This is a genomic window from Chryseobacterium ginsenosidimutans, from assembly GCF_039536845.1.
Taxonomy (GTDB): Bacteria; Bacteroidota; Bacteroidia; order Flavobacteriales; family Weeksellaceae; genus Chryseobacterium; species Chryseobacterium ginsenosidimutans_B.
Genome location: NZ_BAAAZJ010000003.1, coordinates 225,241 through 282,911, shown reverse-complemented (window position 1 = coordinate 282,911; position 57,671 = coordinate 225,241). Strand labels below are relative to the sequence as shown.

General features: G+C 33.7%; 55 protein-coding genes and 1 riboswitch (1 of these 56 running past the window's edge). Of the genes, 36 read left to right on the top strand and 19 right to left on the bottom strand.

Features of this window, described 5'->3' with window-relative positions:
- The 4 genes from ABD745_RS01375 to ABD745_RS01360 all read right to left on the bottom strand — a co-directional run.
- On the bottom strand, positions 1-1,471 hold the 5' portion of the coding sequence (locus ABD745_RS01375; protein WP_344824055.1) for a SusD/RagB family nutrient-binding outer membrane lipoprotein. 41 nt of this gene lie to the left of the window's left edge; 1,471 of the gene's 1,512 nt are visible here — the first part of the coding sequence; its start codon is at positions 1,469-1,471; its stop codon lies off the left edge, out of view.
- A gap of 3 nt (positions 1,472-1,474) precedes the next feature.
- Positions 1,475-4,462 (bottom strand): SusC/RagA family TonB-linked outer membrane protein, encoded by a 2,988-nt coding sequence (locus ABD745_RS01370; RefSeq protein WP_344824052.1) that lies wholly within the window; start codon positions 4,460-4,462, stop codon positions 1,475-1,477.
- A gap of 416 nt (positions 4,463-4,878) precedes the next feature.
- Complete coding sequence (locus tag ABD745_RS01365; RefSeq protein WP_344824049.1) at positions 4,879-6,477, bottom strand: SusD/RagB family nutrient-binding outer membrane lipoprotein; 1,599 nt, start codon at positions 6,475-6,477, stop codon at positions 4,879-4,881.
- Positions 6,478-6,487: 10 nt separating this feature from the next.
- Positions 6,488-9,463, bottom strand: coding sequence for a SusC/RagA family TonB-linked outer membrane protein (locus ABD745_RS01360; RefSeq protein ID WP_344824046.1), 2,976 nt, complete (start codon positions 9,461-9,463; stop codon positions 6,488-6,490).
- A 118-nt stretch (positions 9,464-9,581) separates the two neighbouring features.
- Here ABD745_RS01360 and ABD745_RS01355 point away from each other — a divergent pair, with 118 nt between their 5' ends.
- Positions 9,582-10,166 carry a ribonuclease HII gene (locus tag ABD745_RS01355; RefSeq protein WP_344824043.1) on the top strand — a complete coding sequence of 195 codons (585 nt, stop codon included), beginning with the start codon at positions 9,582-9,584 and terminating at the stop codon, positions 10,164-10,166.
- A 94-nt stretch (positions 10,167-10,260) separates the two neighbouring features.
- On the opposite strand, the gene yidC is transcribed toward ABD745_RS01355, so the two are convergent.
- The 3 genes from yidC to ABD745_RS01340 all read right to left on the bottom strand — a co-directional run bounded on the left by yidC (position 10,261) and on the right by ABD745_RS01340 (position 14,763).
- Positions 10,261-12,060 (bottom strand): membrane protein insertase YidC, encoded by a 1,800-nt coding sequence (gene yidC, locus ABD745_RS01350; RefSeq protein WP_344824040.1) that lies wholly within the window; start codon positions 12,058-12,060, stop codon positions 10,261-10,263.
- Positions 12,061-12,243: 183 nt separating this feature from the next.
- A complete protein-coding gene (pyrG, locus tag ABD745_RS01345) occupies positions 12,244-13,851 on the bottom strand; it encodes a CTP synthase (protein WP_344824037.1) in 1,608 nt (535 codons plus the stop codon).
- A 342-nt stretch (positions 13,852-14,193) separates the two neighbouring features.
- Positions 14,194-14,763, bottom strand: a complete 570-nt coding sequence (locus tag ABD745_RS01340; protein WP_344824034.1) for a YceI family protein — start codon at positions 14,761-14,763, stop codon at positions 14,194-14,196.
- Between the two features lie 128 nt (positions 14,764-14,891).
- Between ABD745_RS01340 and radA the strand changes: the two genes are divergently transcribed.
- Genes radA through ABD745_RS01320 form a run of 4 tightly spaced genes read left to right on the top strand, consistent with a single transcriptional unit; the run spans position 14,892 to position 18,254 of the window.
- Positions 14,892-16,244, top strand: coding sequence for a DNA repair protein RadA (gene radA, locus ABD745_RS01335; RefSeq protein WP_047399424.1), 1,353 nt, complete (start codon positions 14,892-14,894; stop codon positions 16,242-16,244).
- 47 nt (positions 16,245-16,291) lie between these two features.
- On the top strand, positions 16,292-16,960 hold the full coding sequence (locus ABD745_RS01330) for a class I SAM-dependent methyltransferase (protein ID WP_344824027.1): 669 nt from the start codon (positions 16,292-16,294) through the stop codon (positions 16,958-16,960).
- Complete coding sequence (locus tag ABD745_RS01325; protein WP_344824024.1) at positions 16,957-17,664, top strand: VanW family protein; 708 nt, start codon at positions 16,957-16,959, stop codon at positions 17,662-17,664. The genes ABD745_RS01330 and ABD745_RS01325 overlap by 4 nt, the downstream gene beginning before the upstream one ends.
- Complete coding sequence (locus ABD745_RS01320) at positions 17,661-18,254, top strand: ACP phosphodiesterase (protein WP_047399420.1); 594 nt, start codon at positions 17,661-17,663, stop codon at positions 18,252-18,254. The genes ABD745_RS01325 and ABD745_RS01320 overlap by 4 nt, the downstream gene beginning before the upstream one ends.
- 1 nt (position 18,255) lies before the next feature.
- Here the strand turns inward: ABD745_RS01320 and ABD745_RS01315 are convergent, their stop codons facing one another.
- Both ABD745_RS01315 and ABD745_RS01310 read right to left on the bottom strand, forming a co-directional pair.
- Positions 18,256-18,756 (bottom strand): DUF6702 family protein, encoded by a 501-nt coding sequence (locus tag ABD745_RS01315; protein ID WP_344824020.1) that lies wholly within the window; start codon positions 18,754-18,756, stop codon positions 18,256-18,258.
- A 274-nt stretch (positions 18,757-19,030) separates the two neighbouring features.
- Complete coding sequence (locus ABD745_RS01310) at positions 19,031-19,273, bottom strand: hypothetical protein (RefSeq protein ID WP_344824017.1); 243 nt, start codon at positions 19,271-19,273, stop codon at positions 19,031-19,033.
- A 65-nt stretch (positions 19,274-19,338) separates the two neighbouring features.
- On the opposite strand from ABD745_RS01310, the gene ABD745_RS01305 reads away from it, so the two are divergent.
- From ABD745_RS01305 to groL, 5 genes are all read left to right on the top strand, one after another.
- Positions 19,339-19,917, top strand: coding sequence for a HupE/UreJ family protein (locus tag ABD745_RS01305; RefSeq protein ID WP_344824014.1), 579 nt, complete (start codon positions 19,339-19,341; stop codon positions 19,915-19,917).
- A 68-nt stretch (positions 19,918-19,985) separates the two neighbouring features.
- On the top strand, positions 19,986-22,370 hold the full coding sequence (locus ABD745_RS01300) for a M1 family metallopeptidase (RefSeq protein WP_344824011.1): 2,385 nt from the start codon (positions 19,986-19,988) through the stop codon (positions 22,368-22,370).
- Between the two features lie 54 nt (positions 22,371-22,424).
- Entirely contained in the window at positions 22,425-23,147 is a 723-nt protein-coding gene (locus ABD745_RS01295; protein WP_344824008.1) for a DUF3108 domain-containing protein, read from the top strand.
- 147 nt (positions 23,148-23,294) lie between these two features.
- On the top strand, positions 23,295-23,573 hold the full coding sequence (locus tag ABD745_RS01290) for a co-chaperone GroES (protein WP_047399416.1): 279 nt from the start codon (positions 23,295-23,297) through the stop codon (positions 23,571-23,573).
- 78 nt (positions 23,574-23,651) lie between these two features.
- Positions 23,652-25,277, top strand: coding sequence for a chaperonin GroEL (gene groL / locus ABD745_RS01285; RefSeq protein ID WP_047399415.1), 1,626 nt, complete (start codon positions 23,652-23,654; stop codon positions 25,275-25,277).
- Between the two features lie 54 nt (positions 25,278-25,331).
- Here the strand turns inward: groL and ABD745_RS01280 are convergent, their stop codons facing one another.
- The gene (locus tag ABD745_RS01280) at positions 25,332-26,168 is read right to left on the bottom strand and encodes a tyrosine-type recombinase/integrase (protein ID WP_344824003.1); all 837 of its coding nucleotides are present in this window, start codon (positions 26,166-26,168) and stop codon (positions 25,332-25,334) included.
- Positions 26,169-26,319: 151 nt separating this feature from the next.
- Here ABD745_RS01280 and ABD745_RS01275 point away from each other — a divergent pair, with 151 nt between their 5' ends.
- The 17 genes from ABD745_RS01275 to ABD745_RS01195 all read left to right on the top strand — a co-directional run bounded on the left by ABD745_RS01275 (position 26,320) and on the right by ABD745_RS01195 (position 40,806).
- Positions 26,320-27,315 carry a hypothetical protein gene (locus ABD745_RS01275; protein WP_344824000.1) on the top strand — a complete coding sequence of 332 codons (996 nt, stop codon included), beginning with the start codon at positions 26,320-26,322 and terminating at the stop codon, positions 27,313-27,315.
- Positions 27,316-27,464: 149 nt separating this feature from the next.
- Complete coding sequence (locus tag ABD745_RS01270; RefSeq protein WP_344823997.1) at positions 27,465-28,499, top strand: hypothetical protein; 1,035 nt, start codon at positions 27,465-27,467, stop codon at positions 28,497-28,499.
- 140 nt (positions 28,500-28,639) lie between these two features.
- Positions 28,640-29,287 (top strand): hypothetical protein, encoded by a 648-nt coding sequence (locus ABD745_RS01265; RefSeq protein ID WP_344823994.1) that lies wholly within the window; start codon positions 28,640-28,642, stop codon positions 29,285-29,287.
- A gap of 158 nt (positions 29,288-29,445) precedes the next feature.
- Positions 29,446-30,132 carry a hypothetical protein gene (locus ABD745_RS01260; RefSeq protein ID WP_344823991.1) on the top strand — a complete coding sequence of 229 codons (687 nt, stop codon included), beginning with the start codon at positions 29,446-29,448 and terminating at the stop codon, positions 30,130-30,132.
- 10 nt (positions 30,133-30,142) lie between these two features.
- On the top strand, positions 30,143-30,820 hold the full coding sequence (locus tag ABD745_RS01255) for a hypothetical protein (RefSeq protein WP_344823988.1): 678 nt from the start codon (positions 30,143-30,145) through the stop codon (positions 30,818-30,820).
- A gap of 12 nt (positions 30,821-30,832) precedes the next feature.
- Entirely contained in the window at positions 30,833-31,249 is a 417-nt protein-coding gene (gene arr / locus ABD745_RS01250) for an NAD(+)--rifampin ADP-ribosyltransferase (protein ID WP_344823985.1), read from the top strand.
- A gap of 111 nt (positions 31,250-31,360) precedes the next feature.
- Complete coding sequence (locus tag ABD745_RS01245; RefSeq protein ID WP_344823982.1) at positions 31,361-32,116, top strand: SDR family oxidoreductase; 756 nt, start codon at positions 31,361-31,363, stop codon at positions 32,114-32,116.
- Positions 32,117-32,353: 237 nt separating this feature from the next.
- Positions 32,354-32,704, top strand: coding sequence for a YciI family protein (locus ABD745_RS01240; protein ID WP_259134344.1), 351 nt, complete (start codon positions 32,354-32,356; stop codon positions 32,702-32,704).
- 18 nt (positions 32,705-32,722) lie between these two features.
- A complete protein-coding gene (locus ABD745_RS01235) occupies positions 32,723-33,958 on the top strand; it encodes an RNA polymerase sigma factor (protein WP_344823976.1) in 1,236 nt (411 codons plus the stop codon).
- Positions 33,959-34,054: 96 nt separating this feature from the next.
- The gene (locus ABD745_RS01230; protein ID WP_344823973.1) at positions 34,055-34,633 is read left to right on the top strand and encodes a peroxiredoxin family protein; all 579 of its coding nucleotides are present in this window, start codon (positions 34,055-34,057) and stop codon (positions 34,631-34,633) included.
- 21 nt (positions 34,634-34,654) lie between these two features.
- Positions 34,655-35,296 carry a hypothetical protein gene (locus tag ABD745_RS01225; RefSeq protein WP_344823968.1) on the top strand — a complete coding sequence of 214 codons (642 nt, stop codon included), beginning with the start codon at positions 34,655-34,657 and terminating at the stop codon, positions 35,294-35,296.
- A 14-nt stretch (positions 35,297-35,310) separates the two neighbouring features.
- Positions 35,311-35,595, top strand: coding sequence for a hypothetical protein (locus tag ABD745_RS01220; protein ID WP_344823965.1), 285 nt, complete (start codon positions 35,311-35,313; stop codon positions 35,593-35,595).
- Positions 35,596-35,747: 152 nt separating this feature from the next.
- Positions 35,748-35,873: riboswitch (FMN riboswitch) on the top strand.
- A 93-nt stretch (positions 35,874-35,966) separates the two neighbouring features.
- Positions 35,967-36,617 (top strand): 3,4-dihydroxy-2-butanone-4-phosphate synthase, encoded by a 651-nt coding sequence (gene ribB / locus ABD745_RS01215; protein WP_344823963.1) that lies wholly within the window; start codon positions 35,967-35,969, stop codon positions 36,615-36,617.
- Positions 36,618-36,752: 135 nt separating this feature from the next.
- The gene (locus ABD745_RS01210) at positions 36,753-37,757 is read left to right on the top strand and encodes a T9SS type A sorting domain-containing protein (RefSeq protein WP_344823959.1); all 1,005 of its coding nucleotides are present in this window, start codon (positions 36,753-36,755) and stop codon (positions 37,755-37,757) included.
- 206 nt (positions 37,758-37,963) lie between these two features.
- Positions 37,964-38,716 carry a DUF3575 domain-containing protein gene (locus ABD745_RS01205; RefSeq protein WP_344823956.1) on the top strand — a complete coding sequence of 251 codons (753 nt, stop codon included), beginning with the start codon at positions 37,964-37,966 and terminating at the stop codon, positions 38,714-38,716.
- 83 nt (positions 38,717-38,799) lie between these two features.
- Positions 38,800-39,462 carry a hypothetical protein gene (locus ABD745_RS01200; protein WP_344823952.1) on the top strand — a complete coding sequence of 221 codons (663 nt, stop codon included), beginning with the start codon at positions 38,800-38,802 and terminating at the stop codon, positions 39,460-39,462.
- Positions 39,463-39,513: 51 nt separating this feature from the next.
- The gene (locus ABD745_RS01195) at positions 39,514-40,806 is read left to right on the top strand and encodes an MFS transporter (protein WP_344823949.1); all 1,293 of its coding nucleotides are present in this window, start codon (positions 39,514-39,516) and stop codon (positions 40,804-40,806) included.
- Positions 40,807-40,867: 61 nt separating this feature from the next.
- Here ABD745_RS01195 and ABD745_RS01190 read toward each other — a convergent pair whose 3' ends face one another.
- Positions 40,868-41,080, bottom strand: a complete 213-nt coding sequence (locus tag ABD745_RS01190) for a hypothetical protein (protein ID WP_047399394.1) — start codon at positions 41,078-41,080, stop codon at positions 40,868-40,870.
- Between the two features lie 408 nt (positions 41,081-41,488).
- Between ABD745_RS01190 and ABD745_RS01185 the strand changes: the two genes are divergently transcribed.
- A complete protein-coding gene (locus ABD745_RS01185) occupies positions 41,489-42,094 on the top strand; it encodes a class I SAM-dependent methyltransferase (RefSeq protein ID WP_344823946.1) in 606 nt (201 codons plus the stop codon).
- A gap of 45 nt (positions 42,095-42,139) precedes the next feature.
- Here the strand turns inward: ABD745_RS01185 and ABD745_RS01180 are convergent, their stop codons facing one another.
- The 5 genes from ABD745_RS01180 to truA form a co-directional block, all read right to left on the bottom strand.
- Positions 42,140-43,903 carry an ABC transporter ATP-binding protein gene (locus tag ABD745_RS01180; RefSeq protein WP_344823944.1) on the bottom strand — a complete coding sequence of 588 codons (1,764 nt, stop codon included), beginning with the start codon at positions 43,901-43,903 and terminating at the stop codon, positions 42,140-42,142.
- Positions 43,904-44,175: 272 nt separating this feature from the next.
- Positions 44,176-44,946, bottom strand: coding sequence for an alpha/beta hydrolase (locus tag ABD745_RS01175; protein ID WP_344823941.1), 771 nt, complete (start codon positions 44,944-44,946; stop codon positions 44,176-44,178).
- A gap of 86 nt (positions 44,947-45,032) precedes the next feature.
- The gene (locus ABD745_RS01170; RefSeq protein ID WP_344823938.1) at positions 45,033-45,620 is read right to left on the bottom strand and encodes a Crp/Fnr family transcriptional regulator; all 588 of its coding nucleotides are present in this window, start codon (positions 45,618-45,620) and stop codon (positions 45,033-45,035) included.
- Positions 45,621-45,679: 59 nt separating this feature from the next.
- On the bottom strand, positions 45,680-46,021 hold the full coding sequence (locus tag ABD745_RS01165; protein WP_344823935.1) for a hypothetical protein: 342 nt from the start codon (positions 46,019-46,021) through the stop codon (positions 45,680-45,682).
- A gap of 162 nt (positions 46,022-46,183) precedes the next feature.
- Positions 46,184-46,918 (bottom strand): tRNA pseudouridine(38-40) synthase TruA, encoded by a 735-nt coding sequence (truA, locus tag ABD745_RS01160; RefSeq protein ID WP_344823932.1) that lies wholly within the window; start codon positions 46,916-46,918, stop codon positions 46,184-46,186.
- Between the two features lie 127 nt (positions 46,919-47,045).
- On the opposite strand from truA, the gene lpxK reads away from it, so the two are divergent.
- The 5 genes from lpxK (at position 47,046) to ABD745_RS01135 (ending at position 52,205) form a co-directional block, all read left to right on the top strand.
- Positions 47,046-48,071, top strand: coding sequence for a tetraacyldisaccharide 4'-kinase (gene lpxK / locus ABD745_RS01155; RefSeq protein ID WP_344823929.1), 1,026 nt, complete (start codon positions 47,046-47,048; stop codon positions 48,069-48,071).
- The gene (locus ABD745_RS01150; protein ID WP_344823925.1) at positions 48,055-48,870 is read left to right on the top strand and encodes a purine-nucleoside phosphorylase; all 816 of its coding nucleotides are present in this window, start codon (positions 48,055-48,057) and stop codon (positions 48,868-48,870) included. Before lpxK ends, ABD745_RS01150 begins: the two co-directional genes overlap by 17 nt.
- Positions 48,871-48,973: 103 nt before the next feature.
- A complete protein-coding gene (locus ABD745_RS01145; RefSeq protein WP_344823922.1) occupies positions 48,974-49,489 on the top strand; it encodes a TlpA family protein disulfide reductase in 516 nt (171 codons plus the stop codon).
- Positions 49,490-49,591: 102 nt separating this feature from the next.
- A complete protein-coding gene (gene dinB, locus ABD745_RS01140; protein ID WP_344823918.1) occupies positions 49,592-50,689 on the top strand; it encodes a DNA polymerase IV in 1,098 nt (365 codons plus the stop codon).
- Positions 50,690-50,744: 55 nt separating this feature from the next.
- Positions 50,745-52,205, top strand: a complete 1,461-nt coding sequence (locus ABD745_RS01135; protein WP_344823916.1) for an alpha-amylase — start codon at positions 50,745-50,747, stop codon at positions 52,203-52,205.
- Positions 52,206-52,376: 171 nt separating this feature from the next.
- On the opposite strand, the gene ABD745_RS01130 is transcribed toward ABD745_RS01135, so the two are convergent.
- On the bottom strand, positions 52,377-53,705 hold the full coding sequence (locus ABD745_RS01130; protein WP_344823914.1) for a carboxylesterase family protein: 1,329 nt from the start codon (positions 53,703-53,705) through the stop codon (positions 52,377-52,379).
- A gap of 110 nt (positions 53,706-53,815) precedes the next feature.
- On the bottom strand, positions 53,816-54,718 hold the full coding sequence (locus ABD745_RS01125; protein WP_344823911.1) for a helix-turn-helix domain-containing protein: 903 nt from the start codon (positions 54,716-54,718) through the stop codon (positions 53,816-53,818).
- Between the two features lie 131 nt (positions 54,719-54,849).
- On the opposite strand from ABD745_RS01125, the gene ABD745_RS01120 reads away from it, so the two are divergent.
- Positions 54,850-55,254, top strand: a complete 405-nt coding sequence (locus ABD745_RS01120; RefSeq protein ID WP_344823908.1) for a cupin domain-containing protein — start codon at positions 54,850-54,852, stop codon at positions 55,252-55,254.
- A gap of 29 nt (positions 55,255-55,283) precedes the next feature.
- Entirely contained in the window at positions 55,284-56,336 is a 1,053-nt protein-coding gene (locus tag ABD745_RS01115; RefSeq protein ID WP_344823905.1) for an NAD(P)-dependent alcohol dehydrogenase, read from the top strand.
- A gap of 49 nt (positions 56,337-56,385) precedes the next feature.
- On the opposite strand, the gene ABD745_RS01110 is transcribed toward ABD745_RS01115, so the two are convergent.
- A complete protein-coding gene (locus ABD745_RS01110) occupies positions 56,386-56,754 on the bottom strand; it encodes a winged helix-turn-helix transcriptional regulator (protein WP_344823902.1) in 369 nt (122 codons plus the stop codon).
- A gap of 80 nt (positions 56,755-56,834) precedes the next feature.
- On the opposite strand from ABD745_RS01110, the gene ABD745_RS01105 reads away from it, so the two are divergent.
- A partial coding sequence (locus tag ABD745_RS01105) for an SDR family oxidoreductase (RefSeq protein ID WP_344823899.1) occupies positions 56,835-57,671 on the top strand: 837 nt, incomplete at its 3' end.

The following is a 57,671-nucleotide window of genomic DNA, read 5'->3' as shown; positions in this document are numbered from 1 at the left end:
CTCCGATTTTCTGTGCTGCGGCAGTTACATTATTTTTATTCAATAAATACTCCTGATCTGAATATTTCATTCTTACAGGAACACCATCAACAGCAGAATCATCTGGATTTACAAATACCGGATAATCTAGCCTTCTTGCAAAGTTCCATGCCTGAAAACCTTTATTAAACATAGCTATCCATGCCTGAAATCCGATTGACTGCTTCCAGTTTGATGCATTAAAAGGATTTGCCGCGATGAAAGCTGTTGCGTTTGTACCACTGATCCCGTATTCTGTCATCGAAGCAGTAATTGCTGCAGCATATAATGTTGCAGCCGTACCACCAACACTAAAGCCACGCGCTGCCGCTTCTGCTCGCAGGAATGAAATTTCTGTATAATCTAATAAAAAGCCTTGGGCATTTTCTGTAATCAACATATATGATCCATCAGATCCTGCTTCTACATTTCCGTTAACATCTACTTTTGGTGATGTCATATGTGAATAACCTGCAAAAGAGTTATTAGCTCCATAGACTCCCCCTTTATATATTCCTCCAATTTTTGTAAACCATCTGTCTCTTCTTGGATCCGAAGTAGTATTCATATAATCAACTAAAAGATCTGAAGGAATAAAATCATTTCTTCCTGACTGAATTGCTTCCTGATATACAGGATTCGCAAATAATCCGGAAGGAAATGCAGCTAATCCAAAGTTATCTTCTTTACTATCAAACAGACCTGCATTATAAGCTGCTTCTGCATAAGTTTTTGCCAAAGTAGGTTCCACATCCGATAAAGTAACCGCTAATCTGAATTTTAAAGAATTTGCCATCTTTTTCCACTTAGACATGTTTCCTTTATAAAATATATCGTCTGCATAGCCACTTTGATTTATATTAATCATTGCATTGGCAGCATCAATTCTTTTAACCAAATCAAGATAAATTGTCTTTGCATCATCATAAGGAATTTCTGACGCATTCTGATTTCCCGCTACAGCTTTTAAAGCTCCAAAATATGGAACGTCACCATAGGTATCTACCAGATTAGCCCATGCATAAACATTTATTAATTCAATAATTGCTTCATTATTTCCTTTTTTTACCGCGTCTAATCCTTCATTTTGAAGAAATTGCTTTGCATCTCTCAACGCAGATAACACTCCCGGAGAATGAACAGTGGCAGAACTTGAAGCCATCATTCTGTTATAATGATTTCTTGGAATTGGTCTTGTTACCATATCATAATTCGACTCATCAATATAGGTAGTCTGTGCCCATTGTTGTGTGAAAAATCTTGATATGTTGTTATTTACATTCGGAGTAAGTAACTGAGAAATCAACTCCTGTTCTGCACTTGCCACCAATAGTCCGGAAGGAACTACTGTCGGGTGTTTCGGATCTTCATTTAATGAAGTAATGTCGCTTTCACAAGAATTTGTAACGACTGTTAAAGAAAGTATGCTAAGTATTAAAAATATTTTTTTCATTTTTTAGAATTTTAAAGTTACGTTGATACCTAAATCACGTGTTGTAGGCAATACCCCAATTGAATTCCCTTTTGACGCAAGACCATTTCCTGTTCCTGTTTCCGGATCTGCATAAGGCAAATTCTTATGAATAATCCAAAGGTTTCTTCCTACCAAAGAAATTTTAACTTCCTGAAAAGATGTATTTGCCAGTAAAGATTTAGGAAGGCTATATCCAATACTTGCTTCTCTTAATTTCACATACGATGCATCATAAACGAATCTTGAATTTGGCATTCTTCTGTAGCCATCAACATTTCCAAAAGTATCAGGAGCTGAAGTTGGCGTGGTATTTACCTGTCCGTTCGGATTTACACCAGGATGTACTACTCCAGCCGTTCTGTAATCTCCAACAGCAGTTTCCTCATAAAGACCTGTTGCAAGTCCATAATACATATCTGTTGAAAATACATCTCCTCCATGTTTCACATCAATAAGAAAACTTAATGATAAACCTTTATAATTGAAACTGTTTCTTACACCTCCAATCCAATCTGGTGTAATATTACCAATTACTTGGTTAGGATTTGTTAAGTATCTACCATTAGCAGGATTAATAACCTTTTCGCCATTCAAATAAACATAATCAGAACCTACAAGAGCTCCGAAAGCCTCTCCCACTCTTGCATTTAGAGAAACTCCTCCCTGATAAGATGCTAATAAATAATTCTGAGAATCCCCATAAAGTGATACAACTTCATTCTGATTTTTAGACCAGTTTACATCAATATCCCACTTGAAATTATCATTTTTAAAAGGCGTTCCATTCAACTGAACTTCAATACCCTTATTGTTGATTTGTCCTGCATTTACGAGAAATGTTCTGTAACCAGTTGCTGAAGTAACAGGTAGATTAATAATCTGATCATATGTCCTTGTTTTATAAATCGCAACATCAAAACCCAGTCTGTTTTTAAAGAATTGGGCTTCCATACCAAATTCTACCTCTTTAGATCTTTGAGGTTTTAAGTCAGGATTAGCTAAAAAGTATGATTGGTCTACAAGTCCTGTATTTCCAAAACCACCTCTTACTCTATATGTATTTTGTAATCTATAATTTTCCGTTGAAGAGCCAACCTCTGCATAATTACCGCGTATTTTCCAGAAACTCAACCAACTCGGCTTCCATAATTCCGAAAGAATAACAGATCCTGTAACAGATGGATATACGTATGAATTATTGCTTTTTGGAAGATTTGAACTTTTATCTGCTCTAATAGTTCCGTCAACATATAATAAATTTTTGTATCCAAACGAAGCAGTAGCATACACTCCTGATGTTAGCCATTTTGAATAATTTTCATCCGGTGGTATAATTGGGCTTGCAGAATTTGAAATTGCAAATAAACCCGGAGTTGCCAAACCACCTTCTGTACTTGCGTATACATTATCAATTAGATTTCTTCTAACATTTCCACCAACAATACCACTAACATTTAAGTCACTTGTGATATCAAATTTATAATTTAAAAATAAATCAAAGTTTGTTTCAGTTGTACGAATATCCTGACGAGAATATCCTGAAGTTACATTATTTCCTGAAGCTCCAAATGCCTGTGGCAATGAGCCATTCATTAATCTTTCTTCAATCAGCATCTGCATTTGATCATAAGATAACTTCCCTGTAATACCAAAATTTTTGGTGATATCATATTTTAATTGGGCGTAGCTAAAACTTCTTGTTCTTGTATCCGACTGATAGTTTTGATATCTTTGGAAGTAGGGATTATTCCAGTAAGCCGGCGTCCCGTCAGATCCTGAAGTTCTGTTCCAGGTAAGATTTGAATTACTTCTTTCATATGCATTTCTTAAATCATAAACATCTACATTGGTTTGCCACCATTGTCTGAAACCAGTAACAATATTATCTGAATATCCCGTTTCATTTCTGCCTTTTGTATCCTGAATGGTTAAAGTAGAGAAAACACTTGCATGTAATTTATCTGTAAAATCATAATTGAATTTAGCTGATAAACTGTTTTTTCTTAAATCTGAATTAGGTAATAATCCATTAGAAAGCATATTGGTATATGAAAGGGAAATATTAGATGATTTACTCCCTTTTTCTAATGAAATTGTGTTAACATATGTGACTGGTGTTTCAAAAAATTTAATAGGACCATTCTTTGCAGCTTGCCAAGGTGTAGCCTGTCCATAAGTTGGTGAGTCCGGATTATAAGAATCCCATTGTCTTACCATCAAATTTGGGTTAAATTCGGCTCCGTAAGAGGCATCTTCTGTAAAAGGAGTCTGAAGTTCTCCAGTATCTGGATCATGATTAAAATATTCAGTACCATCACCATACACATGACCATAACCAGCTCCATATCTAGTCTGATATTTCGGAAAAGTAGATTTATCAATAAACCCGGCAGTTATACCTGAGTTAAGAGTTACCCCCCAACTTCCATCTTGTTTTCCGCGTCCATTTTTAGTAACGATCAAGATCACCCCATCACTACCACGCTCACCATATAATGCAGAAGCTGCAGCGCCTTTTAATACGTTGATACTCTCAATATCATCTTGGTTGATATCTGATAAGAAGTTACCATAATCGAAAGTAGAACCTGAAACCGTTCCATTATTTACCGGAGATCCATCAATTACAATAAGGGGGCTTCCTCCACTCAAAGACTTATATCCTCTGATTAGTAAGTTGGCAGATCCGCCGAAATTATTGTTTGTATTTACCTGTAAACCGGAAACCTTACCAGAAAGTAATGATGCTACGTTTCCTGTGTTTGTAGTGCCTCCGGTAAGAGCTTCAGCTTTTACTTCTTCAGAGGCATACCCTAAAGATTTTTTTTCTCTTTTAATACCTAATGCAGTTACTACCACACCTTCGATGTCTTGCGTTCTTACTGTATCACTCTTCTTTTGCTGAGCTTTAGCCACAGCTAGGGATGAGGATAATACTAATGCAAGTACACCCATTGTTAATTTCTTCATATCAAATTAAATTTTGCTTAACACAAATTTGTAAAACTTTCTTAAAATGACAAAAGAAAAAAGGTTAAAATTATCAATTATTCAAAATAAAACAAAAATAATATAATTATAATTAATAAACAAAGTTAAAACACCAAATATTAACAAATTAAAATATTTCAATCAAACTTAAAATTTAATTATATTCAATTTTTTGTTATTGAAAAAATCTATATGTAATTATTAAAAATAAAATGCCTAATCATTGTGATATACAATCATTTAACCTTGAAAATTATTAATTGTAAATTGATTCACATTAAGAAAAAATATGCAATGCATAATTATAGTTTTAGAGAAATACTGAATTTTAACACTTAGAAACAAAAAAAACCGCCCGAAGGCGGTTTTAAATTATATATAATAAATATCATTTATTATTTTAACCAGAATGGAGAATATGCATTAATTTGATACATATCGTCAATACTTGGATTAGGTACATTTGCAGAGTTAGAAATAAATTCAGACTGAGCATACATTAGTCTCTTTGGTCTTGATGGATAGTATGATCCTACAGGCATCGGTAAAACTGGATATCCCGTTTTTGTATAGCTGATATACGTTTCTGTCGGATTAATATTTGTTAGTGCTACCCATTTTTGATATTGAATAGCTTCAATTTTATTTGTTGTAGCATTCCAACCAACTCCTGGTTTTGAATTAATAGCAGCAAGATAAGTAGTTGCAGCAGTAGCAGTGGAACCAAAAGTTAAAAATGACTGAGTAATACCATCATTAAAACTTGTTTGAGCATTAAATGCCATTGTCGTTGGATATACAGTAGCAGCTTCAGCTTGTAGGAATCTTACTTCCGCTAGTGACATTACATACCCTGGAAGAGTAGCTCCTGCGCCATTACCATCATAAAGCATAAATAATCCCAATGTAGCAAAATCGCCTTCTACAGCAGACGCATCCTTACCTCCACCTTGCACTTGACCTTTATAAGATGCAAATGCTGTACTAGTAGCACCAAAGCCTCTACCTACAAATAATCTTTGTAACCTTCCGTCTGTAACACCAGACGTTAAAGTAGTTTGACCAGTTAATGATTTAACTATATGATCAGAAGCAAATGTTAATCTATAATTTTGATTGATATCACCTGCATCAATATCTAACCTACCAAAAGCCTGATAAAAAGGATTTCTTTGCGTAGAGCTTGCAGTAGTGTAACCTGGATTAATTTTAATATCTGCACTAATAAAATTAGCTGCATTAGTAGTCAATGGAGCTAATGTCTGAAGTTCAGTATTTCTCCATGCAATAACTTCTGCATCTGTACATTTTGATAATCTAACAAGCATCTTCAATTTTACAGTGTTCGCCATTTTCTTCCAATTACTTACATCGGCAGAGGTAGCAGCAAAAATAGGATCTTCAGTCGCAACTAAATTATATGTAGTAGCTGTAGGAGTTTGATTTAATAATACTAGAGCTTGATTAAGTTCAGCCATTAATCCTTTATATACATCTTTTCCTTTATCATATTTTGGATTTTTATTAGCCTGTCCTTTAAAAGCCTCGCTGTAAGGAACATCATTATATAAATCTACAATCATTTGCATATAATATGCCTTCATAATTTTAGCTATAGCAACATGATGAGGATAATTAGCTGCAACTGGACTATCTATAATCGCTTGAAAATTAGCAACTCCCAAATAAATGTTATCCCAGATATCATCATAGAACTGAGAATCAGCCCTCATTCTGAATTCATCTCCGTAAGGAGAAGCGAAGTAATAAATATTACCTGCCCAAGCGTTCATCATTAAGTTACCAAAACGGTTCATTGTATTAGCCTGTGTTCTAAAAACAACTGATTCAGCGGCTGACAATCTTTCTTTAGGTGTTACTTGATCTGTATACGCTTCGTTTACATTTTTGTTTACATCTATAAAATCATCACTACATGAGTTAAAAAACGTCAATGCAGCCATTCCTAAAATAGGTATTAATATTTTTTTCATTATGATTTATTTAAAAATTAATAGTAGTAGTAAAACCTACCGTTCTTGTTGATGGATACTGATTTGAATTTGTCAAGCCTCCAATATTTCCTGTTGAGAAAGATGCTTCAGGATCTGCATATCCTCTATTTTCTTTTGCAAACTTATAGAATGGATTTCTTGCATATACACTGAAACTTAATCCTGATAACCCAATAGATTTTGCAGTATCAGCACCCAATGTATAGGATACACCTAATTCTCTTACTCTAAACGCAGTACCACTCATAATAAAGTTTTCTCCAACTCTAGAGTAAACACTTCCATAATAATCAGGTAAATCTGCATAACTTTCTCCCCCAGATTTAATTGAAGTATTCGCAACATACTGTCCTGATGTATTCATATAAACTGAGTTTGGAATAATATATCCTCCTTGTGTTCTATCAAACGATGCAGATTGCTCTAATTGACCGCTAAATGCCATACTTTGCATTGCACCAGAATATAATACCCCTCCGTTTCTGTAATCAAGTACTGCATATAATCCAAAATTTTTATACTTAAAGTTCGTGTTTAACATTAATGTATAATTTGGAGTTACTCTACCAAAACTTTTATAATTGTTAGAAATATAAGGGTTTCCATTATCAGGGTTAATAATAATTCTTCCTTGATCATCTCTCTCGTATGCTGTAGCTTTCAATATTGGGAATTCTTCTCCTTTGATAGCATAGATTCCTGCAATACCTCCTGTTGAAAGATTTACTTCATCTTGCCCATTCGCAAGTTCAATTACTTTTGTTCTGTTAATTGTCCATGCAAGATTTAAATCCCAAGAAAAGTCATTAGTTTTAATTGGTGTCGCTCCTAAAGTAACCTCCATACCTTTATTTTTGATATCTCCCACGTTAACTGGTGTAAGTCTAATTCCAGATGCAGAAGATGTCGTTTGGTTAGTTATTAGGTCTTTAGTTGTCTGAATATAGAAACTTGCATCTAAAGTAATTCTATTTTTCAAGAATCCTAAACCTAAACTAACATCATTACTGGTAACTTTTTCAGGTCTGATATTAGTATCTGTAGGAGTCTGATTGTTTACAAAACTTAAAGGACTTGTTGAGCTAAACGGATATCCTGTTCCTAGAATAACAGTATCTTCAATACCGTAAACAGATACCGGATCATTACCTACTCTAGTATGAGATCCTTTAATTACAAATCTGCTTACAATATTACTCTCAACATTGAATGCTTTTAAAGGCATAAATGAAACACCCCCTGAGTAGTAAAAATAATTTGGTTTGCTATCAATATTTGAATTAGAGTGAAGAAGTTTGGATGAATTTTCATATCTGCCAGTAGCATTTACATATAAATAATCTTTATACGATAAGTCCATGTTAGCAAAAAATGCATATCTATTATCAATAAATCTTCTGTTATTTAAATTATAAGGAATAGTTAGATTACTAAGATTCCAATACTGATAAATGCCTGGAGTCTTAATCCCTGTACCACTAACTGATGTTATTTTCGACTCAGTCTGTTGTACGTTGTAACCTAATGTCAATTTAAAATTGATATCTTTTGTTAAGTCATAATTTGCGTTCGCCATTAAATCGTTATAAAAATATCGACTTATAGAATTAGACTGAGCTAAAGACGACGTAATTGCAGTTACTGTTGAAACAATTAAAGGCTTTGCAAGACTTGCAGCATATCCATTGTTATAATTCAGTACATCAGTCGAAGTTATTTGAGCACTTCCATTATCAGTAATCGAAATATGATCATTTATCTTATATCCTAATGACACTGTACCGTTCATGATATCAACTTTAGAATTGTTTCTCACATTTTGGATCGTCCAGTATGGATTTTGGTAATACTTATTCCATGCATAAGGATGTGGACTATCTTTGAATGATGTAATAGGAATTTCAGATGATGATTGAAGAAGATTAGAATACAAATCAGCACTTGTTGTAGAAACAGATCTATTAATATAAGTAACTGTTCCATCTAAAGATAATTTCCCTAATTTAAATCCACCATTTAACATTACGGAAGTTTTCTTTAGCTTATCATCCGCAACAATAAATTCTCTATCTTGACGGTTAATTGATAAACCTGCATACGCACCCTCGCTTCCTCCAGTAATAGTCAACGTATTATTAAGATTTAATCCTGTTTGGAAGAAATCTTTAACATTATTTTTTAGTGGAGAAAATGGAGCATATATAGACGATGCTGCATCATTTGCAGGAACATCACCATCTGGATTTACTGAAATCACACCATCTCCATCAACATCATAATAAGGAATACCAATAGCCACGTTCTGTCCAGCATAAGCAGGATCAGAAAACGAAGGTCCCCACGCACCATTTTCTACATGAATTCTATCACCATACCAACCTTGCCCATATTGTTTCTGTCTTGCAGGTGTATATAATACATTATCAAATTCAACATTACTATTAAAAGTAATTCTAGGCTTTCTACTTCCACTTCCTTTTTTAGTAGTTACAATGATCGCACCATTAACCCCTTGAGATCCATAAAGAGCAGCTCCCTGTAATCCTAATAAAGTTGTAATAGATTCAACGGCATCGGATGGTATTGACTGAAGGATAGTCTGAGAAGAAATCACCCCATCAATAACAACCAACGGAGAAGTACTACCAGTCAACGTTCTAGAACCTCTGATCTTAATGTCATAAGTACCATCAACACTACTATTTGTTTTATTAATTGTAAGACCTGGAACCTTGCTAGCTAAGGCAGCGATAGCGTTTGGTGCACCAGCCTGAGTAAGCTTTTCCTTATTTACAACTGAAGCTGTTGAAGTTGAAGCATCAAGCTTTACTCTTCTATTCATAGCACCAGTCATAACTACTTCAGTTATATCCTGTGTTTTGATACTGTCTCTGTTTTGTGCATTTACAACCGCAAGGGAAGATGACAAAACTACCAGTAGAACACTTGCTGTTAATTTCTTCATATTTAAATTGATTATTTTTTATTATTTGCAAATATGTAAAACTTTCTTAAAGTAACCAAATTTTTTGTTAAAAATATTTAATTTTACATGTTTTTATATTTCAATATGTAAGATAATTATGGATTTAGTAAAAAAATGGTCACTTTTTTATGTTGAAGCAGGCTGCGATGAAGTGGGTAGAGGCTGTTTATGTGGACCTGTTGTTGCTGCAACTGTTATTTTAGATGAAAATTTTAACCAAAATTTGGTTAATGATTCTAAAAAGTTAAATTTTAAGACAAGAATGGATCTAGACGGTTATATAAAAAATAATGTTAAAGATTATGCAATTGCCGAACTTCCAGCAGAATTTATAGACCAGCACAATATTCTTAATGCAAGTATTCACGCTATGCATCAGGCACTTGACAAACTCACAATACGTCCAGAGCTTATATTAGTGGATGGAAATAAATTTCACCCTTATAATTATATCCCTCATGAATGTATCATAAAAGGAGATTCTAAAGTTTTATCAATTGCTGCGGCTTCTATTTTAGCAAAAAATTATAGAGACAGATTAATGATTGAGCTTCATGAAGAACATCCCGAATATGGATGGGATACCAATTTTGGATATGCAACCAAAAAACATCAGCAAGCCCTAATAAAATTTGGCCCTACAAAATACCACAGAAGATCTTTCAGATTAAAATATGATTAAAGGAATATAATTTATATGTTAAGTTTATTCCTTAATTATATGTGTAAATAAAAAAGAGAAGCAATTTGCTTCTCTTTTTTATCTTTGATAAAAATTATTTCTTTTTATTTTTCTGCTGTCCTTGAATATTTTGTTGTTCCTGAGCTTTCTCCATCATTTCTCTCATTCTCTTTTGGAACTTACCTTCCGTTTTTGGTTTTTCTTTATTTGCCTGAATTTGTGCATGGATTTTCTTTTCATCCAAAATCACATATTTAATAACAAGAATAATTAAAATATTAATTGCATTCGAAACAAAATAATACCAAGAAAGACCAGAAGCCGAAGTATTCAAAAAGAATAAGAATGTAACAGGGAAAATATACATTAATACTTTCATGTTTGGCATTCCTTCTTGTTGTGGCTGCTGCATATTTCCTGAAGTCATAATCGTATAAGTCAAAATAACGATCGTACACGCAATAGCAAAAACACTTAAGTGATCTCCCAAGAAAGGAACTTTAAATGGAAGTTTAATCAAATCATCATAAGCCGTTAAATCTTTTGCAAACCAGAAACCTTTCCCTCTCAAATCAATAAAATTCGGGAAGAAACGGAATAATGCATAGAAAATCGGGATCTGCACCAATGCCGGAAGACAGCCCGCCATTTGATTCACTCCAGCTTTTCGGTAAATTTCCATTGTAGCCTGTTGCTTTTTCATCGGATCCGCATCCTTAAATTTAGCATTAGCTTCATCAATTTCCGGACGAATTACCCTCATCATTGCGCTCAACTTATGTTGCTTATACATAATTGGCGATAAGATTAATTTAACCAAAATTGTCAATAAGAAAATTGCCCAACCAGCTGTTAATCCCCAAGATGCAATAAAATTATATATAGGAATAAAGAATCCTCTGTTCATCCATCCGATGAAAGACCAACCTAATGGTAAAATTTCATCAAAGTTTTTATCATAAGATTTCAATAAAGGTAAATCCAACGGCATAAAGTACCAGGTAAAATCCTGATTCAATTCGTTTCCTGTCATTTGAACAAAACCTTCATAGTTCAGTTTTTTCAAATATTCTCCTTCTTCTACATTCTCCTGATTTCCTTTACTGTGAGTAAATCCATTTTTAGCTTCAATAACAGAAGAGAAAAACTGCTGTTTTACACCGATCCAGTTAAGCGTTTCCTTTTCTTCATCCATCGTTGTTCTTCCATCATAATCATATTTTTTATAATTATCGAAAGCATACGAGAATTCTGAGTGAGACTGTTCCTGAGCTCTACCCTTTTCAAGGTTTCTTACATTGTAATCCCAGATGAAATCTGCTTTATTATCAGACGTAATTTTAGCAAGACCTTGCGTTCTTACTTTAAAATCTAATGTGTATTTTGGAAGTAATGTATAAATAAACTGAATAACAGCTCCGTTATAATTAGCCGTCATTGTTACTGTATTTCCGTTCACAGCAGGAGCAAAAACTAAATCTTTAGTATTGATTACTTTTCCTGTTTTATCTTTGAATTGGAAACCGTAGTTTGAATTATTTTTAGTAATCAGATTAAGCGGAAGATCTGCCTTATCCGTTTTACGATCATAGGCTTTGTATTCTGCAAGTTCTACTTTAGAAACCTGTCCGCCTAAACTTGCAAATTCCAAATTCAATTCTTTATTAGAAAGCTTCGCCGTCTGAATTGCATTAGGAGTTACATTTGGATTGATATTGCTTGCCTGAGTTTGTTTTACAGCATTTTTAGCCTGTTCTGTTTTCTGTTGCTGAGCTTTTACCTCTTCTTCTTTCGATTGCTTGTTTTGGAAATAAAACATGAAACCAAAAAGAACCAAACATAAAACCGCAAAACTAATCATTTGACTTTTATCGAGTCCGTTGTTCTGTTGCATTTTATTTTAATTAAAATTTTTTACCTATTAAATAATGTATAACAAAACGTTATACATTTTGAGTCGACAAAAATACTGTTTTTTTATCAAAACTCTATACTATAATATGTTACTATATAATAAACTCAGGCTGAGAATAATCAGTCTGAGTTTATATATAACGTTTGTAATTTTTAAATTACTTTATTTCTTTTCACAAGCCTTAATAAAAGCTTTGAATAGAGGATGTGGTGTTGCTACCGTACTCTTATATTCAGGGTGATACTGTACTCCGACATAGAACGGGTGATCCGGCATTTCTAATGCTTCTACCAATCCTGTTTCAGGGTTTGTACCGGTTGCTAAGAAACCATTCTTTTCAAATTCACCGATATAATCACTGTTGAATTCATATCTGTGACGGTGTCTTTCTGAAATATGCTTGCTTCCGTAGATTTCATTTAGTTTCGAACCATTTTTCACAGCACATTTCCAAGCTCCAAGACGCATTGTACCTCCTTTATCAACAACATTCTTCTGTTCTTCCATTAATGAGATTACAGGATGTTCTGTTGAAGTATCAAATTCCATTGAGTTGGCTTTTGTATATCCTAAAACGTTTCTTGCAAATTCTACCGTCATGATCTGCATTCCCAAACAAATTCCCAACATCGGAACTTTATTTTCTCTTGCATATTTTGCAGTAAGGATTTTTCCTTCAATGCCTCTGTCTCCAAAGCCCGGAGCAACCAAAATACCGGAAACTCCGTCCAAAGTTTCTTTGATATTTTCGCTCGTTAAATCTCCACTGTAAACCCATCTTACTTTCACCTCAGTTTCCATATCTGCACCTGCATGTTTAAAAGCTTCAGCAATTGAAATATAAGAATCCTGAAGAGAAACATATTTTCCAACCAATGCAATTTCGACAGTTTTCTTGGGATTTTGGAATTTTTTAAGGAAACTCTTCCAGTCTTTAAGATCAGCTTCTTTATCACTTTTAAGATCTAATCCTTTTAAAACTACATCATCAAAATTTTGTTTTTGAAGATACATCGGAACTTCATAGATCGTTTCCAAATCTTTACATTCAATAACGTTATCTAAAGGTACGTTACAGAATTGAGCCAATTTTGCTCTTTGATCTTTTGGAATTTTATGTTCCGTTCTGCAAACCAAAACATCAGCCATAATTCCGCTTTCCATTAATTGACGAACGGAGTGCTGAGAAGGTTTTGTTTTTAATTCTCCACTTGAAGCCAGATAAGGCAACAAAGTCAGGTGAATTACCATAGAATTTTTCTCACCCAATTCCCACTTCAACTGACGAACAGTTTCAATATAAGGTAAAGATTCAATATCACCAACAGTTCCACCGATCTCAGTAATAATGATATCATAGTTCTGTTTAGATAAAATTTTAATTCTGCGTTTGATTTCGTTCGTAATATGAGGAATTACCTGAACTGTTTTTCCAAGGAAATCTCCTTTTCTTTCTTTCTCGATTACAGTTTGGTAGATTTTCCCTGTCGTAACGTTGTTATTTTGAGAAGTAGGAGCGTCCAAATAACGCTCGTAGTGACCTAAATCCAGATCCGTCTCCGCACCATCTTCGGTTACATAGCATTCTCCGTGTTCATAAGGATTCAGTGTTCCTGGGTCGATATTGATATAAGGATCTAGTTTTTGGATCGTTACATTAAAGCCGCGTGATTTTAGTAGAAGTCCCAGAGAAGCAGAAACGATTCCCTTTCCCAAAGATGAAGTTACACCTCCTGTCACAAAGATGTACTTTGTATTCTTTTTACTCATTAGATTAGGTTTGTGCAAAGTTAGGGGAAAAAGAAATACAAAGCAATTTTGTTGCTATTTTAAATCTTGAATTTTTATGATTGGTAATCGCAAAGGCGCAAAGATTATTGAATATCATTATGCTTTTAAGACGTAAGGATTTTATCTGCGATAAAATTTCACAGTGAATATTTTTTAACATTTAAAAGTAACATTGCTGAAAATCTATGATTTTCTTGCGTCTTAAAAATGTTTTCATTTATAAAACCTTTGCGCCTTTGCGATTACCAACAATAAAAAAACAAAAAAGGTTTCCAATAACAATTGAAAACCTTCTTTCCTAAACCAAATTATATATGAAAACTATAGCTTAGCCAGCTCAAAATATAAGCTAACGTCTACGTCTTTAGCCACACCCGCTCCCGTTGGATCATATTTGATGTTATAATCTAAACGGTTTATTTTAAATGTTGTCTGAATTCCCATAACTTCTTTTCCTTGCTGGTTTTTTGTAACACCACCGAAAGTTACCGGAACACTAATATCTTTTGTTACATCTTTAATGGTTAGTTTTCCTTTTAGGATATAAGAGTTGTTTTTATCTTTCGTAATAGAAGTTGTCACGAAAGTCATAGTCGGATATTTTTCGGCATCGAAAAAATCTGCACTTTTCAAATGTTTATCTCTCATTTCAACTCCTGTGTTGATTGTATTTACCTCAACAGTAAAGCTCAGGTCTGCATTATCAAGATTGTTGCCCTTAGTTGCTGCTTTCCCGTCAAACTTATCGAATCTACCTTGTACAAAGCTGATTCCCATATGTTTGATATTAAAATTAACAGAAGAATGCATCAAGTCTACTGCCCAATCTACTTGCGCAAAACTAAAGATGCTTATCAATGTAAATACAAAAGTTAAAAGTAATTTTTTCATTGTATATTATTTTTTAGATTAATCCTGACACAAAACTAAGTCAATTAAAATAACGTAGCATTGATCTATGATATTTTCTGAGTTTATTATAAATTTTTTCATGATAAGTTTTTTTCTAATTTTACATCATGGCAAAATTAAAAACAGCATATTTCTGTCAAAACTGCGGAACACAATATTCTCAATGGATGGGACAGTGCAAAAACTGCGGTGAATGGAATACTCTGGTGGAAGAAGTTGTAGAAAAAACCACTTCTCATAAAACTCCGCCTTTTTCAAAAACAAAACAACACGTTATCAATATAGTTGAAGTTGAAACGAATGAAGAACCACGCATCAAAACTCCTTCCGAAGAACTCAACCGCGTTTTAGGAGGAGGGATTGTCTTAGGATCTGTAACTCTGATCGGCGGCGAACCCGGAATTGGTAAATCTACCCTACTCCTTCAGCTTGCCCTGAAAATGAAGAAAAAAGTTTTCTATGTTTCGGGAGAAGAAAGTGCATCTCAGATTAAAATGAGAGCCGACAGATTAACGGATATTCAAAATCCGAACTGTTTTCTTTATACGGAAACTTCGTTGGAAAAAATCCTCCATGAAGCCAAAAAATTGGAACCCGATTTTGTGATTATCGATTCAATTCAGACATTACAATCTCAGTTGATTGAGAGTTCTCCGGGAACGGTTTCTCAAATCCGTGAATGTTCAAATGAGATTATTAAATATGCCAAAGAAAACAGCATTCCTGTCTTTTTAGTCGGTCACATTACAAAAGACGGACAAATTGCAGGCCCGAAAGTGTTAGAACACATGGTTGATGTTGTTTTGAATTTCGACGGCGACAGAAACCACCTTTTCAGGTTATTGAGAGCCAATAAAAACCGTTTCGGATCAACTTCTGAGATCGGAATTTACGAAATGGTTTCTCAAGGTTTAAAGGAAATTAAAAATCCATCTGAAATTTTAATTACTAAAAAATTCGAGGAACTTTCCGGAAATTCTGTGGCAGTAACTTTGGAAGGAAACCGACCGATGTTATTGGAAATTCAGGCGTTGGTAAGCACCGCGGTTTATGGAACTCCGCAAAGAAGCTCGACGGGTTTTGATGCCAAAAGACTAAATATGCTTCTTGCCGTCTTGGAAAAAAGAGCAGGTTTTCAATTAGGCGCAAAAGATGTTTTCTTAAATATTACGGGGGGAATAAAAACCGATGATCCGGCTCTGGATTTGGCTGTGGTTGCTTCAATTCTTTCATCCAATGAAGACATTGCAATTTCTGAGCATTATTGTTTTGCAGGAGAAATTGGCTTAAGTGGAGAAATCCGACCGATCGCGCAAGCCGAACAGAGAATTACCGAAGCGGAAAAATTAGGCTATGAGAAAATTTTTATATCCAATTTAAACAAGCTTCCAAAGAAAAAATATGGAATTAAGATCGAAGAAGTGAGTAAAATTGAAGATTTTCACGAAAGGCTATTTTAAAATTTTTGTAAAATGAAAAATAAAAAACACATGAAAAATTTTTATTGATGAAAACCAGCATTCTCGAATATTACGATAATCTTGCAAAAACTTACGATGAAAATCGTTTCGGAAATTCTTACGGAAAATATATTGATCATGAGGAAAGATCTTTCCTAACCTCTTTCTTTAAAAATAAAAAATATTCAAAAGTTTTAGATCTAGGATGCGGAACAGGTCGTTTGCTGAATTTTGCTACTCACGGAACAGATTTCAGTGAAGAAATGCTGAATGTTGCACAACAAAAATACCCTGAAAAGATTTTAGCAAAAGGAGAAATTTCAAAAATCCCTTTTAATGATGAGTTTGACTGTATTTTTTGTTTCCATGTCATCATGCATCAAAGCAAAGAAGAAACAAAAACTTTTTTAAATGAATGTTATCAGAAATTAAGACAAAATGGAACTTTAATTTTTGATTATCCAACCAGAAACAGGCGAAAAGTAGTTTCTCTACAAGAAGATTGGCATGCGAACAACAGTTTTACAGCTTCAGAGATTCTGGAGATTTCAAAAGGTCAATGGAAAATTAAAAATACAGCCGGAATTTTATTGTTCCCGATTCACAGATTTCCAAAAAGTGTAAGAAAATATTTTCTTCCGCTAGATGTTTTTTTGTGTAAAACTTTTCTGACAAATTGGGCTTCCTATAACATTGTAGTTTTGGAAAAGATATGAAACAGCAATTAAGAAAATGGCTGCCTGATCATTGGAAAATGCAGGTGAAACTATTGCAAAGATATTTTTATGAACAAAAAACCCAATATTCATATGCAAAAAATTATAGTTTAGAAGATATTGGAGAATACAAAATTGAACTTACCCAGATCATAAAAAAAGGAGAATTTAATCAAAATAAAGTTCATAATTTACAGATTGTAGAGAATAGAATAAATAATTTAATTATCGAACCCAATCAAGTTTTTTCTTTCTGGAAATTGATTGGAAAACCAAGTAGGAAGAACAATTTTAAAGAAGGACGAAATTTAATTAAAAACAATATTTCGAGTGATTTTGGTGGTGGAATTTGTCAGTTTTCTTCAATCTTATATTTTTTGGCTTTACAATCAGGTTTAAATATTATCGAAAGATTTCCACATTCGATTGATATTTACAAGGAAAGTGAGCGTTTTACACCTTTAGGTTCTGATTGCACTGTGGTTTATGGCTATAAAGATTTGCAGATTCAGAATCCGTTTTCTTTCCCGATTCAATTGAAGTGTTCTGTAAGTGATAAAGAACTTTTTCTAAAACTTATTTCTCCGATTGAAATTATTTTAAATAAAATTGATTTTCAATATTCTGAATCTGAAAAAGGAGTCTGGGTGGAAACATTAAGCAATAACAAAACTTTGCTTAAAAATTTCTATATTCGTTTATGAATTATTTGGCGCATTCTTTTCTCACTTTTACAGACGGGCAGATTGTTGGTCAGTTTTTAGAAGATTTTATCCGAAACAGAGATCGCTTTTCGTTTCCAAAGGATATCCAGGACGGAATTACACTCCATCGTGCGATTGACACTTTTACAGATTCTCATCCCGCCATTCATGAAGCAAAAAAGGTTTTTGCACCGCTTGTAAGATTGTATGCAGGAGCTTTTGTAGATGTTTCGATGGATTATTTCGTAGCGAATGATTTAAGTTTACATTCATTACAGGGCTGGAAAGATCATTCATCGAACGTTTATCGTGTTTTAAACAAAAATTACGAATTTCTTCCTGAAAATTTCAGAAGAATGTTTGAAAGAATGGAAAGTGAAGATTGGCTTTATAACTACCGCAAAGATCAAAATATTGGCTACAGCATGCGAAATGTGCTTAACAAAGCAAAATATTTAAATACAGACATTCCTGTTCACGAAGCTTTTTTAAATAATAAAGAATTACTTCAGCAATGTTATGATAATTTTTTTCCTGATTTAATGGAACACGCCAAAGGAATCAATGCGCTTTTGCAATTAGAAAATTAAGTTAAAATTGTTGGAATAAATACCTGTTCGGATACGTCAGTTTTTCACTTTTCCTTTCTCCGTTTACAATGATATGAACAATATTAAGCTGGTCATCAAAAAAATTATACAAAAAACTTACTGCAGCCTCAACTTTTTTAGGATTATCAACCTTTTCAGATTCCAGATAAACGTTTACAGATTCGTGATCTTCTTCATAGCCGACAAAATTTACATTCAGAGACCTATTATTGGCTTTCAATTTAAAATATTCTGAACAGTAATTTTTAAGAGCTTCGTTAAGCTGGTTTTTATAATTAGTGTCATTAAAATGAAGAGGTTTTCCGTATTTTTTGCTTAATCCGCTTTCAAGATCATCAAGAAAAAAACGTCCTGTGACTTCAAAAGTTTTAGATTTTTGGTTATAATTAATTTCTACCGAACCGACATGATATGGATGTTTTGCCTTTGTAAAAGAAAAAAGAATAAACAGAACAGAAAAAAAGAAAAGAGTCTTTTTCATTTTAATAAATCAATTATTTTTTGTGGATCTTGTCGCATATCAAAGAAAAGAAGAATTTTAATAATTGAATCATTTTCTTTCCTGAAAAACATTCTTACATGTTTTTTGCCGATTAATACACTTCTTGTTTTTTGAGAGGAATTTTGAAACTGAAGATATTTACCATTTTCTAAATCATTTGTAATCTTTTTTATATCCTCCAAAAAAATGATAATTTCCCGATTAGTCCAAACTCTTTTTAGAAACTCTATATTTTCCAGTAAAGTTTGTTTTGCTATTTTTGAGAATTCAACTTGCATATTTCTTCATCAATAAACTTAAAGAAATCTTTTTTTGAGATCATATCTTCATCTTTTAAAGATTCTCCATATTTTTCAATCTTTTCAAAAACGTTAGTAGGCAATCCTTCAATAGTTTCGTAATCATTTTTTACGATTTTTACCCCTTCTAATCTTCCCAAAAGTTCTTTGATGAATAAATAATTTTCCTGATCTTCTATTTCAATGGTAAGGTTCATCACTTCAATTTTATACAAAGTTAAAATAAATTTTGTATCATCGCATTCCAATAATAATACTAAAAATGCAGGATTTTTTATTTTATCTAAAACTCGGTTGGGAACACATTATTTCATTAGATGCACTCGATCATCAGCTTTTCGTTTTGGCTTTAATTGCGGTCTATTCTTTTAATGATTTAAAGAAAATTTTAATTCTTGTGACTGCTTTTACCATAGGACATTCTGTTACGTTGGCTTTGAGCATTTTTGATATTGTAAGAATAAATTCATCCTGGGTAGAATTTTTGATTCCGTTGACGATTGTTTTAACTTCTCTTGGAAATATATTAGTGAAAAATAAAAAACAGTCGCACAGTAAAATCAATTATTATCTGGCTTTAATCTTCGGTCTTATTCACGGGATGGGTTTTGCCAATACAGCAAGAGTCATGATCGCAAAAAGTCAGAGTATTGCAATTCCGCTTTTAGGCTTTAATATTGGTCTGGAATTGGGACAAATAGCCATCGTTTTCGGGATTTTAATTCTACTTTTTATTTTACTTAAAATATGTAAGGTTAATCAGAAAGATTGGGTACTTTTTGTCTCTTCGGGAGTCTTTGCTTTATCATTAAAAATGACTTTGGAAAGAATTCCTTTTTAGAGTTGAAACATTTCTAACTTTTCAACTACTTATTATTATATTTGAAAATCCTTAAAACAATTTCGGTTATGAAGCTAAAAGTTGCCATACTTTCACTTTCTGTATTTGCCTATACAGGTTTCACCGCACAAAATATTCAGAATAATCCGGGAAGCAATCACGGAAATAAATTCGAACAGTTAGGAACAATTCTTCCTACACCCAATGTTTACAGAACTGCTTCAGGAGCGCCCGGTCATGCATACTGGCAAAACAGGGCCGACTATGATATCAACGCTTATCTTGATGAAGACAAAAGAAATTTAAAAGGTTCTGAAACGATCACTTATTACAATAACTCTCCGGATGATCTGGATTATATTTGGTTACAGCTAGATGAAAATCAGGTTTCCAATGTAAAGAAAGCAGATTTCCCGTCCTCTTCTACTCTTCCGAAAGCAGCAACAGATCAGCAGCTGAAAGCATCAGAGTTACCAGCTTCAGATAACGGATTTGGAGTAAATCTTGAAAAAGTAACAGATGCTTCCGGAAATCCTTTAAAATACACGGTAAACAAAACCATGATGCGTATTGATTTACCTAAAATTCTTAAAAAAGGTGAAAAACTTGTTTTTAAAGTAGATTGGAATTACAATATTTCCAACAGAATAAAAATGGGTGGCCGTGGCGGTTACGAAAACTTCGCAGAGGACGGAAACGATCTTTACACGATGACACAATGGTATCCGAGAATGTGCGTTTACAGCGATTTCCACGGATGGCAGAATCACCAGTTTACAGGAAGAGGAGAATTTGCGTTGGTTTTCGGAAATTTTAAAGTTTCCATGAATGTTCCTGCGGATCACGTTGTAGGCGGAACAGGTGAATGTAAAAACTATGATCAGGTTTTAACATCAGATCAACTGGCAAGATATAATAAATCTAAAATTTCAACTGAACCAGTAGAAATCGTAACGTTGGATGAAGCTAAAAAAGCAGAAAAAAATCATTCAAAACAAAGAAAAACATGGACATTTGAAGCGAATGACGTAAGAGATTTCGCATGGACCTCTTCAAGAAAATTTGTCTGGGACGGAATGGGAGTTACTATTCCTGAAAACAACAATAAAGTAATGGCTATGAGTTTCTATCCAAAAGAAGCTTATGCATTGTACAGAAAATATTCTACAAAAGCGGTTGCACATACTATCAAAACATATTCAGAATTTACAATTCCTTATCCATATCCGGTTGCGCAATCTGTAGAAGCGGCAAACGGAATGGAATATCCGATGATCTGCTTCAATTTCGGTAGAACTGAAAAAGACGGAACCTATTCTGAAGGAACAAAAAACGGAATGTTGGGAGTCGTAATTCACGAAGTTGGTCACAATTTTTTCCCAATGATCATTAATTCTGATGAAAGACAGTGGACCTGGATGGATGAAGGTTTAAATACCTTTGTCGAATATCTTACAGAAGAAAAATGGGATAATAAGTTCCCGTCAAAAAGAGGTCCGGCGTGGACAATCGTTGATTACATGAAGCTTCCGAAAGATCAGTTGGAACCGATCATGACAAATTCTGAAAACATTGTTCAGTTTGGTCCGAATGCTTATTCAAAACCGGCAACCGGATTGAACATTCTTCGTGAAACAATCATGGGAAGAGAACTTTTTGATAAAGCCTTTAAAACATATGCTAAAAGATGGGCTTTCAAACATCCTGAACCTGCGGATTTCTTCAGAACAATGGAAGATGCGAGCGGTGAAGACTTAGACTGGTTCTGGAGAGGCTGGTTCTACGGAACAGATCCTGTAGACATCGCGATTGACAAAGTAACTGCTGCAGCTCCGGATCTTAATACAGCTCCAAGAGAAGCTAAAGAAAACAAATATAAAGTTGACAAACCTGCTGTAAATGAATTTGAAGATCTTTCAAAAATCAGAAACAGAGAAGATAAGAACATCACTTTTTATGTAGACAAAGACAAAGACGCTCAGGATTTCTATTACAGATACGACAGAGGTCAGGAAAAAATAGATAATAACAAAGAATACACTTCAAAATTTGACGGAACAGAACCCTTAACTCAAAAAGAAAAAGATAAGTTTAAAAATCTTACAGCCTATCAAATTGATTTTGTAAACAAAGGAGGTTTGGTAATGCCACTTATTCTTGAATTTACTTTCGAAGACGGTACAAAATTAACCGATAAATCTTCAGCTCAAATCTGGAGAATGAATGAACAGAAAGCCTCCAAGACTTATTATTTTGAGAAAAAATTAAAGTCAATTCAATTAGATCCGATGAGAGAAACTGCCGACATCGATACTTCAAATAATTTCTGGAGCAACGACGGTGGAACTACTTCAGTTTCGAAATTCGATTTATTCAAACAAAAAGAAGGTGGAAATGTAAGAGGAGGCGCCAACGGAAAAGTAAATCCGATGCAGGCTGCCGGAAAAAAATAACAGAAAAGTAATGTAACTTTTATATAAAAGGCACTACTCATTATTAAAAAAATCATGAGAATATTTCTGATACTTTTAATAATGAGCAGTGCCAATTTTTTTGCTCAGAAATCATTGAGTCCAAAAAACGTAAAACTTGAATCTAAATTCATTAAAAACGAAACTTCCAATGCCGTATGGTATGCAGAAAAGGGAGATCAAAAAATGGAGATTGGGAAAGTTACCACTCAGGTAAAAAAAGTGGATAAGGCGACACTTCTTATTAAAACAACTGTAAAAATGAATCAGGCTCCGGAAACTCTTTGGGTAGATTCTACACTGGTTAAAATTTCAGATTTTCAGCCGATCTATCATTCTTCTTACAATTCGATGAGAGATATGACTTTAAAATTTGAAAAAAATAAAGTGACTGGTTATTATTTGGATAAAAAAACTCAGAAAAAAGATAACATTAACGAAAATGTTTCCGCAGGATATTTCGACAGCAATTCTTATCCCGGATTAATCAGATTTTTACCTTTAAAAGAACATTATTCCACCGAAATGCCTATCTATGATTATAATCCCTCAGCTAAAAAAGGAGTTATAAAAGCTTATATTGAAGATGTAAATAAAGGTGAACTTAACGGTAAAAATGTGTGGATCGTAAAAACTACAGACGATATTCAGGACAGGAAAACGATTGTCACTTATTACATTGACACTGCTACAAGAGAAGTCTTAAAACAGAATATTGATTCCAACGGCAGGAAAATGGTGATGGAATCTGTAAAATAAAAATCAAAAAGTTTACCCGATCGGTAAACTTTTTTTCTGCCAAAATTTCCACTCCATAAAAATAAAATCTGCCATTTCAACCAAGAACAACCGATGGCACACATTTAGCCAATTACAACACAGAAATAATTAAAAATTAAACATATTATGTCAGTAAACTTTAAACCATTAGCAGACAGAGTTTTGATCGAGCCGATCGCTGCAGAAACTAAAACAGCTTCAGGTATTATTATTCCGGACACCGCAAAAGAAAAACCACAAGAAGGTACAGTAGTAGCAGTAGGTCCTGGTAAAAAAGATGAGCCAACAACTGTAAAAGTAGGTGACAAAGTTCTTTATGGAAAATATTCAGGTTCTGAATTAAAATTGGAAGGAAAAGATTTCTTAATCGTAAAAGAAGGAGATTTATTGGGAATTATCGGATAATTTCTGATTTCACTGAATAAAAAATTAATTTAAAAATAATGCTTGACGTCTATTCTGACGTCGAAAAATCTGAATAAAATGGCAAAAGAAATAAAATTCGACATTGAATCTAGAGACGCTTTAAAAAGAGGGGTTGATGCATTGGCTAATGCAGTAAAAGTAACGTTGGGACCAAAAGGTAGAAATGTAGTAATCGAAAAATCTTTCGGTGCACCTCACGTAACTAAAGACGGGGTTTCTGTAGCAAAAGAAATCGAACTTGAAGACAGAGTAGAAAACATGGGAGCACAAATGGTAAAAGAAGTGGCTTCCAAAACTAACGATATCGCAGGAGACGGTACTACTACCGCTACTGTATTGGCACAGGCTATTGTAAGAGAAGGTCTTAAAAACGTAGCTGCTGGCGCAAACCCAATGGATTTAAAAAGAGGTATTGACAAAGCAGTAACTGCAGTTGTTGAAAACTTAAAATCTCAATCTAAAACTGTTGGAGATTCTACAGAAATGGTAAAGCAGGTAGCTTCAGTTTCTGCTAACAATGACGAAACGATCGGTGCTTTAATTGCTGAAGCTTTCGGAAAAGTTGGTAAAGAAGGTGTAATCACTGTAGAAGAAGCTAAAGGCATCGATACAACGGTAGATGTTGTAGAAGGTATGCAGTTTGACAGAGGTTATCAGTCGCCTTATTTCGTGACAAACCCTGAAAAAATGTTAACTGAACTTGAAAATCCTTACATTCTTTTAGTTGAGAAGAAAATTTCTTCAATGAAAGAATTACTTCCGGTTCTTGAGCCAATCGCTCAAGGTGGAAAATCTTTATTAATTATCTCTGAAGAAGTTGAAGGTGAAGCTTTGGCAACTTTAGTGGTAAATAAATTAAGAGGTTCTCTTAAAATTGCTGCTGTAAAAGCTCCGGGATTCGGAGACAGAAGAAAAGCAATGTTGGAAGATATCGCAATCTTAACGGGTGGAACAGTTATTTCTGAAGAACAAGGTTTCACAATGGAAAACATTTCTATCGATATGTTGGGAACTGCTGAGAAAGTATCTATCGACAAAGACAACACAACGATCGTAAACGGTGGTGGTGAAGAAAGCAAAATCAAAGGAAGAGTTGCCCAAATCAAAGCTCAGATGGAAACATCTACTTCTGATTACGACAAAGAAAAATTGCAGGAAAGATTGGCTAAATTAGCCGGAGGTGTTGCAGTTCTTTACGTTGGTGCAGCTTCCGAAGTTGAAATGAAAGAGAAAAAAGACAGAGTTGATGATGCTCTTCACGCTACAAGAGCAGCCGTTGAAGAAGGTATTGTTGCAGGTGGTGGTGTTGCTTTGGTAAGAGCTATTTCTGCTTTAGAAAACCTTACAGGAATCAATTCTGACGAAACTACAGGGATCAAAATCGTAAAAAGAGCAATCGAAGAACCATTAAGACAAATCGTTGCTAATGCAGGAGGTGAAGGTTCTGTAATCGTTGCTAAAGTTGCAGAAGGAAGCGGAGATTTCGGATACAACGCAAAAACTGACGAGTATGTAAACATGCTTGAAGCAGGAATCATCGACCCTACGAAAGTAACAAGAGTTGCCCTTGAAAATGCAGCTTCTGTTTCAGGAATGCTTCTTACAACTGAATGTGTAATCACTGAAGTGAAAAGTGCAGAACCTGCTATGCCAATGGGTGGCGGAATGCCAGGAATGATGTAGTCATCACCGATGCTTTAAATATATAAACCGTTCTGCTTTTGTGGAGCGGTTTTTTTATAAGTAATCTAAAGGACTTTTGACTTTACTTTTGGAAATATCTGTAATGTGGGTGTAAATTTCTGTTGTTTTGATATTATTATGACCCAAAAGCTCTTTAATCACTCTGATATCTGTTCCATTTTCTAATAGATGTGTGGCATAGGAATGGCGCAATGTATGAATGGTAGCCGGAGTCATAATTTCTGCCTTCTGCAAAGCATTTTTGAGAATATGCTGAACACTGCGTTCAGAATATTTTTCTCCTGCCTGACCTTCAAATAAATAAACCTGAGGCCGATAGGTTGTATAATAAGCACGAAGAAGATCCACCAGCAAAGGTGACAGCATTACCACTCTATCTTTCCTGCCTTTTGACTGACGAATCAGGAGAATATTCTCCCGTGTTTTTATGTCTTGCATTTTAAGCTCTAAAGCTTCACTCAGCCGCAGACCACAAGAATAGATTGTCGTGAGAATTGCTTTATGCTTAAGATTTTCTGTAATATTCAATAATTTTTTTATCTCTTCACGAGTAAGGAACTTTGGAAGTTTATATTCCTTTCGCTTCGGATAGAGATGCTTTAGATTTACATTACGCTGGAAAATTTCTTTATAGAATTTGGTAATAGTAGCAATCATTGCCTTTTGATAAGACTGCCCTATTTTCTTTTTTTCTACCAGCCAGATGATAAAATCTTCCAGTTGTTGTTGGGTAATATCTTCTGGTTTCAATTTCTCTGAAATCCTTAAAAAGTAGGTGAGATGCGAAGCATACGTCTTAATGCTTTTATCTGCATAGCGCTGCATACGAAGTACAGTTATAAACTGTTTTGTAAGGTCTGAATTCATCATCTGCTTTTTTTGCGTTTATCCAAATTTAAATAAATTTAATTATATGACAATTAATTATTTAAATAAATTTTAAACAGGATAAGCGCAAGAGTATAAAACTAATATTAACGCAATGCGTAGATTTGGGTGTTAGCGGTAATTTTAAGTAGAGATGAGAATAATAATTCTAACATTAATAATCGGGACTTTTTTTTCTTGTGGTTCAGGGCAGACTAATCCAAATGAACCGACCGAATCATATAACGGAAAGTTATCGCAACCTAAAGATGCGACAATTTTATTACAAAATTTGTGCTTCGACCAATTCACTACTGACAAAGCTATGTTGTTAAAACGATACTTCTCTGGCAACCCAAGATGGGAAGTTTTACAAGAAAGAGATAAAATATATGCGATCAGAAAAGAGAAACAAGATGGCAAATACTTAACTTCTTTAAACGGCTTCTATTCCAATTTTGAAGACACAGTTGTAGCATTTCAAACAAGAGTTATTGTATCATTTGGTAAATATTATGGTTTCGGAAATGATGAAAGCGGAATTACATTTACTGATAGCCAAGACAAAACAGTTGGAGTGACAATAGTAGGAGAGCATTCGGGTACGCCCGGTAATAGTTCCTATCTAATAATTAAAAGCAAAAATATTAACATTGAAATATTTGAGGAAGCAAAAAACATAAAACGGAATTTCACTCAAGAGACAATTACAGCATTAAATAAAGAACTTTCTGATGTTTTAAAATATGAGAAAGAACTAACAGACAATGGTGTAATTCCAGTTCTCGACTATTATCCTTTAAAACTCGACAGTTCCTACTTTCATATTCTTGACGGTATGCAACCAGGGATTTATGTTATTCAAGCAACTGTAAAACCAGACAGACAAGGAATTGTTTACACCAAGGTGTTTGATATTAAAACCAATCAGCAGTTGTCAGCAGACAGAATAACACCAAGTACAACAAGGGAAATCGGCTGGTCAAAAAACGGACAGACACTTTTTCAATACGAAAGTGAGTTGACCGTTTACGAAGGTGACTGGGATCATCAATATAAAGCCCGTTTTGAAATTTGGTTCAAAGACAATAACGGACAAGAAAAAAAACTGGCTGAGCAAATTAGACTTATCAACGGATGGGAACGATAAAAACTACCGCTAACACGGGTTTTGCGTCAGGCGGGCTGACGTGCAAACTTGGGGCTTTGTGCTTCTATTCAAGTTCAGTGGTGGTTGACAGTTTTGTGCTCCGAAACCCGCCCGAACGCAAAGCCCGAAACCGTTAAAAATGCGTTAAAATGAAGAACTATTTAGTAATATTAATTATGATTTTTATAATATCTTGTAATGATAACAAGAAAGATAAAATCGGCATAGGTGAATTTCCGATTAAAAAAAATATAGATAATTTAAAACAAACTGATTTTGTTGGAACTCTTGAGAATTCTTTTATTGAAAATAAAAATTATATCTATTCACCAACCTTGGTATTTGCATGGAACGAAATTCAAAAAAAACTTACTGATATTCATATAATTGATAATACGAATAGTCGAGATTTGAATTTATTAAACGAAACAAAATCAAATCTAAATTCACTTGACAAAAATGAGTATACAACGGAAATTGATATAAAAGATGGAAAAATAATAGCTAAATCAGAATTTAAATTACAACTAACTTTTAATCCATTTCTTGAAAAAATAGATTCCTCAATTAACTTTAAAAATGAAGAAGTTGAAGGGTTTGGAATGACTGATTGGGATGAAAATAAAGCAAAACAAGCAGAAATTATTTATTTTGTTGATAACGAAAATTTTATATTTAAACTAACTCCTAAAGAAGCAGATAATGAACTAATTTTTATTAAAGGATTAGATATTGAATCTGATAATTCTTTTAAAGAAATAATTGAAAACTACAATTTAAAACAAAAACTTGGAGTTGTAGAAAAACAAAATGATAAATTAAAATGGAAATACATTTTAAAAAGTGGTGAAACTTTTAGAATTCCAGAATTATCTTTTAATATTGAAAAATCGTATAAAAATCTTATTGGACAAAAATTTAATAGTCGGAGTATTGAATATGTAATATCTATTGCAAAACAAAGAAACGCATTATTACTAAATAATAAAGGTGCCAAAATTGAAAGTGAAGCTGAAATCCGAACTAAATCTGCTAAAATTGTATTAGAAAAAACAGAAAAGATTATTAAACACTTAATTTTAAATAATACATTTTGTATAATTATAAAACATAAAGATAGGGTAAATCCATATTTTTGCGCAAAAATTGACAATACTGAATTAATGAATAAAAAAAGTTACTAAATAAAAGGATTACAGCTAACATGGCCTTGGCAAAAGTGGGGCTTTAGTACTAGGCTGAACATTTGTACTTTCTAAACCTCACCATCGCCAAGCCCCGAAACGTTAAAAGATATTTTATCCAAACTCTGTCAAAAAAATAAATGAAACAAACTTTCTCAATATTTTTAATCTTGCTTTTTTTTTCGTGTAAAAACGAAAAGAAATCTATTAATTCAAATTCTTCCAAAACAGAAGTTGAAAAGCAAAATATTAATTTGCCAAATGTAAATAGAGAAAAAAACAATGAAAAAACTGAAATCCTGACAATAATAAATGCTTTCGAAAAAAAGGATGAAAAGACACTAAATGAATTTATTAATCCAAGCGTTGGATTTTATATTATTCCTGGTCCTGGAACCCTGTTACATTTCGATAAACAAAATAAAATAAGTTTTAAAAACCCAAACATTGAATATCATAATTTCGGAAATCCAGAGGAGACAGAATATCAAATAATTCAAACAAATAAATTTCCTAAATATTCCTGTGAAAATCAAAAATGGGATAAAAACGGACTATTCTTAATAAGAGGTAACTCTAATGTTTTTAGTAATATTTTAGAAATGCAGATTTTAGGAGGTCAAAAAATTGAGCCAAATAATAAGGAGATGGCAACGAGAATTGATTCTATAACTGAAACTATTTTTCTTACTAAAAAAGACGGTGATATTATTTTTGGATTTGCAAAAATTGATGGACAACTAATACTAACTTATCTTGATTTAAGTCAAACATATTGTGATATATAAAAACGTCGCCTAACAGGAGTTTGACAAGACTGCGAATTTTGTGGTAAATTCAAATTTACATTTTGTAAGAAATTTATAATTTAACAGAAAATAATCAGTTCTGAAATTCGCGACCTCATCAAGCGCCGGAACGTTGTGCATAAACAAAAAACACGATGATGAAAAACATAGCCTATCTTATTTTAAGTATATTTCTATTTGGTTGTCAAAATAAACCAGAAGAAAAAATTAGTAAAAAACCGGAAATTAAACAATCCGAAATTAACTACCAAAGAACTGAAAATGATGTTGATAACGAAATATGCTGGGAAGGTCAAATAATGAATAAAATACCTATATTTATTCATTATTCCTTACAGGAAAATTTAGTGACTGGAGAAATCATATATCTTAATACAAGTACCAAAACTCCAATTAAACTAATTGGCACTATCGAAGATGATAAAAGCTTTAGATTATTAGAGTTTGACAAAAATGGAAATATAACCGGAATTATTACTGGAAAACCAAACGGTGGCAGGTTTAATGGAAAATGGTTTTCACCTATAAGCAGAAAAGAATTTAGTTTAAATCTCAATAAGTCAGAAAAACATATAAAATCAGAAAGTAAAACTGTAAACCCAAAAGATATCTTTGGAGATTATCGATATAGCTATGGTGAATTTACATATAATGGAAAATTCAATGTTAAAAAAATTGACAATAATCTTATTGCATTTGAAATATTATCGGTTGGAAATGGAGAAGCTCCACCAATTGCTCAAGTTGAGCGTGACACAATAAAACTGGAGAGCAACAATAGTTTTACTTATAAACTTCCTGAAAGTAATGATTGCGAATTATAAATTACACATTATGAAAATTTATTTAGTAGCAATATTATCAATGTTTTCATCTCTAAGTTTAGCTCAAAACTGTTCATGTGCAACCACACCCAATCTAAATGAGATAATCTCATGCGAAAAAACAACTTTTAAAAACGGCGCAAAAATATATCGTCAATTCGATTGTAATTCTTCATGGCTAATTTTTGAAGATAAAAACAAGAAAAAGAAAACACTCTTTTCATTAGATAAAGAATTAATTGAGTTAACTGAAAAATTAGACTTTGTAAGTTGGACAGAATATAGAAAATCGTTTTTAATAGAAAACCGTTTAATTTCCGGTTGTTGCGATCCATCTGAATTCATCTTATTTGATAAAAACAACGGAGAAAAAATATCTGATCTTGGTAGAGAAATATTTCATAGTCAAACAGACCAATTTCCTTTTTTTGTAAGTATAGATAGTGAGAATTCAGATTATTTGACATTTCTCAATTTAGATACCAATAAAATATTTAAAATAAATTTACCCAAAAATAGAATCAAAAAGACTTTAGAGGTGACTAGCGAATTATTTATAGAAACTCTATTTGAAGAAGGACAAATCATAAATGGAGTGTTTGAAATTAAATATAAATACAAAAAAACCGAAAAAGATAAATGGCATATCGAAAAAGTTTTTGTTGACTTAAAAAAACATATCAGCTAAAAGCATCACATAATGATAACAAACAAACTCAAAGAATCCCCAATCTACTATCACGGTACAAAAGCAGACTTAAAAATCGGTGACCTCATCGAAGTTGGCTTTACTTCAAACTACGGAACTCAGAGAAAAGCAAAGTATATTTATCTTTCCGCGACACTGGAAGCAGCAATTTGGGGCGCAGAATTGGCTTTTGGAGAGAAAAAAGAAAAAATTTACATCGTAGAACCAACTGGTCCGATTGAGAATGATCCCAATTTAACAGACAAAAAATTTCCTGGAAATCCTACAAAATCCTACCGTTCCCAACATCCTTTCAAAGTCGTTGGTGAAGTTAAAGAATGGAAAGGGCATTCGCCGGAACAGCTTAAAACAATGAAAGACCATCTTCAAAAACTGAAAGATCAAGGTATTGAAGCGATTGAAGATTAATTAAATTAGACATTGGTTCTAAAATTCACAATTGATAATATTCTTCATAAAACTTTGTCCAATTCAAAAAATTCGATTGTCATTAGTATATAACACTTAAAATTATACACAATGAAAATCACAGTAATTGGCGGTACAGGTCTTATCGGAAGCAAACTTGTTAACAGCCTTAAAGATTTAGGACATGAAGTTTTAGCAGCTTCTCCAAACTCAGGAGTGAATACGCTTACAGGAGAAGGTCTTGACCAGGCATTGGAAAACGTTGACGTTGTTGTAGACGTAGCCAACTCCTCTTCTTTTGCGGACGATGATGTTATGAATTTCTTCAAAACATCAGGTGAAAACTTAATGAAAGCAGAGAAAAAAGCAGGTGTCAATCATCACATCGCTTTATCGGTTGTCGGGACGGAACGTTTGCAGGAAAGCGGATATTTCAGGGCAAAACAGGTTCAGGAAGATATCATCAAAAATGCAGGAATTCCTTACAGCATTGTACATTCTACGCAGTTTTTTGAATTTGTTGGCGGGATTGTTAAATCAAGTACGGTTGACAATAAAATTTTAGTTTCTCCGGCTTTGATCCAGCCCATCGCATCAGACGACGTTGTAAAAGCAATGACAGATGTAACCATTGGTGAACCGAAAAATACAACCTTAGAAATTGGAGGTCCGGAAAAAATCAAGTTATCAGATCTTGTTAAAAAATACACAACCATCATGAAAAATTCAGATGAAGTGGTATCAAATCCTGATGCAACGTATTTCGGAGCACCTTTAAATGATTCTACTTTAATTCCAGGTGATGGAGCAAAATTGGGAACAATCCGTTATGACGAATGGATTTCAAATCCTGATAATCAAAGATAATTCAATCATAAAAGGCGCAAAAGTTTTCAAAAAAATAAAACAGCATCTTTGTCATTCCATAGGAATCCAGACGGGAGCTTGTTAAATTTATTTTATAAAACACGTTGTTGAGATTCCTACCGAATGACAAACCGTGAGCTTAATAAATCTTTGCGTCTTTTATGGTTTAAAAATTAAATCAAGTTTATTAATTTTATACAATCCAATTACATTTATTAAAACTTTAAATCCAATATCATGAACGAATTTTTGATCGCCATACACAGAGATATCATCAATAAAGACGCTTCGCCTTCACCGGAACAAATGCAGGCTTCCATTCAGCCTTTTCAGGACTGGTTGGGAAGCATTGCAGCACAAAATAAACTGGTTGCTCCACCAAAAAGATGGGATCTTGGCGGAAGAGTTGTAAAAAACGACACCGTAACCAACGGACCTTACGCGGAAATCAAAGAATCAATCGGCGGAATGTTCATCATCAGAGCCAATGATTATGACGAGGCCGTAGAAATTGCAAAAGGCTGTCCTGTACTTCAATGGGGTGCGAGTGTAGAAGTTAGAATGGCAATTCCACCTGTGACGGAATAATTTTCATATTCAAATTAAATGCACGAAAAAGCATTAATCCCCAATTTATTCAGAACAGAGTACCGGAAAATTGTTTCCGTGCTCTCTTCGACCTTTGGTATTGATCATATCGAAATTGCCGAAGACATCGTAAGCGACACCTTTCTCACTGCCACAGAAACATGGAGCATCAACGGTATTCCGGAAAATCCAACGGCTTGGCTTTATACGGTTGCAAAAAATAAATCCAAAAATTATTTTAAACGAGATTCTCTTTTTCACCAAAAAATCTCAACTGAAATAAAATATTCTTCTTCCGATTATGAAGAATTTGAAATCGATCTTTCTCAGAAAAACATTGCTGACAGCCAGTTGGCGATGATGTTTACGATCTGTAATCCTTCTATTTCAAAAGATTCTCAGATATCTTTAGCCTTAAATTTACTTTGCGGTTTCGGAACTCAGGAAATTGCAGACGCTTTTTTAGTCAATAAAGAAGTTGTTTACAAAAGACTGAAACGCTCCAAAGAAAAATTAAAAACAGACGGCATTAAAATCGAACAACCTTCTATTTTACAGATCAGTACAAATTTAGAAACCGTTCTTACGACTTTATACTTATTGTTTTCGGAAGGTTATTATTCCACTTCACAAAATACAATTCTCAGACAGGATTTTTGTCAGGAAGCTATACGTCTTACTTCAATTCTTATCGAAAATAAAACAACGAATACTCCGGCTACAAACGCTTTACTGTCGTTGATGTATTTTCATTCTTCGAGATTTAATGCAAGATTCAACGAAAAAGGAGAAAGCATTTTATATGAAGAACAGGACGATAATTTATGGGATAATGATCTGATCGAAAAAGGAATTTATTACTTAAATCAAAGTGCATCCGGTCATTTTTTAACCAAATTTCATCTGGAAGCCGCTATTGCATATTGGCACACCAAGAAAAAAGATACGGATGAAAAGTGGGAAAATATTCTGCAATTGTACAACCAACTTTTACAAATAGAATACTCTCCTATGGCTGCGCTCAACCGTACTTTTGCCTTTGCGAAAGTAAGGGGAAACTCCGCTGCAATTTCTGAAGCTGAAAAACTCAATCTTACTGACAATCCTTTTTATTACTCGCTTTTAGGACATCTTTATACGGATATTAATAACGTTAAAGCAAAGCACAATTTTGAAGAAGCGTTGCGACTTTCTAATTCCAGTTCGGTTTCTGATACACTGAGAAAGTATATTGAAAATTTAGCAAAAGAATAATTTTTTTTTTAATGTAATTGACTTTTCAGATCAAGCTCTTTAGCAAATAAGGTGTAAAATATTAATGTATATTTGATTGCATTAATATTTTACACCATGAAAAAAATTTTATCACTTTTCATTATCCTATCAATCCTTTCCTGTGAAAGTAAAGAGGAAAAAAAAGAAAAATTTCTAAAGGACCTTCAGGAACAGGCTAAAGAGATGAAAAAAAATCAAATTGACTTGTTTTTACACGCAAAACCAAAATATTTTTCGGCCAAAACAATCAACGGAACCACTTTCAACTCACAAAATTACAAAGGCAAAAATCTCGTGATTTTTATTTACGATAAATCTTATCTGAAAAAAAGTGATACTTACGACATGCCTGAAGAGTTTAATAATCTTTATAAAGAATTTAAAAATAACGCAAATTTTATCGGCATCGTAGAAGGATTTATCGAAAATGAAAAAGAGCTGAAAGATGATCTCAATCAGTCAAATATCTTGTTTGAACAGATTGACAACACAAAATCTTATGATAAATCTGAAAAATTAAATTACAATACCTTTTGCAGCCCTGCCAAAATACTTATTGACATCAATGGAAAAGTTATTCATTCTTCTTGCGGCGGCGGAAACAGTACCGAAATTACCCGAAAATTAGATAGTATAAAAGTTGCTTCTAAGTAAGATTATATAAAGAAGAGTTATATGAAAAGATTTTTAATAATAAGCATTCTTATCTTTCTTATAAATTGTAGATCAACAAAGCAGGCAGTATTTCCCGAGTTTACAGTCCAAAACCCACAAAGAATAAAAGATTATGAAAAGGAGTTAAAACTTTTCACAAGAATAGATGAATTTCGAACAAAAAACATTGATTTTATTGCTTATAAAAGTTACTCAGTAGGCTCTATAAGATTGATAGAAAAAGATCCAAACTCACATGACAATTGTATCCCAGATTATCCAATTTATTTAATTTGGAGTGAAAATAATAAAGAATATATTCAAATGTTTGATAATTGTGGAAGCTTCTTTCCTTTAGAACTCGATAATTCGGATATTACAAACTTCGTTAATGAAAATTTTGAGATAATTAAATCAGAGAAAATAAAATTTTATCAAACAAATAAAAGTACAGTCTCAATGATTGATCATTCAACATTTAAACAATTTTTGATTTCAAAATCTGATTTTGAGACCTATAATGATTTTGATATTTATAATTTATCTTCCAAATCTGGAAGTTTAAACATTAATGCTAAATACAATAACAATTTGAAAATTGTTTCTTTAAATAATCTTATTGAAAAGAAAATTAAAAATCTGAGATTTATCAAAAGTAAATAAACCACTTCTCAAACATGAAAGTAAATTTAGAAATCAACAATCAAACAATTGAATTCGAAAGAAACTGGTTCACAGGCAGTTTCACTTATACTACAAATGGAGTAAGGAAGACTTTAGACAGCGCTTTAAATCCTTTTACACATTTTTCCGTTCAATTATCCAGAGCTTATGAGGTGCAAATTGGAGAATCTGTCATTACCGTTATTAAAACAAGACCATTATTTTTTGCAGGTTTAAGAACACATAATTATAAATTTTATGTTGATAAAAATCTCGTTAAAGAATTGGATGCGATGTAATCATAGATTGAAACTCCTTTTCTATTATCGAAAAATCCTATCAAACCCCCTTCTCCATTTCAAAAAACTTCCCGAAATTTGTCATCTGTGCGTTAAATAAAAATCAATGAATTAAAAATTTAAATCAAAACATACAGTAAAAACTTAGTATAAGTTTTCTTCGGGGCAGGGTGCAATTCCCTACCGGCGGTTACAGTCCGCGACTCCTTTTTAACGAAAGGACTGATTTGGTGAAATTCCAAAACCGACAGTTACAGTCTGGATGGGAGAAGAAAATGGAACAATCAGTGAGGCTATTTCGATGGACTCATTGTGTTGTATTTCATTTCCATGTACCGAAGTGTATTTTAACTTTCAAAAAGTAAAATAACATGGAAAAATTAATAGAAAAATTCGGAGTAACTCCACAGGAACGTGTAGAAAATGCACTTCTAAAATTACAACAGGGAAAAGGCATCCTTTTAGTAGATGATGAAAACCGCGAAAACGAAGGTGATATCATCTTTCCAGCTTCCACCATTACAGAAAAAGACATGGCACTTTTAATCCGCGAATGCAGCGGAATTGTTTGTCTGTGCATTTCAGAAGAAAAAAGTAAGCACTTGAATCTTCGTCCGATGGTGGAAACCAACAATTCAAAAAATCAAACAGCATTTACAATCTCAATCGAAGCCAAAGAAGGCGTTGAATCCGGAGTTTCTGCGAAAGACCGCGTAACGACGATCAGAACAGTTGTTGCAGAAAATGCAGAAGCCAATCACATTGCAAGTCCCGGACACGTTTTCCCTTTAATTGCTAAAAAAGAAGGCGTTTTTGAAAGACGCGGGCACACAGAAGGAAGCGTAGATCTGGTAAAACTCGCCAATTTGGGTGATGATGCCGTACTTTGTGAATTAACCAACGAAGACGGAACCATGGCAAGACTTCCGGAAATTGTAGACTTTGCAGAAAGAAAAGAAATGACCGTTGTTACGATTGAAGATATTTATTCTTACCGGAAAATGATGATCAGTCAGAACTAAAATAAAAATATTTAATGCACAGAATAACCGTTCAATTTTTTTGAGCGGTTTTTTCAGAATCATATAATCGATTTATGTTCAATTAAATACATTTGAATATATGTTTTTAATTATCTTTGAGTAAAAATTTATACCATGAAACGAACTCTACTTTTATTGCTGACAACTTACGGTCTTTGTTCAGCCCAGACTACGATAACTAAAGCATTTAACGACCCTGCTGCTGGTGAAACTGCAAATTATTTAAGTGTAACAGGAACACCGGATAATTCTGCAGTCGGAGCGAATACGACGTTTAACAACGCGTCTCTTACATTAGGTTCTGCATCTCCTGCAGTGTATTCTGCACCAACTTCCGGTGAAATCACAACTTTTCCCGGTTCTACCTTGAAAATGGTGGGAAGCGGAAATACTTTTCTATATAAACAATCGGCTTCAAAATTGGAAATTACGGGACTTGTAACTCCTGATGCCACTTTGAACTTATCTGCCAACAACGGAACCTTTATTTCTTATCCTGCGGCTTTCGGATATACCGAAACAGATCAGGCGCAGGGAACATTTACTTCACCTTCTGCAAGTGGTTTATGTAAAGGAACGATCAATATTTCAGCTGATGCATCAGGAACTTTGATTTTAGGTTCATCTACATTTACAAATGTATTGAGAATCAAATCTGTTCAGAATTTTAACCTTCATTTACCCAATGATACGAGTTTTCTACTTCCGATAGGATCAATCGTTAATACTTACTATTCTTATTACGATGCGACTCATAAGTTCCCTTTATTAACGACCATTCAGACTGTGATCAACGTTCCTGTAGCAGGAATTAACAACCAGACGACAAATGGTGCACAAGCTTTGAATACCTCAACGCTATCAACAGGTGATCTTACAGTTAAAAAAGAAGGTCTTAAAATCTACCCGAACCCTGCACAGGATTTTATTGAATTTAAAGGGGAAACCGGAAATTATTCAACAGCAAAAATTTACAGCTTAGACGGAAAATTAATCAAAACATCTGATTTAAAATCCGGAAAAGTACAGGTTTCTGACCTTCCTTCTGCTTCTTATTTCATTGAAGTTTCAGGAAAAGACAGCAAGAAAGCAGAGACTTCGAAATTTATCAAAAAATAAAAATTTATATTTTTTAATTATTAATAATGAATCCGCCCGGAAAAATTTCAGGCGGATTTTTTATTTATACTAACTAAGAATTTACACTCATAATTATTAATTATATTTCTAAATTCAATCATAATTAAAATTAAATTCACTCTTTATTGATTTTTTGCCCGTTTTTTGCTCTTACCTCAATAACACCAATATTAAAATATAAAATCATGAAAAAATATCTCATTCTACTTCCGTGCATTATTTTTTCAGGAATAAAAGCACAAGAAATAGCATCTGCCGAACCTTCGGAAAAGCTCAATATTGTAAAAACGAATGTTACAGCCTATGTTTTCAGAAACATTAATTTGTCTTACGAAAGAGCCTTCAACAATTGGTTCTCATTAAATATGGGATTCGGGGTGATGCCCGAAGGAAAAGTTCCTTTTATCAACTCTTTTTTAAGTGATGAGGACGAAAAAAGATTTCAAAATCTTGAAGTAAAATCTTTTAACTTCACTATTGAACCACGTTTTTATCTTGGCGCAGGATATGGAAAAGGTTTTTATATCGCTCCTTACTATCGTTATTCAAAAGTAACTTCCAATACATTTGATTTTTATTATGACTATACTTTCAGCGGGGTAACCTATCAAATTCCATTAAAAGGAAACGGTAGTGCTCACGGAAACAGTGGCGGATTGATGGTTGGGGTTCAGTTTTTCTTAACCCGAAGTCAAAACTTAGTGCTGGATTTTTGGATTGCAGGAGCACATTACGGAAAAGGACAGGGTGATTTTACCATGACCAGTGATGTTATTTTAACTCCCGATATGCAGGCTCAGCTGAAAAAAGAAATTGAAGATCTGGATATTCCTTATGTAAATTACACCGTAGAAACCAATGCAAACGGAGCCAGAGTAAAAATAGACGGACCGTGGATCGGTTTCAGAAGCGGATTGTCTTTAGGGTATAGATTTTAGAAAAATTTTACTTAAATATTTTTGAAACCGTTCTTCAGGGAGCGGTTTTTTATTTTTATATTTAATTTTTAATAAAATATACTATGTTTTCTTCTCACCTTCCTATTCATTATGCCATTGGTTTTATTTTAGGATACAGATATTTCCTTAAATATGATGAAGTGTTCAAAGACACCTCATATATTGTGGGGTCGGAAAATTTTTATAAAGAATTAAAACAAAAAGGAGTACTAAACCTGGCATTGATCCCTCAAAATAAAATAGAAGAAAATTTTATTCTCAGAAGATTTTCAAGTTTTAATCATGAACCATTAGTAGAAGCAATGTATTCCGGTTATTCTGAATATTTTTATATTTCATCAGAAAGAATAGTTCCAGTCAAAAATTGTAAAAAACAATTCCTGTTAAGGACAGAAGATAATTTATACGAAAAAATTTATAACATTATCAAATATTATTATGACAGTTCTTTAATAGAATCCAATGATTCCATGTATAAACATTTTTACGGAAGTGCATTTTCTCATCTTACCGGCAAAATTGGGGACAATACACCAAAAATCTATCTCTTAATGGATGAAAAAAAATATCGTCTCATGATGGCAATGTTTAGTATTAAAGGAGTTGGAAATATGGAAATGCACAATAACTTACAGGGAATGGAGTTTTTACCTAAGGATGAAAATTTACGAACACATATGCTTCCTGAATTGGGAAGTCAGTTCTTATATACAATTTTCAGATAATTTATATTTAAAATATTTTTCATACTTAAAGAAAAGAAATATCTTTCCTTCATGAATTCATCACAAATCACCACAGCCCAAAGAATTAAAGCCATTGTCGGCGGATCGATAGGAAATTTGGTAGAATGGTATGATTGGTACGCCTATGCTGCGTTTGCCATTTATTTTTCGCATTCATTTTTTCCGGATTCGGATATGACGGCGCAACTTTTAAATACGGCAGGAATTTTCGCTGTCGGATTTCTGATGCGACCTGTCGGAGGTTGGCTTTTTGGAAGTATTGCCGACAGAATCGGAAGAAAAAAAGCGATGACACTTTCGGTTTTATTAATGTCATTCGGTTCTTTATTGATTGCTTTAACTCCAACTTACAAAACAATCGGAGTTTTAGCACCACTATTATTGTTGGTTGCAAGACTATTGCAAGGATTAAGTGTTGGCGGAGAATACGGAGTTTCTGCAACATACCTCAGCGAAATGGCAACTCCAGAGCGAAGAGGATTTTATTCAAGTTTTCAATATGTAACGTTGATTGGCGGACAATTGATTGCGTTGGGAATTCAATTGATTTTACAAAAATTATTATTAACGGAAACTCAGCTTGAAGATTGGGGATGGAGAATTCCTTTTGTGATCGGGGCTTTGCTTTCTGTGATTGCCTTATATTTAAGGGCAAACCTTCACGAAACTGAAGCTTTTGAGAATAAAAAAGACGTCAGTGAAAATAAAAAAGGCTCAATAAAGGAATTATTAAAGCATCCGAAAGCATTATTAACTGTTATAGGGCTGACTTTAGGCGGAACGTTGGCATTTTACACTTATACGACTTATATGCAGAAATTCTTGGTGAATACGGTTCATCTCACTAAAGAAGAATCTACTTTAATTTCGTTTATTTCACTGTTTATTTTTGCGTGTTTACAACCTGTTTTTGGAGCTTTGTCGGACAAAATAGGAAGAAGACCATTACTTTTATGCTTCGGAATCTTAGGAACTGTTTTCACTTATCCCCTTCTGAATGCTTTGAGTACGACCACTTCAATGTGGGGCGCATTTTTTTTAATCATGTCAGCTTTGATTATTGTGAGCGGTTATACCTCGATCAATGCAGTTGTAAAAGCTGAACTTTTTCCTTCTGAAATAAGAGCGTTGGGAGTTGGGTTGCCTTATGCTTTGACCGTTGCGATTTTCGGTGGAACTGCTGAATATATTGCACTTTGGTTTAAGCAGGCAAATGTGGAACATTATTTCTACTGGTACATTACGGCCTGTATTTTCTTTTCATTCGTTGTGTATGCAGGAATGAAAGACACTAAAAAAACTTCAACTTTGGATAAAGACTGATTTAAATTGATAAATAAAAAAAACGGGCGGCTCAGATTCTCTGAGCCGCCCGTTCTATTTTTTAATGATAGGCTTGCTTGAATTTTTCAAGAATATTGTCCAGATTATGTCGCTGAACATACACACTTTTCACATCTTCATACCTTGGCGACTTGTAAAAAACTTCGTGGAAATCCATACTTCCATTCCCCACTTTTACCACTTTTTGTACTTCGATATTCAACTTTCTTAATTCGTCTCTAAAGACCTGAAATTCATCTTGGATATTCTTCATCTATATTTTTGGTTTTAATTAAAAAATTACTATTTATTATCAAACACCCTACCATTTTAAAGGGGTAGTGTTTAAATTTAGAATAAAGTTAATGAATTTATTCATTCAATCATAACATTTGTTAACATTTTTGCAATTTTTCATAAAATAAAAAACCAATTTCACAACAGATATGGATTTTGTTTAGATTTAATATTTATAAAAAAAATTAAACAAATATCTTGAAATCCTTATTTTAAAGGCATTTTCGTAATATTCACAAGTAAAAAAGCAAATCAATATATTATTTTTGAACTTAAATCAGAATATAAGATATAAGCTCATTTTTTGAAATAATCTCTATAACTTTACGGCAGAATGTTCGATAAATAAAGCTAAAAATTTAACTTAGTTTTTTAAATATTTGATATGACAAATAAAAACCATTGGAAAAATGTCTACGAAACCAAAAACCCGGATCAGGTAAGCTGGACTCAGAAAAAACCTCAGACTTCCCTGGATTTTATCCATTCTTTCGGCTTAAAAAAGGGGGCGAAAATCATTGACATTGGCGGTGGAGACAGTAATCTTGTAGATTTTCTTTTGAATGAAGAGTACGAAAACATCACCGTTCTTGATATTTCTGAAAAAGCGCTGGAAAAAGCAAAAGAAAGATTAGGTGAAAAAGCAAAAAAAATAAAATGGATCGTAACTGATATTACAGCATTCGAGCCCACAGAAACTTACGATATCTGGCACGACAGAGCAGCTTTTCATTTTCTGACAAATCCGGAACAGATTTCGAAATATGTTGAAATTACAGAAAAAGCGGTTTCAAAATTCATGGTTCTAGGAACATTTTCAAAAGACGGACCGACAAAATGCAGCGGGCTGAAAATTACCCAATATGATGAACAATCGATGGCAAAACAATTTGAAAGGAGTTTTGAAACCATTCATTGTATTAAAGAAGATCACGCAACGCCTTTTGATACCTTACAGAATTTTGTGGTTTGTGGTTTTAAGAAGAAATAAAAAAGAGAGCCATTTCTGACTCTCTTTTTCTATAATTTATCTTATTTAAGATTTTGAGCTTTCTTCTTCCTCCATTTCCACTTCATGTCTCAACTGAGCTTTATACAAAGTAGAATAATAACCATTTTTATCAAGAAGTTCCAGATGCTTCCCTTCTTCAACAATTTTTCCGTGCTCCATAACAATAATTTTATCGGCTTTTTCGATCGTTGAAAGCCTGTGTGCGATAATAATTGACGTCCTGTTTTTTGTAATTTTTTCCGTCGCTCTCTGGATCAGCTTTTCACTTTCGTGGTCGATGGAAGATGTTGCTTCATCCAGAATTAAAATCTTCGGATCAGACAAATAAGCTCTCAGGAACGACAACAACTGTCTCTGTCCTAAAGAAATCGATGAACCTCTTTCGCTTACCACATAATCGTAACCTCCCGGAAGACTTTCGATAAAATCATCTACTTCAATTTCTCTTGCGCCGGCTTTTATTTTTTCTAAAGTAATGCTTTCGTCCCCAAAAGCAAGGTTTTCAAAAATACTTCCGTGGAACAGGAAAACATCCTGCAAAACAACTCCGATGTGACTTCTTAAGCAATACAGTTCATAATCTTTAAGATCAACATCATCAATTAAAATATTTCCTGAATTGATATCATAAAGCCTAGTAATTAAACTGATAATAGTAGATTTTCCGGCTCCGGTTGCACCGACAATAGCAACAGTTTCCCCAGGATTTACTTTAAAATCAATTCCTTTTAAAACTTCCTGTTTATCATCGTATGCAAAACGCACATCCTGAAATTCAATTTTACCATCGAAATTTTCCTTAACAACTTTTCCGTTATTCGGCATGGCGTAATCTTCGTCCATAACGCCTAAAACACGTTCTGCACCTACAATTCCTCTTTGAATATTATTGAATCTATCGGCAATCTGCCTTAAAGGACGAATCAACATAGAAATATATTGAATAAACGCAATCACAACACCTGCACTGATCGTGATATACCCTCCATAGAAAAGGATAAATCCAATAAAAAGTGAAGAAATCAATTCAACCACAGGAAAAAATAATGAGAAAATAAAAACCGTTCTCAATAACGCTCCTTTCAAAGTAATATTAATATCATCAAACTTTTTAAACTCAGAACCTTGTCTGTTGAACACCTGAATAATCGGCATTCCCGCCAGTCTTTCCTGAACAAAAGAGTTTTGGTTTGACGTCCATGTTCTTTCGTCACCAAATGCTGTTTTCAGTCTTTTTTGGAAAAATCTTGTGATCACCACCATTAAAGGCAAAATAGCAAGCGTAATATAGCTCAGGTGAACATTGGTACTGAACATCATCACCAGTACAAAAATAATTCTTAAAACATCTCCGAAAACCATCAGGAAACCGTCTGTATAAACCGTTGCAATGGTTTCAACATCACCAACTGCTCTTGTTACCAATTGTCCGATCGGAGTTTTATCAAAAAATGACGTTCTGAAATATATCAATTTACTGTAAAGCCTTTCTCTGATATCTCTGATCACATTCTGGGAAATATAATTGGAGAAATACACTAAGAAAAAGTTTAAGACCGTTTCCGCAAACACCAAACCCACCAAAATATAAATATGCTTCATCATTAAAGCTTTATCTTTCAGCTTTGTGATATCATTATCCACAACTTCCATTGTAAGATAAGGTCTGTAAGTAGAAACTATTGCCAGTATGATGGAGATGATTAAAGTAAGGATGAACCAAGAACGAAACTTCATTCCTATAAAGAACAGCCTCTTTACAATTCCCCAGGTATCTTGTTTTTTCATTGTACGAATTGAAGAAGAATTAATTTTAAAAATTCTCTGCAAAAATAAGACTTTAAAATTTGACAGGCTTTACAACTTGATGAATTCCCGATGAAAAATTCAGATAGCTGTTATTTATGGTATAGATTGTTTTTTGTTTTGCTAAATGACAATCTCCAACTAATCTAAACCTTCAAGGTTTTGAAAACCTTGAAGGTTGGATTTTAAGACTTTACAAAAAAAGAGACCAGCTCTTCCCAAGCCGTCTCTTTTCAATTCTATATAACTATTTATTAATTTACTTTTTTCAACCAGTTCAAAACATATCCTGCAACTTCTTCCCAATCTTTTTCTCCGGCGATGAAATGACTTCTGCCTTCAAATATTTTGAAATCAACAACACTGTTTTTGTCTTTATAGGCTCCTGCTATTTTTCTTGAAAACTCTGCAGGGAAAATATTGTCATTAGAACCTGCAATAAATAATAATGGTTCGTGAGGTTTCTTTAAATCTAATTTTGCAGAAGATTTGAATAATGGATCTTTCGCCAACTTTCTACTTTCGGGTGCAGCAACGGTTTCATATAATTTGTCGCTTTCAGCTTTTGAATAATTGTTAAAAAATGCTTTATGATACCATTCTTTTGATCCTAAAAATGTTGTATTTCCTTTAAAGAAATTCACAACCGGCCAAACGATTTTTACGGTAGAGAAAGGAGCCATAACGTTTTTGGGAGGTGCACCATCGATACTTACTCCGGCAACCGCTTTCCCCATATCAATTAATTTTTGAACCATCAGTCCTCCAAATGAATGTCCTATGATAATTGGCTTTTCAGGAAGTGTATCAATAAATGCTGATAAATATTTTACCACATCATCGAAACCTACGTCTTTCAAATCTGACGGAATGTTTTTCTTTAAATCAACCGGATTTCCCGCATGTCCGGGATTTGCCGGAGTATGTACGTTGTAGCCTTGAGCTTCGAAATAAGTTTTCCATTCTTTCCAGCTTGTATTGTTCACAAATAATCCATGAATTAATACGATAGTTTTTGTTTTCATAACTTTTTATTTTTAATTGGTTTTAAATTATGAGACAAAGTTCCGCGAATTAAATGAGGATAATTTTAACCTTGGTTAAAATCGTATTACTTACCCGAAATTCTTTTTCTGATTCTGCTCAGAGATGGTCCCTGAATGCCTAAATAAGAAGAAATATGATATAACGGAACATTATTAAAAATATCAGGATGCTGTTTTATCAGGTCTAAATATCTTTCTTCAGGAGATTTTAAAATAAATCCTTCAATTCTCGACATGGTAATATTAAATGCTTCCTGCGCCAAAAGCCTCCCGAATTTCTCCCATCGGTGCGACTGATGATACAAGGCAAGCAAATCTGTATAGCGGATATAAATAATCGAAGCATCCGTAAGAGCCTGAGTATGATAATCACAAGGTATCTGATTGATAAAACTTTTAAAAGAAACCACAAAACCATTCGCAGAATACAGGAAAACATTCTTCTCCTCCCCAGTTTTTTCATCAATGGTATAAGAACGGAAAACGCCGTCAACAATAAATCCGAAATAGGTACAAACTGTTCCGCGAAGATTATAAAAATCTCCTTTTTTATAGTTTTTGGGTAGCCAACAGTCTTCGGATAATTTAAAATCATCCTCCGTAAGACCAGCGAAATGATTGAGTGCGAAGGCTAGTTTTTCTATTTCATCCATGGTTTTAGTTTTATTAAATTAAAAATGGTGACTTTAAAAACATTAGCCACCATCATTTATTACAATTCTTTCTTTCCGATTTCTTCGATTTCTAAAGCCGGCTTTTTCAAGTTGTCTTTCTCAAATTTGTTTTCAAGAAATTTGTAAACTCCCCAAACCGCAACAATAGAAATAAGCCAGCTTACAAGATTAATTCCTGAAAATGCCATAAAATTAGAATCATCCAAAGAAGCAGGATCTGTAATTCCTTTATAAATACCGTAGCCAAAACCGAAAAACAATTGAGTTCCTAAATAAACTCCTATTGCAAAAAAGCCATAATGCCATTTCGTTCTTCTGAATTTCTCGGCAAGTCTTGCATAATATCTATATGCGGCGATCAGAATAAAAATTCCCATCATAATGTTATTAGTTTTTTTATATTATTAAATATTAATTTCAGAAATAATCATCTTATTTGTCATTCCATAAGAATCCAGGCTTAGTTTTAAAAGTTATTACGTGAAATCTTTGCTGAGATTCCTACGAAATGACAAAAGTAATGCTTTACTTTTAAGCCAACTTTAATCAAAATCATAGCCCACATCCACCAGATACAAGCCATGTGCGGGTGCAGAAGTTCCTGCTGAATTACGATGCTTATCTTCAATCACTTTTCGTAAATCTTCAGGCTTTATTTTTCCTGAACCGATTTCTACCATTGTTCCGACAATTGCTCTTACCATATTTCGTAAGAAACGGTTTGCAGAAACTGTAAATTTCAATTCGCTTCCATTTTGCACCCACTCTGCTTTGTACATTTTGCAGATATTGGTTTTGTTGTCGGTTTTTAATTTTGCAAAACTTGTAAAATCCTCATATTCAAACAAAATCTTACAGGCTTCATTCATTTTATCAATATCCAGATATTTTCTCCAATGCTGCCAAGCTGATTCTGTGGTGAACGGATTCTTTTCTAAATTAATATAATACTCATACGTTCTGAAAGTTGCATCAAAACGGGCATGAAAATCATCCTTCACCTTAAAAATTCTTTTAATTGAAATATCTGGCGGAAGAAAACTGTTCAGCCTACGCGGAAGATCATCATCCAAAACTTTTTCAGTATCAAAATGGGCGAAAATTTTCTTTGCATGAACTCCTGTATCTGTTCTTCCGGCTCCTGTTGTTTTAATTTCTTCTCTTAAAATAGTCGAAAGCGCTTTTTCCAATTCTTCCTGCACAGAAATGGCATCCGGCTGGATCTGATAGCCGAAATAATTTTTACCGTTGTAGGAAAATTCAATAAAATATCTCAATGTAATAATATAACTCTACAAAAATACTTTAATTTAATAATCATGAATAGAATTTTTAAAATAAATATTGAAAAGTAGCTACCATATTAAGCCAAATCCATATGAAATTTCCTATTTTTGCAAACGTATGAAAAGATGGTACCTCTATCCTTTTTCCCTCGGCTATCATATGGTAACGGGTATCCGAAACACAATGTATGATCTGGGAATTTTTAAATCTACTAAATTCAAAACTCCGATAATCTGTGTCGGAAACCTTTCTGTGGGCGGAAGCGGAAAATCGCCGATGGTAATGTATCTTGCTCAGTTTTTAGCTAAACATTACAGAACAGGAGTACTTTCCCGCGGTTATGGAAGATTGACGAAAGGTTATGCCATAACGAACTATGACAGCAACTACAAAATGGTAGGTGATGAAGCAATGCAGTTGTTTGAACGCTTTAAAAATCGTTTTGTGATCGCAGTTTCCGAAGAAAGAGTTCCTGGTGCAAAAAAAGTAATCGAAGATATGGATCTTGATGTTTTGGTCTTGGATGACGCCATGCAGCACAGAGCGATTAAACCTGGATTCAATATTTTAATGACAGATTTTAATGATCCTTATTTTAAAGATCATCTTCTTCCTGCCGGAGATTTGAGAGAATCCAGAGCGGGATCAAAAAGAGCAGATATCATCATGGTGAGCAAATGTCCGGATGAACTGACTGAGGAAACCAAGCAATATTACATTTCGAGAATAAGACCGGATCGTACCCAGAAAGTTTTCTTTTCATCCATCGGTTACGACGAAAATGTGTACGGAAAAGAAAAAATACTTCCTGACAACAACCTGAATTATTATGACATTCTTCTGATTACAGGAATTGCCAATCCAAAACCTTTGTTGGCGCATCTGGCAAAATTCTCACAGCGTGTCAAACATTTAAAGTTCAGGGATCATCATAATTTTACGGAAGATGATATTAAAAAAATCGTTGCCGAATACAAAAAACTGGGCGAATATAAATTAATCTTAACGACAGAAAAAGATTACGTACGTCTTAAAACTTTTGATTATCTTAGAGATATTGTTTACTACTGGCCTATTAATGTGATTATTGATAAAAAGGAAGAATTCAATCAAATCATCTTAGATTATGTTAGAAAAAATTAAGCAGACTGCAGAGTTTATAAAAAACATCATTAAAGAAACACCTGATTTCGCAATCGTTTTAGGATCGGGATTGGGAAAATTGCAGGACGAAGTTGAAGCAATTCATACTTTAGAATATTCTGAAATTCCGAATTTTCCTCAAACCACAGTTGTTGGTCACGGCGGGAAATTAATTTATGGAATTCTGGAAGGTAAAAAAGTATTAATGATGAGCGGACGCTTTCATTATTATGAAGGTCACTCTATTGAAACCGTCGTTTTCCCGATCAGAGTTTTTCATTTATTAGGAATTAAAAACCTGATTCTTTCCAATGCTTCCGGCGGAATAAATAAAAGCTATAACATTGCAGACATTGCCATTCTAAAAGATCATATCAACATGATGCCTGAACATCCTCTTCGTGGCAGAAACATTGATGAATTAGGACCTCGTTTCGTTGATATGAGCGAATCATACAGCAAAAAGATGATTTCCGTTGCCGAAAAAACAGCTTCCGAAAATAATATTAAAATCCATCAGGGAACTTATGTAGCCTTACAAGGACCAACTTTTGAAACTCCCGCAGAATACGGAATGATAAAAGCAATCGGTGGAGATATGGTAGGAATGAGCACCGTTCCCGAAGTTATCGTTGCCAAACATATGGGAATGGACGTTTTTGGCATATCTGTGATTACCGATTTAGGCGGACCGGATATTGCACATTCTGTTTCTCATGAAGAGGTTTTGAATGCGGCGAATAAAGCAATGCCGAACGTAATTGTTGTCGTGAAAGGTTTGGTGAAAAATTACTCTTAAACATTCATAGAAATCTTCAATCTCATAAATTTTTATTAATTCATCAGAAATCAATCCCCAATTGCATTGCATTGTTTAGATTTGCATAAAATGAGATTGAAAAATGAAAAAATTACTGTTATTATTCATGATCGGAGTTTTTGGATTAGGCTGTTCTCAACAGGTTCCGAAAGTTCTTAAAACGAGCTTTTCCCAAGAAGCTTTAAACCAAAAACTAGAAGATAAAGAAGGAAAAAGCATTACCATTCAGCAAATTTTAGATCAGCATAAAGGAAAAGTTTTGGTGATTGATTTTTGGGCAGGTTGGTGCAGAGATTGTCTTAATGCTCTTCCAAAAGCTAAAGAATTAGAAGAAACTAACAAAAATATTGATTTTGTGTTTCTTTCATTAGACCGTTCCAAAGAGGGTTTTGATAAAAGTCTGGAGAGATTTGAAATGAAGGATAAAGAAAATTATTGGTTCTCTTCCGGCTGGAAAAATGACTTTAATAACTATATTGATCTCAATTGGATTCCAAGATATATGGTGATCGATCAAAAATCTGCGATTGCAAAATATTATGCAATCACACCAGAAGATCCTGAAATTCAAAGTACGATTGATAACCTTTTGAAATAAACCTTTAAATATTAAAAATGTAGAAGATTTGATTTTAAAACTGACACCTAAAATCTAAATTCTGCAGCCTGATAAAAATACAGGAATCCATATCTTTGCGGTATGGATTTTCCTTTTCCCATCCGCAAAATAATTCATGTCGATATGGATGCATTCTATGCCTCTGTGGAGCAACATGACAATCCTGCATTGAAAGGAAAAGCCGTTGCTGTCGGTGGAGAACATCGCGGTGTAGTTTCTGCGGCAAGCTATGAAGCCAGAAAATTCGGAGTACGTTCTGCGATGCCCAGTAAAACAGCGAAAGAAAAATGCCCGCATCTCATCTTTGTTCCTCCCCGATTTCCGCGTTATAAAGAGATTTCAAGAAAAATTCGGGAGATTTTCCATGAATATACCGATTTGGTTGAGCCTCTTTCTTTGGACGAAGCGTATCTTGATGTTACCGAAAATAAAAAAGGAATAGAATCTGCCAATCAGATAGCCAAAGAAATTCGACAAAAAATCTTTGAAGAAACGGGATTAACTGCTTCTGCCGGAATTTCCGTTAATAAATTTTTAGCAAAAGTTGCATCAGATATCAATAAACCGAACGGACAAAAAACTATTCATCCCGATAAAATAGAGGGATTTCTGGAAGAATTACCTGTCGAAAAATTTTATGGTGTAGGGAAAGTTACTGCTAATAAAATGTTTAGTTTAGGCATTTTTAAAGGAAAGGATTTAAAGAAAAGATCGATTGAAGACCTTACCCGTCTTTTCGGAAAATCCGGAGCTTATTATTACAATGTAGTTCGTGGAATTCACACTTCCGAAGTAAAACCTCATCGAATTCAAAAAAGTGTTGCCGTAGAAAGAACTTTTTTTGAAGATCTTTTCGATGAACAGCAAGTCGATGAAAAACTTGAAAGCTTAAGTGAAGAACTTTACAACCGTTTACAAAAAAATAATATTCTCGGAAAATCCTTAACCTTGAAAATTAAATATAAAGATTTCTCGCTTTTCACAAGAAGTATTACGAAAGAAGAATATTTTTCATCGGCTGAACAATATTTCAAAACCGGAAAAAAACTTTGGGAACTCCGACCTTTCGACAAACCTGTAAGATTGTTGGGGTTATCGCTTTCCCATCTTAATACAGAAGAAAAAAAGCTGGTATCAGTTCAACTAAAAATTCCGTTTAAAGAATTTGAAGATCAATAAATTGATTTTTTTCACTATATTGTAATAACCAAATTTTCAATTTATGAATGAAACGATGATTCAATTTTTCCACTGGTACTCGGAAGGAGAAGGAAAACTATGGAAGGAAGCTGAAAAACAGGCAAAATATTTATCAGAATTAGGAATAACATCAGTCTGGCTTCCACCAGCTTATAAAGGTACAAGCGGAGGATATTCTATCGGTTATGATGCTTATGATCTTTTCGATCTTGGAGAGTTTGACCAAAAAGGAAGCATTCCCACAAAATACGGAACTAAAAACGATTATATTAAAGCTGCTAAAGCTCTAAAAAAAGAAAATATTCAGGTTATTGTAGATATTGTTTTAGGACATAAAGCCGGTGGTGATGAACTGGAAACTTTTAAAGCTGTAAAAGTTGATGAGAATAACAGAGAAAAAATAATTTCCGGAGACATAGAAATTCAGTCTTATACCAAATTTACATTTCCTGGCCGTAAAAAGAAATATTCCGAATTTGAATGGAATTACATGTGTTTCAGCGGCGTAGATTATGCAGAAGGAATGGATTCCCATATTTTTAAAATTAAAAATGAATATGGGACCGATTGGGAAGAAATGATCGACGATGAAAAAGGAAACTACGATTATCTGATGTACAACGACATCGAACATCGTAATCCCCATGTACGCGAAGAGCTGAATAACTGGGCAAAATGGTATTTTGACCAGATTGATTTTGATGGCGTAAGACTAGATGCTTTAAAACATATTTCTTTTGACTTTTATAAAGAATGGATCACCCTGCTCCGTTCCAATTCAGGAAAAAATATTTTTGCTGTCGGCGAATATTGGGCTCCGGGATATCTGAATTTACTCCAAAAATATATTGAAGTTACGGAAGGCTGCATGAGTCTGTTTGACAGTTCGTTACAGAATAACTTTCACACGGCTTCTAAAGAAGGAGGCTCTTATGATTTAAGAAAAATTCTTGAGGGTACTCTTACTCAGGTAGATCCGCTTCACTCAGTAAGTCTGGTTGATAATCATGACACGCAACCTTTACAGGATTTGGAAGCACCGGTTGAAGAATGGTTTAAACCTCTTGCTTATGCTTTAATTTTACTCAGACAAAACGGCTATCCATGTATTTTTTATCCTGATTTGTACGGGGCACATTATGTTGATAAAGATAAAGAAGGAAACGATCAGGAAATATTTTTGAATAAAGTAGACGGTATTGAAGAACTCTTGAAAGCAAGAAAAGATCATGCTTACGGCGAGCAAAAAGATTATTTTGAAGACTCTAATTGTTTAGGATGGGTACGTGAAGGTGATGATGAACATTCAGGTTGCGCGGTAGTTTTGAGCAATAAAGACGCTTACGAAAAACCTATGGAAATGGGCGAAAAATATATCGGAAAAGTCTTTTATGATCTGCTTGGAAGAAGCGAAGAAAAAGTGATCATCGATAAAAACGGGTGGGGAAACTTTCCCGTTCCTGCGGGGAATGTAAGTGTTTGGGTTGCTGAATAGCTTTTTTTGGCTGGAAGATGGATGCTAGAAGCTGGAAGATATGCAACAATCCGTAAAGTTTGTCATTCCGTAGGAATCTCGACTATTATAATTAAAAATAATTCTAAAACTATGTCTAGATTCCTACAGAATGACAAATAAGCCGCATAAATTTTTGTAATAAAATCAAAACTAAACTTTTCGGAGTTCAAGAATTTCAGGTCTTTCAGAATTATCTGAAATTTTTCCTGTTCTGGCAAATTCTGCCCAAAGTGAACGCAATTTTTTACCATTTTCCTGAATATATTCCCAAGGAACATCTTTCAGCAATTCTGAAGATTTCCATGCTTCTCTATTTTCAAAGATTAAAGGCAGATCAATACAGTGAGAAGCTCCGATATAATTGTTTTTTAAGGTCGAATTAATTTTAAACTGATAAATATTTCCGCCACCCTCCGCATAATTTTGAGCAAAAATATCCGTCGGTTTTCCGTAAATAAATTCTGTTGTTTTCCGAACTATTTTATCCAAAATTTTATGATGTAAATAAGTATAAATTCCTTTTTGGGCAGTTTTTACATAAAAAGCGGTTTCGTCATTATTAAAACCTATCAAAACATTATATTTTTTTGCATTTTCTTTCCATTTGGATAAGCTTTCTTCCTCTTTACATAAAGGCGGATAGCCATATTGAGTACAAAAAGGCATCGAAGTTTTTAATCCGTATTTTCTAAAAGAAGGTAAAAAATTTGCATATTCTTCAACCATTTTCAAAGGATCCGGCTCATCTTTCAAAAATTCTGTTTTTCGGAAAAATTCGGAAGACATTTTATTTCTTTTATGTCGAAAACCTAAAGGTGCGCTCTGAATAATTACCCTCTGAAACAAATTTTCAACCCCTTCAGAAATCATCAAATGGGCAATCGCATCACCTCCGGAAGACTGACCGAAAAGCGTAATATGCTCATGATCTCCACCAAAATCTTGAATGTTTTTCTTAATCCATTGTAATGCTTTAATGATATCAAATAATCCCAGATTTGCAGGTCTTTCTTCATTTCCACCTAAAAATCCAAAAAGCCCCAAACGATAGGTCACAGCGACAACAATAATATTCTGCTCTTTTACCCAGACTGTAGGATCAGAAGTAGGAAGATCGCCACAGCCAATTTCATACGAACCTCCATGAATCCAGACTACAACGGGAAGCTTTTCATTTTCTTTAATAATTTCGGGACGGGTAATGGTTAAAAATTGTGATGATTCGTTTGCTTCAAACTTATCAATATCCGTTTTCCCAATTAATCTTTCCAGAAGCGGACTTATATGTTGCGGACAGACAGGAGTTTTATCTACAATATCCTCGAATTCTATGGATTGTACAGGAATTGGCATTTTAAACCTTTCAGAACGGGCATAACGAATACTTTTAGCCTTAATAACACCATTCTCTTTTAAGCCTAAAATTTTCCCGAAAGTTGTATTAAATGTATGAATTCCTATATTTTGCTGAGTTGTCATCCAAAAACAAAATTTATATCATATTAAAATTAGTGATTTTTTGTTTTTTAAACACAAATGCTACTAATTTCAATGCAAATTTTCTCAAATATTAATTCGTATTTAATTTCTTAGTTTAAATTTTTATACTCACTTGGAGAAATACCAACTTTAGTTTTGAAAAGACGTGTAAAATGTTGTGGATATTTGAATCCCAGATCATAAGAAATTTCGCTGATAGATTTTTCAGGGTTAAAAATCTGTTCTTTTGCAACATCAATTAATTTATTATGAATGAATTCCTGTGCAGAAATACCCAGCTCTTTCTTGATAATATCACCAAAATAGTTCGCCGAAAGATTTAGTTGTTCTGCAAAATAATTAACCATCGGGAAACCGATATTTTTAGGCTTTTCGGATTTCAAATATCCATCTAAAAGATTTTCAAACTTACCGATAACTCCCTGGTTGACATGATCTCTGGTAATAAACTGACGATCATAAAAACGCATGCAGTAATTCAAAAACAGTTCAATATTATTGACAATTAAGGATTTACTGTGTTTATCAATTGCCTGTGCAAGCTCGTGTTTGATATTTTTAAAACATTCTAAAATAATTTCTCTTTCCTTTTCTGAAAGGTGTAATGCTTCATGCACTTCATAGGAGAAAAAGTTGTAATCTTTTATATTTTTACCAAGATTGGTGCCTTTTATTAAATCAGGATGAAATATTAATGCAAAACCTGCAGGCTGAATAAATTTTCCTTCATTATAAATTCCGTAAGTCTGTCCGGGTGCAATGAAAACCAATGTACCTTCCTGATAATCATAGCTATTTTTCCCGTACTGCATATCTCCACACATGACGTCTTTCAAAAAAACAGTATAAAAACCAAAAGTTCTTCTAAATTGACAAATAGGATCAGATTTCGAAAAATCAATCACACTTACCAACGGGTGTAATGTCTCGTGATTCGCCATTTTATTATATTCTGAAACACTATTGTAAACTTCAATCTCCTGATTTTCCATGAAATACCTTTTTAAACTTATTCAAAATTACCACTTTCTTTCGTACCTTTTATGCTGTCGGTAAAATTGGTAAATCATTCCGTAATTTATATAAGTGTTACTAATCTAAAAGTATCGACTTTTGCATTGTTATGGAAACATTTAATACAAACATTTTTCCAAAAGGAGAAAAAGCTCCCTCTGAATATTTTTCAGGCGGAACTGCATGGGTACAGATTTTAAAACCCAATGCAGATGAACTGAACTGCCAGATTGGAAACGTAATTTTCGAACCAAAATGCAGAAATAACTGGCATTCTCATGGCGGCGGGCAGATTTTAATTGTAACTTCAGGAACAGGATTTTATCAGGAAAAAGGTAAGCCTGCTCAAATTTTGAAGGCGGGAGATGTGGTGAATATACTTCCAGATATTGTTCACTGGCATGGTGCAGATCCGGATAGTGAGTTTACCCACATTGCTATTAATCTCAATACTCAAAACGGTATTGTAGAATGGCGGGAACCGGTAACTGACGAAGAATATAACAACTTATAAATTTAAACTAATACTTAATTAAAAAGCAAATGAACACATTTACGGTAAAAGCTTTCGGAGCAGAGTCGGCAACGGCAGACTTAAAAGAAATGAATATTGAAAGAAGGGAAACAACACCAAAAGATGTAGAAATTGAAATTCTATATTGCGGAGTTTGTCATTCTGATCTTCACACGGCGCGTAACGACTGGGGCGGAGCAATGTATCCTGCAGTTCCCGGACATGAAATTGTTGGTAGAATCACTAAAATCGGAGACGAGGTAACGAAATTTAAAGTTGGTGACCTGGCAGCAGTTGGTTGTATGGTCGATTCTTGCGGACATTGTGAAAGCTGTAAACATGATTTAGAGCAATATTGTTTAAACGGATTTACAGGAACTTACAATGGAAAAGACGTGCATTTGGGAGGTCATACTCTTGGTGGCTATTCTCAAAAAGTAGTTGTAACGGAAGGTTTTGTTTTAAAAGTGCCTGAAAACTTAGATTTGGCAGCAGTTGCACCACTTCTTTGCGCAGGTATTACAACCTGGTCACCATTAAGACACTGGAATGTTGGTCCAAATTCAAAAGTTGCGGTTGTAGGTCTTGGAGGATTGGGACACATGGCGATCAAATTAGCAAAAGGTCTGGGAGCTGAAGTAACTTTATTCTCAAGAACTCCGGGGAAAACTGACGATGCAAAACAATTGGGAGCCGATCATGTAGTTATTTCTACAGATGATTCTCAAATGGAAGCTGTAAAAGGAAAATATGATTTAATTATCGATACCGTTCCTTATGTACACGATGTAAATCCTTATGTTTCAACTTTAAATATTAACGGAACTTTAGTTATTGTAGGATATTTAGGCGGATTAGAACCTATTTTACAAACTGTTCCGATGATTCTTGGAAGAAGATCGGTGGCCGGTTCTGTAATCGGTGGTATTGCCGAAACTCAGGAAATGTTAGACTTCTGTGGTGAACACAATATCGTTTCTGAAATTGAATTAATCAAAATGCAGGATATCAATGAAGCATACGAAAGAATGCTGAAAAGCGATGTGAGATACCGTTTCGTGATTGATATGCAATCTTTATAATTCTCGTTTATTTTTAAATAGGAAGGTTCTTCGATTTGAAGAACCTTTTTTATTTGCATTTATACTTTCCCTCCATATCCTTAAAAGCCCATTCCGCCATTGCATGAATGACGGGAATTAAGCCTTTTCCACCCTCACTTAATTCGTAAGTTACATGGGGTGGAACAACCGGTTTTGCCGTTCTTATTACTAATCCGTCGTTTTCCAATTGCTTCAAATGTTGAATTAACATCTTTTCTGTCACCGCCGGAATGGCTCGTTTCAATTCGCTATATCGTTTATCACCATTCGAAAGATGGTATAAAATAATAGGTTTCCAGAATCCACCAATTTTTTCCATAACGTAAGTTACAGGACAGGAATCCAGTGCATATTTCTTATTCTGCTGAATTGTCGAACTTTCTTTAATTTCTGCCATAATACATACTTTAGGGTAAGTACTTGTATAAAAGTAAGTACAAATATACCTTTGTATCAGGAAATAAAAAAATATTTATTATGAAAATTATAATCACAGGTTCATTAGGAAATGTAGCAAAACCATTAGCTCAACAATTAATCAACGAAGGACATGATATTACCGTAATCAGCAGTAACGAATCTAAACAAAGTGAAATTGAAACTTTAGGTGCAAAAGCAGCAATCGGTTCGATTACAAATCTAGATTTTTTAGTTAAGACTTTTGACGGAGCTGATGTCGCATTTTTAATGACACCTCCGAATATGGGATTTGAAAATATTGTTGAAAACACTATTAATGCCGGAAAAAATTATGCAGAAGCTATCAAGAAAACTGGAGTGAAAAAAGTTGTTATGCTGAGCAGTATCGGCGTTGAATCTCCGGTTGAAAATGGCCCGATAAAAGGTCTTCATTTCATCGAAAAATTCTACAACGAATTGGAAAACACCTCTGTAACTTTTTTAAGAGCAGGATATTTTTATATTAATTTCTTTAATGATATTCCTTTAATTAAAAACGCAGGAATTATCGGCGGAAATTATCCTGAGAATACTCAAATTCCATTGGTTCATCCTAAAGATATTGCTAAAGCTGCTGCAGAAGAATTGGTGAAAAATTCTGAGGGCAAAAATGTAAGATATATTGTAAGTGATGTTCGTTCAGCAAGTGATTTAGCTAAATTTTTCGGTGCTGCCATCGGAAAACCCGAACTTCCGTGGGTTGAGTTTAAAGATGAAGATTCTTTAAACGGAATGCTTCAGGCTGGTCTTCCACAAGAAATTGCAGAATTATATACGGAAATGGGATTAGGTTTGAGAAAAGGTATTGTTCAAAAGGATTTTATTGAGCATGGTTCTGTTGTTAATGGCGAGATT

What these genes read in the sequence shown, in the direction of transcription:
- ABD745_RS01270 (WP_344823997.1), top strand. Translation starts at nt 27,465, where the DNA reads ATGAAGAACTATTTAGTAATATTAATTATGATTTTTATAATATCTTGT.
- arr (WP_344823985.1), top strand. Translation starts at nt 30,833, where the DNA reads ATGATAACAAACAAACTCAAAGAATCCCCAATCTACTATCACGGTACA.
- ABD745_RS01130 (WP_344823914.1), bottom strand. Translation starts at nt 53,705, where the DNA reads ATGACAACTCAGCAAAATATAGGAATTCATACATTTAATACAACTTTC.
- ABD745_RS01365 (WP_344824049.1), bottom strand. Translation starts at nt 6,477, where the DNA reads ATGAAAAAAATATTAATACCTATTTTAGGAATGGCTGCATTGACGTTT.
- ABD745_RS01230 (WP_344823973.1), top strand. Translation starts at nt 34,055, where the DNA reads ATGAAAAAAATTTTATCACTTTTCATTATCCTATCAATCCTTTCCTGT.
- ABD745_RS01225 (WP_344823968.1), top strand. Translation starts at nt 34,655, where the DNA reads ATGAAAAGATTTTTAATAATAAGCATTCTTATCTTTCTTATAAATTGT.
- ABD745_RS01260 (WP_344823991.1), top strand. Translation starts at nt 29,446, where the DNA reads ATGAAAAACATAGCCTATCTTATTTTAAGTATATTTCTATTTGGTTGT.
- ABD745_RS01245 (WP_344823982.1), top strand. Translation starts at nt 31,361, where the DNA reads ATGAAAATCACAGTAATTGGCGGTACAGGTCTTATCGGAAGCAAACTT.
- ABD745_RS01135 (WP_344823916.1), top strand. Translation starts at nt 50,745, where the DNA reads ATGATTCAATTTTTCCACTGGTACTCGGAAGGAGAAGGAAAACTATGG.
- ABD745_RS01180 (WP_344823944.1), bottom strand. Translation starts at nt 43,903, where the DNA reads ATGAAAAAACAAGATACCTGGGGAATTGTAAAGAGGCTGTTCTTTATA.
- ABD745_RS01165 (WP_344823935.1), bottom strand. Translation starts at nt 46,021, where the DNA reads ATGATGGGAATTTTTATTCTGATCGCCGCATATAGATATTATGCAAGA.
- ABD745_RS01300 (WP_344824011.1), top strand. Translation starts at nt 19,986, where the DNA reads ATGAAGCTAAAAGTTGCCATACTTTCACTTTCTGTATTTGCCTATACA.
- ABD745_RS01150 (WP_344823925.1), top strand. Translation starts at nt 48,055, where the DNA reads ATGTTAGAAAAAATTAAGCAGACTGCAGAGTTTATAAAAAACATCATT.
- ABD745_RS01240 (WP_259134344.1), top strand. Translation starts at nt 32,354, where the DNA reads ATGAACGAATTTTTGATCGCCATACACAGAGATATCATCAATAAAGAC.
- ABD745_RS01115 (WP_344823905.1), top strand. Translation starts at nt 55,284, where the DNA reads ATGAACACATTTACGGTAAAAGCTTTCGGAGCAGAGTCGGCAACGGCA.
- ABD745_RS01340 (WP_344824034.1), bottom strand. Translation starts at nt 14,763, where the DNA reads ATGAAAAAATTACTTTTAACTTTTGTATTTACATTGATAAGCATCTTT.
- ABD745_RS01355 (WP_344824043.1), top strand. Translation starts at nt 9,582, where the DNA reads ATGGATTTAGTAAAAAAATGGTCACTTTTTTATGTTGAAGCAGGCTGC.
- ABD745_RS01325 (WP_344824024.1), top strand. Translation starts at nt 16,957, where the DNA reads ATGAAACAGCAATTAAGAAAATGGCTGCCTGATCATTGGAAAATGCAG.
- ABD745_RS01275 (WP_344824000.1), top strand. Translation starts at nt 26,320, where the DNA reads ATGAGAATAATAATTCTAACATTAATAATCGGGACTTTTTTTTCTTGT.
- ABD745_RS01185 (WP_344823946.1), top strand. Translation starts at nt 41,489, where the DNA reads ATGACAAATAAAAACCATTGGAAAAATGTCTACGAAACCAAAAACCCG.
- ABD745_RS01360 (WP_344824046.1), bottom strand. Translation starts at nt 9,463, where the DNA reads ATGAAGAAATTAACAGCAAGTGTTCTACTGGTAGTTTTGTCATCTTCC.
- ABD745_RS01305 (WP_344824014.1), top strand. Translation starts at nt 19,339, where the DNA reads ATGCAGGATTTTTTATTTTATCTAAAACTCGGTTGGGAACACATTATT.
- pyrG (WP_344824037.1), bottom strand. Translation starts at nt 13,851, where the DNA reads ATGAGTAAAAAGAATACAAAGTACATCTTTGTGACAGGAGGTGTAACT.
- yidC (WP_344824040.1), bottom strand. Translation starts at nt 12,060, where the DNA reads ATGCAACAGAACAACGGACTCGATAAAAGTCAAATGATTAGTTTTGCG.
- ABD745_RS01190 (WP_047399394.1), bottom strand. Translation starts at nt 41,080, where the DNA reads ATGAAGAATATCCAAGATGAATTTCAGGTCTTTAGAGACGAATTAAGA.
- ABD745_RS01210 (WP_344823959.1), top strand. Translation starts at nt 36,753, where the DNA reads ATGAAACGAACTCTACTTTTATTGCTGACAACTTACGGTCTTTGTTCA.
- ABD745_RS01330 (WP_344824027.1), top strand. Translation starts at nt 16,292, where the DNA reads ATGAAAACCAGCATTCTCGAATATTACGATAATCTTGCAAAAACTTAC.
- dinB (WP_344823918.1), top strand. Translation starts at nt 49,592, where the DNA reads ATGGATTTTCCTTTTCCCATCCGCAAAATAATTCATGTCGATATGGAT.
- ABD745_RS01320 (WP_047399420.1), top strand. Translation starts at nt 17,661, where the DNA reads ATGAATTATTTGGCGCATTCTTTTCTCACTTTTACAGACGGGCAGATT.
- ABD745_RS01295 (WP_344824008.1), top strand. Translation starts at nt 22,425, where the DNA reads ATGAGAATATTTCTGATACTTTTAATAATGAGCAGTGCCAATTTTTTT.
- groL (WP_047399415.1), top strand. Translation starts at nt 23,652, where the DNA reads ATGGCAAAAGAAATAAAATTCGACATTGAATCTAGAGACGCTTTAAAA.
- radA (WP_047399424.1), top strand. Translation starts at nt 14,892, where the DNA reads ATGGCAAAATTAAAAACAGCATATTTCTGTCAAAACTGCGGAACACAA.
- ABD745_RS01235 (WP_344823976.1), top strand. Translation starts at nt 32,723, where the DNA reads ATGCACGAAAAAGCATTAATCCCCAATTTATTCAGAACAGAGTACCGG.
- ABD745_RS01265 (WP_344823994.1), top strand. Translation starts at nt 28,640, where the DNA reads ATGAAACAAACTTTCTCAATATTTTTAATCTTGCTTTTTTTTTCGTGT.
- ABD745_RS01290 (WP_047399416.1), top strand. Translation starts at nt 23,295, where the DNA reads ATGTCAGTAAACTTTAAACCATTAGCAGACAGAGTTTTGATCGAGCCG.
- ABD745_RS01120 (WP_344823908.1), top strand. Translation starts at nt 54,850, where the DNA reads ATGGAAACATTTAATACAAACATTTTTCCAAAAGGAGAAAAAGCTCCC.
- ABD745_RS01310 (WP_344824017.1), bottom strand. Translation starts at nt 19,273, where the DNA reads ATGAACCTTACCATTGAAATAGAAGATCAGGAAAATTATTTATTCATC.
- ABD745_RS01110 (WP_344823902.1), bottom strand. Translation starts at nt 56,754, where the DNA reads ATGGCAGAAATTAAAGAAAGTTCGACAATTCAGCAGAATAAGAAATAT.
- ABD745_RS01200 (WP_344823952.1), top strand. Translation starts at nt 38,800, where the DNA reads ATGTTTTCTTCTCACCTTCCTATTCATTATGCCATTGGTTTTATTTTA.
- ABD745_RS01175 (WP_344823941.1), bottom strand. Translation starts at nt 44,946, where the DNA reads ATGAAAACAAAAACTATCGTATTAATTCATGGATTATTTGTGAACAAT.
- lpxK (WP_344823929.1), top strand. Translation starts at nt 47,046, where the DNA reads ATGAAAAGATGGTACCTCTATCCTTTTTCCCTCGGCTATCATATGGTA.
- ABD745_RS01145 (WP_344823922.1), top strand. Translation starts at nt 48,974, where the DNA reads ATGAAAAAATTACTGTTATTATTCATGATCGGAGTTTTTGGATTAGGC.
- ABD745_RS01170 (WP_344823938.1), bottom strand. Translation starts at nt 45,620, where the DNA reads ATGGATGAAATAGAAAAACTAGCCTTCGCACTCAATCATTTCGCTGGT.
- ABD745_RS01315 (WP_344824020.1), bottom strand. Translation starts at nt 18,756, where the DNA reads ATGAAAAAGACTCTTTTCTTTTTTTCTGTTCTGTTTATTCTTTTTTCT.
- ABD745_RS01280 (WP_344824003.1), bottom strand. Translation starts at nt 26,168, where the DNA reads ATGATGAATTCAGACCTTACAAAACAGTTTATAACTGTACTTCGTATG.
- ABD745_RS01125 (WP_344823911.1), bottom strand. Translation starts at nt 54,718, where the DNA reads ATGGAAAATCAGGAGATTGAAGTTTACAATAGTGTTTCAGAATATAAT.
- ABD745_RS01205 (WP_344823956.1), top strand. Translation starts at nt 37,964, where the DNA reads ATGAAAAAATATCTCATTCTACTTCCGTGCATTATTTTTTCAGGAATA.
- ABD745_RS01195 (WP_344823949.1), top strand. Translation starts at nt 39,514, where the DNA reads ATGAATTCATCACAAATCACCACAGCCCAAAGAATTAAAGCCATTGTC.
- ribB (WP_344823963.1), top strand. Translation starts at nt 35,967, where the DNA reads ATGGAAAAATTAATAGAAAAATTCGGAGTAACTCCACAGGAACGTGTA.
- ABD745_RS01370 (WP_344824052.1), bottom strand. Translation starts at nt 4,462, where the DNA reads ATGAAGAAATTAACAATGGGTGTACTTGCATTAGTATTATCCTCATCC.
- ABD745_RS01220 (WP_344823965.1), top strand. Translation starts at nt 35,311, where the DNA reads ATGAAAGTAAATTTAGAAATCAACAATCAAACAATTGAATTCGAAAGA.
- ABD745_RS01255 (WP_344823988.1), top strand. Translation starts at nt 30,143, where the DNA reads ATGAAAATTTATTTAGTAGCAATATTATCAATGTTTTCATCTCTAAGT.